The organism is Marinobacter iranensis (genome assembly GCF_029207565.1).
GTDB classification, from domain to species: Bacteria; Pseudomonadota; Gammaproteobacteria; order Pseudomonadales; family Oleiphilaceae; genus Marinobacter; species Marinobacter iranensis.
Window position 1 is genome coordinate 172762 of the sequence record NZ_JANCMW010000005.1, and the last position, 57671, is coordinate 230432.

At 57.0% G+C, this 57671-nt stretch carries 48 protein-coding genes and 3 tRNA genes (2 of these 51 only partly in view); 12 read left to right on the forward strand and 39 right to left on the reverse strand.

What is annotated here, in order from left to right; genetic code table 11:
- From sucD to sdhC, 9 genes are all read right to left on the reverse strand, one after another.
- Positions 1–169: the beginning of a succinate--CoA ligase subunit alpha gene (gene sucD, locus NLU14_RS10260; RefSeq protein WP_275706142.1), read on the reverse strand. It extends 704 nt beyond the left edge of the window; only the first 169 of its 873 coding nucleotides appear in the window; it begins with the start codon at positions 167–169; the stop codon falls past the left edge of the window.
- Positions 169–1335 carry an ADP-forming succinate--CoA ligase subunit beta gene (gene sucC, locus NLU14_RS10265; protein WP_275706143.1) on the reverse strand — a complete coding sequence of 389 codons (1167 nt, stop codon included), beginning with the start codon at positions 1333–1335 and terminating at the stop codon, positions 169–171. Before sucC ends, sucD begins: the two co-directional genes overlap by 1 nt.
- A 175-nt stretch (positions 1336–1510) precedes the next feature.
- Positions 1511–2950, reverse strand: a complete 1440-nt coding sequence (gene lpdA / locus NLU14_RS10270; RefSeq protein WP_275706144.1) for a dihydrolipoyl dehydrogenase — start codon at positions 2948–2950, stop codon at positions 1511–1513.
- A gap of 35 nt (positions 2951–2985) precedes the next feature.
- Positions 2986–4236: a 2-oxoglutarate dehydrogenase complex dihydrolipoyllysine-residue succinyltransferase gene (gene odhB / locus NLU14_RS10275; protein ID WP_275706145.1), complete on the reverse strand. Its 1251-nt coding sequence runs from the start codon at positions 4234–4236 to the stop codon at positions 2986–2988.
- Between the two features lie 25 nt (positions 4237–4261).
- Positions 4262–7099 carry a 2-oxoglutarate dehydrogenase E1 component gene (locus tag NLU14_RS10280; protein ID WP_275706146.1) on the reverse strand — a complete coding sequence of 946 codons (2838 nt, stop codon included), beginning with the start codon at positions 7097–7099 and terminating at the stop codon, positions 4262–4264.
- A 309-nt stretch (positions 7100–7408) separates the two neighbouring features.
- The gene (locus tag NLU14_RS10285; RefSeq protein WP_275706147.1) at positions 7409–8113 is read right to left on the reverse strand and encodes a succinate dehydrogenase iron-sulfur subunit; all 705 of its coding nucleotides are present in this window, start codon (positions 8111–8113) and stop codon (positions 7409–7411) included.
- A gap of 13 nt (positions 8114–8126) precedes the next feature.
- Positions 8127–9899 carry a succinate dehydrogenase flavoprotein subunit gene (gene sdhA / locus NLU14_RS10290; protein WP_275706149.1) on the reverse strand — a complete coding sequence of 591 codons (1773 nt, stop codon included), beginning with the start codon at positions 9897–9899 and terminating at the stop codon, positions 8127–8129.
- Between the two features lie 3 nt (positions 9900–9902).
- Entirely contained in the window at positions 9903–10247 is a 345-nt protein-coding gene (sdhD, locus tag NLU14_RS10295; protein ID WP_275706150.1) for a succinate dehydrogenase, hydrophobic membrane anchor protein, read from the reverse strand.
- Positions 10241–10615, reverse strand: coding sequence for a succinate dehydrogenase, cytochrome b556 subunit (gene sdhC / locus NLU14_RS10300; RefSeq protein ID WP_275706151.1), 375 nt, complete (start codon positions 10613–10615; stop codon positions 10241–10243). Before sdhC ends, sdhD begins: the two co-directional genes overlap by 7 nt.
- Positions 10616–11072: 457 nt before the next feature.
- On the opposite strand from sdhC, the gene gltA reads away from it, so the two are divergent.
- Together gltA and NLU14_RS10310 are read left to right on the forward strand one after the other, a co-directional pair.
- Positions 11073–12347: a citrate synthase gene (gene gltA / locus NLU14_RS10305; protein ID WP_275706152.1), complete on the forward strand. Its 1275-nt coding sequence runs from the start codon at positions 11073–11075 to the stop codon at positions 12345–12347.
- A gap of 115 nt (positions 12348–12462) precedes the next feature.
- Positions 12463–13338, forward strand: coding sequence for an NAD(P)-dependent oxidoreductase (locus NLU14_RS10310; protein ID WP_275706153.1), 876 nt, complete (start codon positions 12463–12465; stop codon positions 13336–13338).
- A 140-nt stretch (positions 13339–13478) separates the two neighbouring features.
- Here NLU14_RS10310 and topA read toward each other — a convergent pair whose 3' ends face one another.
- The 3 genes from topA to fadB all read right to left on the reverse strand — a co-directional run bounded on the left by topA (position 13479) and on the right by fadB (position 19720).
- A complete protein-coding gene (gene topA, locus NLU14_RS10315) occupies positions 13479–16115 on the reverse strand; it encodes a type I DNA topoisomerase (RefSeq protein WP_275706154.1) in 2637 nt (878 codons plus the stop codon).
- A gap of 248 nt (positions 16116–16363) precedes the next feature.
- Positions 16364–17539, reverse strand: a complete 1176-nt coding sequence (fadA, locus tag NLU14_RS10320; RefSeq protein WP_275706155.1) for an acetyl-CoA C-acyltransferase FadA — start codon at positions 17537–17539, stop codon at positions 16364–16366.
- A gap of 33 nt (positions 17540–17572) precedes the next feature.
- Positions 17573–19720, reverse strand: a complete 2148-nt coding sequence (gene fadB, locus NLU14_RS10325; protein WP_275706156.1) for a fatty acid oxidation complex subunit alpha FadB — start codon at positions 19718–19720, stop codon at positions 17573–17575.
- A 461-nt stretch (positions 19721–20181) separates the two neighbouring features.
- On the opposite strand from fadB, the gene NLU14_RS10330 reads away from it, so the two are divergent.
- Together NLU14_RS10330 and NLU14_RS10335 are read left to right on the forward strand one after the other, a co-directional pair.
- Positions 20182–20997 carry a hypothetical protein gene (locus tag NLU14_RS10330; protein WP_275706157.1) on the forward strand — a complete coding sequence of 272 codons (816 nt, stop codon included), beginning with the start codon at positions 20182–20184 and terminating at the stop codon, positions 20995–20997.
- A 156-nt stretch (positions 20998–21153) separates the two neighbouring features.
- Positions 21154–21585, forward strand: a complete 432-nt coding sequence (locus NLU14_RS10335; RefSeq protein WP_275706158.1) for a universal stress protein — start codon at positions 21154–21156, stop codon at positions 21583–21585.
- 22 nt (positions 21586–21607) lie between these two features.
- On the opposite strand, the gene NLU14_RS10340 is transcribed toward NLU14_RS10335, so the two are convergent.
- Genes NLU14_RS10340 through NLU14_RS10350 form a run of 3 tightly spaced genes read right to left on the reverse strand, consistent with a single transcriptional unit; the run spans position 21608 to position 25006 of the window.
- A complete protein-coding gene (locus NLU14_RS10340) occupies positions 21608–22279 on the reverse strand; it encodes a DUF6901 family protein (protein ID WP_275706159.1) in 672 nt (223 codons plus the stop codon).
- Positions 22276–24204, reverse strand: coding sequence for an ATP-binding cassette domain-containing protein (locus tag NLU14_RS10345; protein ID WP_275706160.1), 1929 nt, complete (start codon positions 24202–24204; stop codon positions 22276–22278). The genes NLU14_RS10340 and NLU14_RS10345 overlap by 4 nt, the downstream gene beginning before the upstream one ends.
- Before the next feature lies 1 nt (position 24205).
- Positions 24206–25006 (reverse strand): MOSC domain-containing protein, encoded by an 801-nt coding sequence (locus NLU14_RS10350; RefSeq protein WP_275706161.1) that lies wholly within the window; start codon positions 25004–25006, stop codon positions 24206–24208.
- 100 nt (positions 25007–25106) lie between these two features.
- Between NLU14_RS10350 and NLU14_RS10355 the strand changes: the two genes are divergently transcribed.
- Positions 25107–25766, forward strand: coding sequence for a protein-L-isoaspartate(D-aspartate) O-methyltransferase (locus NLU14_RS10355; protein WP_275706163.1), 660 nt, complete (start codon positions 25107–25109; stop codon positions 25764–25766).
- A gap of 59 nt (positions 25767–25825) precedes the next feature.
- Here the strand turns inward: NLU14_RS10355 and NLU14_RS10360 are convergent.
- The 3 genes from NLU14_RS10360 to NLU14_RS10370 all read right to left on the reverse strand — a co-directional run bounded on the left by NLU14_RS10360 (position 25826) and on the right by NLU14_RS10370 (position 27498).
- Positions 25826–25901 (reverse strand) — tRNA-Gly (locus NLU14_RS10360).
- 75 nt (positions 25902–25976) lie between these two features.
- A complete protein-coding gene (locus NLU14_RS10365; RefSeq protein WP_275706164.1) occupies positions 25977–26720 on the reverse strand; it encodes a TetR/AcrR family transcriptional regulator in 744 nt (247 codons plus the stop codon).
- 175 nt (positions 26721–26895) lie between these two features.
- On the reverse strand, positions 26896–27498 hold the full coding sequence (locus tag NLU14_RS10370; protein ID WP_275706165.1) for a DUF924 family protein: 603 nt from the start codon (positions 27496–27498) through the stop codon (positions 26896–26898).
- A 97-nt stretch (positions 27499–27595) separates the two neighbouring features.
- Between NLU14_RS10370 and NLU14_RS10375 the strand changes: the two genes are divergently transcribed.
- The 6 genes from NLU14_RS10375 (at position 27596) to pta (ending at position 35229) form a co-directional block, all read left to right on the forward strand.
- Complete coding sequence (locus NLU14_RS10375) at positions 27596–27979, forward strand: sirohydrochlorin chelatase (RefSeq protein WP_275706166.1); 384 nt, start codon at positions 27596–27598, stop codon at positions 27977–27979.
- Positions 27980–28047: 68 nt separating this feature from the next.
- Positions 28048–28953, forward strand: coding sequence for a TIGR01777 family oxidoreductase (locus NLU14_RS10380; RefSeq protein WP_275706167.1), 906 nt, complete (start codon positions 28048–28050; stop codon positions 28951–28953).
- A 131-nt stretch (positions 28954–29084) separates the two neighbouring features.
- Positions 29085–29160: transfer RNA gene (locus NLU14_RS10385), tRNA-Glu, on the forward strand.
- Between the two features lie 250 nt (positions 29161–29410).
- Positions 29411–31825 (forward strand): bifunctional diguanylate cyclase/phosphodiesterase, encoded by a 2415-nt coding sequence (locus NLU14_RS10390; protein ID WP_275706168.1) that lies wholly within the window; start codon positions 29411–29413, stop codon positions 31823–31825.
- Between the two features lie 27 nt (positions 31826–31852).
- Complete coding sequence (locus NLU14_RS10395) at positions 31853–33049, forward strand: acetate/propionate family kinase (RefSeq protein WP_275706170.1); 1197 nt, start codon at positions 31853–31855, stop codon at positions 33047–33049.
- A gap of 26 nt (positions 33050–33075) precedes the next feature.
- Positions 33076–35229 (forward strand): phosphate acetyltransferase, encoded by a 2154-nt coding sequence (gene pta, locus NLU14_RS10400; RefSeq protein ID WP_275706172.1) that lies wholly within the window; start codon positions 33076–33078, stop codon positions 35227–35229.
- Between the two features lie 24 nt (positions 35230–35253).
- Here the strand turns inward: pta and der are convergent, their stop codons facing one another.
- From der to trmJ, 13 genes are all read right to left on the reverse strand, one after another.
- The gene (der, locus tag NLU14_RS10405; RefSeq protein ID WP_275706173.1) at positions 35254–36678 is read right to left on the reverse strand and encodes a ribosome biogenesis GTPase Der; all 1425 of its coding nucleotides are present in this window, start codon (positions 36676–36678) and stop codon (positions 35254–35256) included.
- 62 nt (positions 36679–36740) lie between these two features.
- Positions 36741–37913, reverse strand: a complete 1173-nt coding sequence (bamB, locus tag NLU14_RS10410) for an outer membrane protein assembly factor BamB (protein WP_275706174.1) — start codon at positions 37911–37913, stop codon at positions 36741–36743.
- Positions 37913–38569, reverse strand: a complete 657-nt coding sequence (locus NLU14_RS10415) for a YfgM family protein (protein WP_275706175.1) — start codon at positions 38567–38569, stop codon at positions 37913–37915. The genes bamB and NLU14_RS10415 overlap by 1 nt, the downstream gene beginning before the upstream one ends.
- A 50-nt stretch (positions 38570–38619) precedes the next feature.
- Positions 38620–39900, reverse strand: coding sequence for a histidine--tRNA ligase (hisS, locus tag NLU14_RS10420; RefSeq protein WP_275706176.1), 1281 nt, complete (start codon positions 39898–39900; stop codon positions 38620–38622).
- A 40-nt stretch (positions 39901–39940) separates the two neighbouring features.
- Entirely contained in the window at positions 39941–41059 is a 1119-nt protein-coding gene (ispG, locus tag NLU14_RS10425) for a flavodoxin-dependent (E)-4-hydroxy-3-methylbut-2-enyl-diphosphate synthase (RefSeq protein ID WP_275706177.1), read from the reverse strand.
- A gap of 33 nt (positions 41060–41092) precedes the next feature.
- The gene (locus tag NLU14_RS10430; RefSeq protein ID WP_275706179.1) at positions 41093–42088 is read right to left on the reverse strand and encodes a RodZ domain-containing protein; all 996 of its coding nucleotides are present in this window, start codon (positions 42086–42088) and stop codon (positions 41093–41095) included.
- Complete coding sequence (pilW, locus tag NLU14_RS10435) at positions 42078–42851, reverse strand: type IV pilus biogenesis/stability protein PilW (RefSeq protein ID WP_275706250.1); 774 nt, start codon at positions 42849–42851, stop codon at positions 42078–42080. Before pilW ends, NLU14_RS10430 begins: the two co-directional genes overlap by 11 nt.
- A gap of 99 nt (positions 42852–42950) precedes the next feature.
- A complete protein-coding gene (rlmN, locus tag NLU14_RS10440; RefSeq protein WP_275706180.1) occupies positions 42951–44063 on the reverse strand; it encodes a dual-specificity RNA methyltransferase RlmN in 1113 nt (370 codons plus the stop codon).
- Between the two features lie 62 nt (positions 44064–44125).
- Complete coding sequence (gene ndk, locus NLU14_RS10445; RefSeq protein WP_275706182.1) at positions 44126–44554, reverse strand: nucleoside-diphosphate kinase; 429 nt, start codon at positions 44552–44554, stop codon at positions 44126–44128.
- Between the two features lie 67 nt (positions 44555–44621).
- Positions 44622–45770, reverse strand: coding sequence for an IscS subfamily cysteine desulfurase (locus tag NLU14_RS10450; protein ID WP_275706183.1), 1149 nt, complete (start codon positions 45768–45770; stop codon positions 44622–44624).
- Between the two features lie 20 nt (positions 45771–45790).
- On the reverse strand, positions 45791–46288 hold the full coding sequence (iscR, locus tag NLU14_RS10455) for a Fe-S cluster assembly transcriptional regulator IscR (RefSeq protein ID WP_275706184.1): 498 nt from the start codon (positions 46286–46288) through the stop codon (positions 45791–45793).
- Positions 46289–46365: 77 nt separating this feature from the next.
- Complete coding sequence (gene cysE, locus NLU14_RS10460; protein WP_275706185.1) at positions 46366–47157, reverse strand: serine O-acetyltransferase; 792 nt, start codon at positions 47155–47157, stop codon at positions 46366–46368.
- Positions 47144–47998: a tRNA (cytosine(32)/uridine(32)-2'-O)-methyltransferase TrmJ gene (trmJ, locus tag NLU14_RS10465; protein ID WP_275706186.1), complete on the reverse strand. Its 855-nt coding sequence runs from the start codon at positions 47996–47998 to the stop codon at positions 47144–47146. The genes cysE and trmJ overlap by 14 nt, the downstream gene beginning before the upstream one ends.
- A 184-nt stretch (positions 47999–48182) precedes the next feature.
- Here trmJ and NLU14_RS10470 point away from each other — a divergent pair, with 184 nt between their 5' ends.
- The gene (locus NLU14_RS10470) at positions 48183–48980 is read left to right on the forward strand and encodes an inositol monophosphatase family protein (RefSeq protein ID WP_275706187.1); all 798 of its coding nucleotides are present in this window, start codon (positions 48183–48185) and stop codon (positions 48978–48980) included.
- A 69-nt stretch (positions 48981–49049) separates the two neighbouring features.
- On the opposite strand, the gene secF is transcribed toward NLU14_RS10470, so the two are convergent.
- The 8 genes from secF to flgK form a co-directional block, all read right to left on the reverse strand.
- Positions 49050–50006 carry a protein translocase subunit SecF gene (secF, locus tag NLU14_RS10475; RefSeq protein ID WP_275706188.1) on the reverse strand — a complete coding sequence of 319 codons (957 nt, stop codon included), beginning with the start codon at positions 50004–50006 and terminating at the stop codon, positions 49050–49052.
- Positions 49999–51873 (reverse strand): protein translocase subunit SecD, encoded by a 1875-nt coding sequence (secD, locus tag NLU14_RS10480; RefSeq protein ID WP_275706189.1) that lies wholly within the window; start codon positions 51871–51873, stop codon positions 49999–50001. Before secD ends, secF begins: the two co-directional genes overlap by 8 nt.
- An 80-nt stretch (positions 51874–51953) precedes the next feature.
- A complete protein-coding gene (gene yajC, locus NLU14_RS10485) occupies positions 51954–52316 on the reverse strand; it encodes a preprotein translocase subunit YajC (protein WP_275706190.1) in 363 nt (120 codons plus the stop codon).
- A gap of 60 nt (positions 52317–52376) precedes the next feature.
- A complete protein-coding gene (gene tgt / locus NLU14_RS10490; protein WP_275706252.1) occupies positions 52377–53495 on the reverse strand; it encodes a tRNA guanosine(34) transglycosylase Tgt in 1119 nt (372 codons plus the stop codon).
- Between the two features lie 14 nt (positions 53496–53509).
- Positions 53510–54601, reverse strand: a complete 1092-nt coding sequence (gene queA / locus NLU14_RS10495) for a tRNA preQ1(34) S-adenosylmethionine ribosyltransferase-isomerase QueA (protein ID WP_275706191.1) — start codon at positions 54599–54601, stop codon at positions 53510–53512.
- Between the two features lie 41 nt (positions 54602–54642).
- Positions 54643–54729: transfer RNA gene (locus NLU14_RS10500), tRNA-Leu, on the reverse strand.
- Positions 54730–54811: 82 nt separating this feature from the next.
- Positions 54812–56023 (reverse strand): flagellar hook-associated protein FlgL, encoded by a 1212-nt coding sequence (gene flgL, locus NLU14_RS10505; RefSeq protein WP_275706192.1) that lies wholly within the window; start codon positions 56021–56023, stop codon positions 54812–54814.
- Between the two features lie 19 nt (positions 56024–56042).
- On the reverse strand, positions 56043–57671 hold the 3' portion of the coding sequence (gene flgK, locus NLU14_RS10510; RefSeq protein WP_275706193.1) for a flagellar hook-associated protein FlgK. Its footprint extends 420 nt past the window's final position; the window shows 1629 of its 2049 coding nt (coding positions 421–2049); its start codon lies off the right edge, out of view; its stop codon occupies positions 56043–56045.

The window sequence follows — 57671 nt, forward strand, 5'->3', positions numbered from 1 at the left end:
CGGTGTTGAACACCGGCAAGCCCAGGTGCTCTGTGCCGCCCTTGCCGGGGCTGACGCCACCAACCATCTTGGTGCCATACTCAATGGCCTGCTCAGAGTGGAACGTACCCTGTGCGCCGGTAAAGCCCTGGCAGATAACCTTGGTGTCTTTGTTGATCAGGATGCTCATTATTTACCCCCCGCGGCTTTAACGACTTGCTCTGCCGCATTGGACAGACTGGTGGCAGCGATGATGTTCAGGCCACTGTCGGCGAGTACTTGTGTGCCTTTCTCGGCATTGTTGCCTTCCAGACGCACGACCACAGGAACCTTGACGCCAACGTCTTTTACGGCGCCGATAATGCCCTCGGCAATCATGTCACAGCGAACAATGCCGCCAAAGATGTTAACCAGAACCGCCTTGACGTTGGTGTCAGACAGAATGATCTTGAAAGCCTCGGAAACACGTTCCTTGGTGGCACCGCCGCCAACGTCCAGGAAGTTGGCAGGCTGGCCGCCGGACAGCTTGATGATGTCCATGGTACCCATGGCCAGACCGGCACCGTTAACCATGCAACCGATGTTGCCCTCCAGCGCCACGTAGTTGAGCTCCCACTTGGCCGCTTCCGCTTCCCGGGAATCTTCCTGGGAGGGATCGTGCATCTCGTGGATCTTCTTCTGGCGATAAAGTGCGTTACCGTCAACGCCAATCTTGGCATCCAGGCAGTGCAGATCACCGGCCGGAGTGATGACCAGCGGGTTGATCTCTACCAGTGCGAGATCGCACTCTTCAAACAGCTTTGCCAGGCCCAGGAAGATCTTGGTGAACTGACCAATCTGCTTGCCTTCCAGGCCCAGCTTGAACGCCAGTTCGCGGCCCTGGTATGGCTGTGCGCCAACCAGCGGATCGACTTCGGCTTTGAGGATCTTTTCCGGAGTCTCTTCAGCCACCTTTTCGATCTCAACACCACCCTCGGTGGAGGCCATAAACACGATACGACGAGTGCCACGGTCTACCACCGCACCCAGGTAAAGCTCCTGGTCGATATCGGTAAGGGACTCAACAAGAATCTTGCTGACCGGCTGGCCGTTTTCGTCGGTCTGGTAGGTCACCAGGTTCTTGCCGAGCCAGTTTTCGGCAAAAGCACGGATCTCGTCCTTGCTCTTGACCAGCTTTACACCACCGGCCTTGCCGCGGCCACCAGCGTGAACCTGGGCCTTCACAACCCAGGCGTCGCCGCCGATTTCGTCAGCAGCAGCCACTGCGTCCTTGGGGGTATCGCAGGCAATGCCCTTGGATACTGGCAGGCCATATTCAGCGAACAGCTGCTTGCCCTGATATTCATGCAAATTCATAGTTAATGTCCCGCTTTCTGATGGAGGATAACCACATACGGAAATTGAACCCGCGCTGTGCGAATTCGGTTCGATGCGCCGGGGATCACCTCAGCGCACCCTTAACGCAACCGGAAACCAGCCGTTTTAATAGCAGCGGGGCGCCGTCATTGGCGCCCCTGTTTCCTGATCTGCGTTACTTCTTTTTGCGGCGGTTGGCGATATGGATCGCACCGCCGGCAACGCCCAGAGCTGCTTCATGCACGGACTCAGACAGAGTCGGGTGTGCAAAACAGGTAAGGGCGAGATCTTCGGCACTGGAGCCAAACTCCATGGCGATGACGCCCTGGGCAACGATTTCAGACGCCTGGGGGCCTACCACATGGAAACCAACGATACGGTCGGTTTTCGCATCGGCGATGATCTTCACCATACCCGATGTGGAATTTGCGGCCATGGCACGACCGTTAGCGGCAAACGGGAAGGTACCCACGTTGTACTCTTCACCGTCAGCCTTCACTTCTTCCTCGGTCTTGCCGACCCAGGCCACTTCCGGCGAGGTGTAGATAACGTTCGGAATGCAGTCGTAATTGACCTGGGGCTTATGCCCGGCAATCCGCTCGGCAACCATAACGCCCTCTTCAGACGCTTTGTGAGCCAGCATCGGGCCGCGGACCACATCGCCAATAGCCCAGACACCCGGGGCTTCGGTTTTGCAGTTGTCATCCACAAAAATGAAACCACGCTCATCCATCTGGACACCGGAGTCTTCAGACAACAGGTTGTCGGTGTATGGGCGACGGCCAACGCAAACGATCAGCTTGTCGAACTTGGCTTCCTGTTTACCCTTGGAATCCTCATAGGTCACGTTAACCAGCTTGCGCTTGACTTCCGCACCCGTCATACGGGCACCCAGCGTTATGTTAAGGCCCTGTTTCTGGAACTGTTTCAGCGCATCCTTGGCAATCTGCTGGTCGATGGCCGGCAGGAACGTGTCCACAGCTTCAAGCATCGTTACCTCTGAACCCAGGCGGGCCCAGACACTGCCGAGCTCAAGACCGATAACACCGGCGCCAATAACACCAAGACGCTTGGGCACTTCGGTGAATTCCAGGGCACCTTCGGAATCAACAATGTGCTGGCCGTCGAAAGGTGCCGGTGGAATCTGGATCGGCTTGGAACCCGTGGCGATAATGACGTTATCTGCCTCGTAGATCTTGGACTTGCCATCCTTATCCGTCACTTCAACGTTACGATTGGCCAGCAATTTACCGTGACCATAAATCGGTGTAACGCCGTTGGACTTGAAAAGCCCACCGATACCACCGGTGAGCTGGTCCACGATGCCTTCCTTGCGCTTCATCATCTTGGCGATGTCGAAGCTGACTTCCTTGGCGATGATGCCCTGCTCGGCAAAATCATGGCTGGCTTCCTCATACTTGTGAGAAATCTCCAGCAACGCCTTCGAAGGAATACAGCCCACATTCAGGCAGGTACCGCCGAGCCGGTTCTTGCCTTGTTTATCGGTCCAGGACTCGATACACGCGGTTTTCAGGCCCAGTTGCGCTGCCTTGATTGCGGCAACATAGCCGCCAGGACCAGCGCCAATGACGATTACGTCGTACTTGTCAGACATGTTTTATCCCGTTATCCAATTCGTTAAGTGTCAGCTCAGACGTCCAGCAGAATACGCGCCGGATCCTCAAGCATTTCCTTGATAGCCACCAGGAACTGCACTGCTTCCTTGCCATCGATCATGCGGTGGTCGTAGGAAAGCGCCAGGTACATCATTGGCTGAATCTCGACCTTGCCGTTCACCGCCATCGGGCGCTCCTGAATCTTGTGCATGCCCAGGATGGCCGTCTGCGGGGGATTGAGGATTGGTGTGGAAATCAGTGAACCAAAGATACCGCCATTGGTGATGGTGAAAGTACCACCGGTCATATCCTCGATACCCAGTTTGCCATCTTTGGCCTTGGTACCATACTCGACAATCTTCTTCTCGATGTCGGCGAGGCCCAGGGCGTCGGTATCACGCACGACAGGCACAACCAGCCCGCGATCACTCGAGACCGCAATGCCGATGTCCTGATAGCCATGGTAAACCATGTCGTTGCCGTCGATGGAGGCGTTAACCGCCGGGAACCGCTTCAGCGCTTCGGTGGCTGCCTTGGTGAAGAACGACATGAAGCCAAGCTTGACTCCGTGACGCTTCTCGAAACTTTCCTTGTACTGCTTGCGCAGCTCCATCACCGGCCCCATGTTCACTTCGTTGAACGTGGTGAGCATGGCAGCAGTCTGCTGGGCATTGACCAGTCGCTTGGCGATGCTCGCGCGCAGACGGGTCATGGGTACGCGCTTCTCCGGGCGCTCTCCAGAGCCCACATCCACCTGGGGCATATCACCAGCCGGTTTCGACGCAGGAGTTGACTCAGCACTTGAAGACTTCCCGGCATCTATATGATTCTGAACGTCTTCTTTGGTTACGCGACCATCCTTTCCAGTGCCTTCAATAGCCTCCGGAGAAATGTTGTTCTCCTCCGCCAGCTTGCGGGCTGCAGGGCTGAGAATGGCTTCGCCGGAGGATTTGGCAGGCGCTTCAGACGACTTCGCAGGCGCCTCCTCCTGTTTGCTCTCCTCTTTTTTGCCTTCATCCTTGGCAGCAGGTTTGGATTCACCGGTGGCGCCTTCCTTGAACTTGCCTACCACCTCACCGCTTTCCACGGTGTCGCCTTCGCCCTTGAGTATTTCCTCAATCACACCATCAGCCGGAGCTACCACTTCGAGCACGACTTTGTCGGTTTCAATATCGACAATCAGCTCGTCACGTGAACAGGCTTCGCCAGGCTGCTTGTGCCAGGTCGCGACTGTTCCTTCTGCGACCGACTCTGGAAATACAGGGGCTTTTATTTCAGTTGACATCTCGGATCCTTAGTTCGGTAGCTCGTCAGATTTCGAACGCGTCGTTAACCAGTTTTTTCTGTTCTTCAATGTGAACCGACATATGTCCACAGGCCGGAGCAGCAGAGGCATCTCGACCGGCATACTGAAGATACAGTTTGGGGTTGTGGCGATGCAGCGCATTTCTCATGTGATGCTGGCTGCAGTACCAGGCACCCTGGTTCATGGGCTCTTCCTGACACCAGACCACGTGCTTGAGCTTGCTGTACTGGCTCAGGAGCTCATCCAGGTCATCCCCCGGGAACGGATACAGCTGTTCGATACGAACAATGGCAACATCATTCCGCTCATCCGCCTTCTTGCGCTCCAGCAGATCAAAATAGACCTTGCCACTGCAAAGAATCAGGCGGTTCACTTTCTTCGGGTCGGAAGGCTCTTTCTCGGGCAGCACCGTCTTGAAGGTGCCAGATGTCAGGTCGTCCAGGTCCGAGGTGGCTTCCTTGTGCCGCAGAAGACTCTTCGGCGTGATTGCGACCAGCGGTTTACGCAGTGGGCGCTTGACCTGACGGCGCAGCATATGGAAAACCTGCGAGGGCGTCGTCGGCACACACACCTGAATGTTGTGCTCGGCGGACAACTGCAGGAAGCGCTCAAGCCGTGCTGAACTGTGCTCGGGGCCCTGGCCTTCGTAGCCATGCGGCAACAGCAGGGTAAGGCCACACAGCCGGCCCCACTTATGCTCGCCACTGGTCAGGAACTGGTCAATCACCACCTGTGCACCGTTGGCGAAGTCACCAAACTGGGCTTCCCAGACCACGAGCCCATTGGGGGCCGTGGTGGAATAACCGTATTCGAACGCCATCACTGCCTCTTCCGAAAGCAGGGAGTCGTAGATTTCGAATCTGGGCTGGTTCTCGGACAGATGCTCCAGGGCAATATGGGTGGCGCCGTCCTTCTGGTTGTGCAACACCGCATGACGGTGTGAGAAGGTGCCACGCCCCACGTCCTGGCCGGTAATACGAATGGGGTGTCCTTCATTGAGAAGCGTGGCATAGGCCATCACCTCACCATAACCCCAGTTGATCGGCAGTGCTCCGGCGGTCATCTTCTCCCGGTCGCTGACGATCTTGGATACCTGGCGCTGTACGCTGAAGCCTTCCGGGATATGGGTCAGCTTCTTGCCAAGCTTCTGGATCGTCTTCAGGGCAACACTGGATTTGCACTTTGCCGTCCACTCGTGCCCCAGGTACGGAGTCCAGTCGACATACAGGTCCTTGTTGGGTTCCTTGACCAGGGACTTGACGACGTGATCGCCCTTATCCAGCTCGTCACGGTAATCCAGCTCGATCTGCTTGGACTCTTCCTCGGTAATAATTCCGTCTGCCACCAGTTTCTCGGCGTAGAGGTTCCGGGTCGTCGTCAGCTTGCGGATCTTGTCGTACATTACCGGCTGGGTAGCCGCCGGCTCATCCGCTTCGTTGTGGCCGCGGCGGCGATAACAAACCAGATCAATCACGACGTCGTTCTTGAACTCGTGGCGATAGTCCATGGCCATCTGGGTCACAAACATGACCGCTTCGGGATCATCCGCGTTCACGTGCAGGATCGGGGCCTGGATCATCTTGGCTACGTCAGTGCAATACTCCGTAGAACGGGCATCTTCCTGCTTGCTGGTGGTAAAGCCAACCTGGTTGTTAATGACGATATGAATGGTACCGCCAATACCGTAGCCCCGGGTCTGGGACATCTGGAAGGTTTCCATGACCACGCCCTGCCCGGCAAAGGCAGCATCGCCGTGCATGATGATGGGCACACACTGGGTGCCATTGGGATCGTTACGGCGGGTCTGACGGGCGCGGACGGAGCCTTCAACCACCGGGGAAACGATTTCCAGGTGGGACGGGTTAAACGCCAGTGCAAGGTGAATTTCGCCACCTTCGGTCATCACGTTGGATGAGAAGCCCTGATGGTATTTCACGTCACCAGAGCCGGAATCCGCGAGCTTCTTGCCCTCGAATTCATCAAACAGTTCTTTCGGGTTCTTGCCGAGTGTATTCACCAGAACATTCAGGCGCCCACGGTGTGCCATACCCAGCACAATTTCCTTGGCACCATAGCTACCAGCCCTCTGGATCAGCTCATCAAGGCACGGGATCAGGCTCTCAGCGCCTTCAAGACCAAAGCGTTTGACACCCGGGTAACGGGACCCCAGATACTTTTCCAGGCCCTCGGCAGCTGTCAGTCGCTCCAATAAATGCTTGCGGGTGGCGGCTTCATAATTCGGGCGGGAACGAACCGGCTCCATACGTTGCTGGAACCAGCGCTTGATGCGGGTGTCCACAACGTGCATGTATTCGGCGCCGATGCTCTCACAATAAGTCTGACGCAGGCCCTCAACGATGTCGCGCAGCTTCATCGTCTCCGAACCAAGGTTCAGTGACCCGGTCTGGAATTCGAGATCGTAATCCGTTTCCGAGAGTTCATGAAATGAAGGGTCGAGGTCTTCAACCTGCGGACGATTCCAGACTCCGAGGGGGTCCAGCTTTGCTTCCTGATGGCCACGAAAACGGAAGGCATTGATCAACTGGAGAACACGAATCTGCTTCTTGTCCGCATCAGCGGTTGCGCTGGCAGGTACACCGCCGGTAGCAAGGAAACGCTGATTGCGGGATATGTGCTCAAACTGCTGGCGAATAGATGAATGATCTATATCGCGGCCTTTATAGCCATCCACACTGGGAAGTTTATCGAAATAGCTACGCCATTCTTCGGGAACGGCGTTGGGATCTGACAGGTAGGTTTCGAAAAGCTGTTCAACATAGGCAAGATTCCCTCCTTGAAGGTGGGAAGTCTGCCACAACTGCTCCATTATGCTTTCGTGCATTTTGAATAGCTCACCTTGGGCTGGTGCGGGGAGCTGGCTATGGTCGGCCAGGGGTAAATCTGAGTCAATACGGGTTTTTACGGGATCGACTGTGGCCACCACACCCAACAAGGATGTTTTCCGTTCCCCGGTGGTTATTATACTCAGCAAACATGCGTGGGAGCCTTTTAAGTTCCCGTCACGGCTTGCGTAGTGTGCACCCCGCTAAGACTTTTGACTATAAGCCTTTGGTTGAAGAGCCCGCGTCGTTGCGGGCTCTTCCGGGTGCGAGCCTTGTCAGCACAGTATAGCGTTTGTTCCGGATTCTGCTTACGTCGCCCGCTGAAGCAGGAGATTCCGGATATGACCAATCGCCCGTGTCGGATTCAGGCCTTTCGGACAGACACTGACGCAGTTCATGATGCCGCGGCAACGGAATACACTGAACGGGTCGTCAAGATTGGCAAGCCGTTCGGCCTGGGCTGTGTCGCGACTGTCTGCCAGGAAGCGATAGGCCTGCAGCAGGCCGGCCGGGCCGATGAACTTCTCCGGGTTCCACCAGAATGATGGGCAGGCCGTGGAGCAGCAGGCACAGAGAATACACTCGTACAGGCCGTCCAGTTTCTCCCGGTCTTCCGGAGACTGATAGCGTTCAATGGCAGGTGCCGGATTGTCATTGACAAGGTATGGCATTACCTGTTCGTACTGCTTGTAGAACAGGCTCATATCCACAACCAGGTCACGAATCACCGGCAGGCCCGGCAACGGGCGCACCACCAGCTTGTTTTTCTTCAACACCTCGGACAGCGGCGTGATACAGGCAAGACCATTCTTGCCGTTCATGTTCATGCCGTCCGACCCGCACACGCCTTCACGGCATGAGCGACGATAAGCCATCGAGGGGTCTTGCTCCTTGACCAGGTTCAGAACATCCAGAACCATCAGGTCCTTTCCTTCCGGGATGTCGAGCTCTACGTCCTGCATGTAGGGCGCATTGTCTGTTTCCGGGTTATAACGGTACAGGCTTACTAACATTGCTCAATCCCCCTTAGTAAGTCCGGATCTTCGGCTGGAATGTATCAACCGTTCTCGGAGCGAAGTTCACATCACGCTTGCCAACACGCTTGTCCAGCGGGAAGTACAGCGAATGCTTCAGCCAGTTTTCGTCGTCACGCTCGGTAAAATCATTACGGGCGTGGGCGCCGCGGCTTTCCTTGCGCTCATAGGCCGAAACCGCCGTTGCCAGCGCGACTTCGTAGAGGTTATCCAACTCAAGGGCTTCGATGCGGGCCGTGTTGAACGCGTTGCTGGTGTCGGCAAGCTTGGTATTGCGGACACGCTCACCGATCGTCTCCAGCTTCCTGAGCCCTTCTTCCATGCTGGTGCCATCGCGGAATACACCGAAATAGAGCTGCATGCAGTTCTGCAGGTCTTTGCGTACTTCGGCAACACTTTCACCCTCGGAAGCGCTGTTCAGGCGATCCAGTCGGGCCATGGCGTTCTTGATATCTTCCTCGCTGGCGCCGTCCACTTCGAACCCGCCGCGCAGTTGCTCTTCAATGTGCAGGCCAGCCGCACGACCAAAGACAACCAGGTCCAGCAGGGAGTTACCGCCAAGACGGTTGGCACCGTGTACGGATACACAGGCAGCCTCGCCACAGGCAAACAGGCCCGGAATCGGCTTGTCGTTACCGTTCTCGTCCTGGGTCAGGGCCTGGCCGCCCACGTTGGTCGGGATACCCCCCATCATGTAGTGACAGGTCGGCACAACCGGCACCGGCTCTTTGACCGGGTCCACGTGAGCAAAGGTGCGGGACAGCTCACAAATGCCGGGCAGGCGCAGGTTCAGGGTCTCTTCGCCCAGATGGTCCAGCTTCAGCAGTACGTGGTCCTTGTCCGGGCCACAACCGCGGCCTTCAAGAATCTCGATAACCATGGAGCGTGCAACCACGTCCCGGCCCGCCAGATCTTTTGCGTTCGGAGCGTAACGCTCCATAAAACGCTCACCCTCGGAGTTGATCAGGTAACCGCCCTCACCCCGACAGCCTTCGGTAACCAGTGTTCCCGCACCGTGAATACCGGTGGGGTGGAACTGCCACATTTCCATGTCCTGCATCGGGAATCCGGCACGCAGCGCCATGCCAATACCATCGCCGGTGTTGATCAGGGCGTTGGTGGTGGAGGCATAAATGCGGCCGGCGCCGCCAGTGGCCAGAACCGTTGCCTTTGACTTGATATAGGCCACTTCGCCGGTTTCGATTTCGATGGCGACAACACCCACCACGTCATTCTTGCTGTTCTTCACCAGATCGACGGCGTACCACTCGTTCAAGAAGGTGGTTCCGCCCTTGAGGTTAGCCTGATACAACGTGTGCAGTAGTGCGTGGCCGGTACGGTCGGCAGCAGCACAGGTACGGGCCGCCTGGGCGGGATTGTCCGGCCCCTTGGACTGGCCACCGAACGGGCGCTGGTAAATACGGCCCTGCTCGGTCCGGGAAAATGGCAGGCCCATGTGCTCCAGCTCGAAAACAGCCTGAGGGCCCACGGAACACATATACTCGATAGCATCCTGGTCGCCGATATAGTCGGAGCCCTTGACGGTATCGTACATGTGCCAGCGCCAGTCATCGTTGGGATCGGCACTGGCGATCGCGCAGGTAATGCCACCCTGGGCAGACACCGTATGAGAACGAGTCGGAAACACCTTGGTGATACACGCGGTGTTGACGCCGGATTCAGTTAACTGAAGGGCGGCTCGCATACCGGCACCGCCACCACCGATAACAATCGCGTCATAAGACATGGTCTTGATATTAGCCATTAATTAAAGCCCCCAAAGAATCTGAATGCCCCAGACGAGATACACGAACATGACCAAACCACAAAATGCCTGAACCAGGAATCGCGGCAGGGTTGGCTTGATGTAGTCCGTTGTCACGGTCCAGAGCCCCACCCAGGCGTGCCCGCCAATCGACAGCAGTGCAAGCAGGGTAAAGATACGGAACCAGGTCTGGTCGAAAAGCGCGGACCAGGTTTCATAGTTAACGTCAGACGTCAGGATGAAACCGAAAAGAAAAATTGCATACAAAGCAAGCACGTAGGCGGTAACACGCTGGATCATCCAGTCGAATACGCCACTGCGTCCGAGGTTCGTTACGCTGTCTACCATACCCAGACTCCTGCCAGAAGGATGAGAATAACGGAAATCACGATGGTGGCTTTCGCCGCGAGCCGGCCACTTTCCAGCTCCTCACCGATGCCCATGTCCATCAGCAGGTGTTTGATACCCGCAACCAGGTGGTACAGCAAGGCAGATAGAATGCCCCAGGTAATCAGCTTCGCCAGGAAGCTGTCCAGCAATCCACTCACACGGCTGAAGCCTTCTTCCCCGGACAGGGAAAGCTGAAGCCCGTACAGCATGAAAGCAACACCCACGAAAATGATGATGCCACTGATGCGATGCAGTATGGACGTTATGGCTGGCAGCGGAAAATGGAACTTGCCGAGATCGAGATTTACTGGTCGTTTGCTATTCACAGCGCTCTCACACTCTCTCTTGGTTCCGCGGGGCCGGAAAAACCGGATGCGGATGGTTGGTATGTAAGGATCAGCGTGCTGAACGAGTTCGGCACACGATTGGCTCAGGAGGGAGAAAAACCGGCATGCGCTCTTCTGAGATCTGACGCTGCGGCCTGTTATATCCCCGATTCCGGGCTACGGATTATAAGGAGTACCCCTTTCAATTACAAACGCGCAACGGTTCGGGAGCCCGTAAAATCAGGGCCCGGGACCCGCTATAAAGATCATTGACAAAATCAATTTGGACTCGAAACCGACCATATTCGGGGTTTCCCTGATTTACAAGGATTGTCAAATAATGGGTTTTATTGCCTCTTTCATTGACAAAAAAAGCCAACGCCCTATATTTTGCCGCCAGTTTTGCGATAATACGCGCCTTCTAGCGCATCCAAATGCTGATAAATAGGAGAGCACCATGACCGACAGGAAAGCCACGCTTTCGGTGGGTGACAAGTCCATTGAGCTACCGGTTTACTCGGGCACCGTCGGCCCTGACGTCATTGACGTGAGAAGCCTGGTCCAGGAAGGCGTCTTTACGTACGACCCGGGCTTTGTATCCACCGCAGCCTGCGAATCCCAGATAACCTATATTGATGGTGCCAACGGTGTTCTCCTGCACCGTGGCTATCCGATCGAGGAACTGGCGGAGAACTCAGACTACCTCGAGGTCTGCTACCTCCTGCTGAACGGCGAACTGCCAACGGCCGAAGAGAACAAGCGCTTCCACGAAACGATTAAAAGCCACACCATGCTGCATGACCAGATGCGCAACTTCTTCCAGGGTTTCCGTCGGGATGCGCATCCAATGGCTATTATGTGCGGCGTTGTCGGCGCACTTTCCGCGTTCTACCACGACCAGATGGATGTTACCGACGTGCACCAGCGGGAAATTACCGCTCATCGCCTCGTCGCCAAAATGCCGACCATTGCGGCCTGGTGCTACAAGTACAGCATCGGCCAGCCGTTCATGTACCCGCGCAATGACTTGTCCTACGCCGAAAACTTTCTGCAGATGATGTTTGGCGTTCCCTGTGAGGAGTACAAACCGAATCCGATCCTGGCAAAAGCCATGGACAAGATTTTCATCCTCCACGCGGATCATGAGCAGAACGCCTCCACGTCCACTGTGCGCCTGGCCGGCTCTACCGGTGCCAACCCGTACGCCTGTATCGCCTCTGGCATTGCCGCCCTCTGGGGACCTGCCCATGGCGGCGCCAACGAAGCCGTGCTGGACATGCTTGCGGAGATTGGGGATGAAACCAATATCGAGAAGTTTATTGCCAAGGCAAAAGACAAGGACGACCCCTTCCGTCTGATGGGCTTTGGTCACCGGGTTTACAAGAACTTCGACCCGCGCGCGAAGGTAATGGCGGAAACCGCCCACGAAGTGCTGACCGAGCTTGGTCTGGAGAACGATCCCCTGCTTCGTATTGCCCAGCGCCTCGAGAAGATTGCACTGGAAGACGAATACTTTGTAGAGCGCAAGCTTTATCCGAACGTGGATTTCTATTCCGGCCTGATCCTCAAGGCCATCGGCATACCGACCTCCATGTTCACCGTCATCTTCGCCCTTTCCCGCACAATCGGCTGGTTCTCACACTGGAACGAAATGGTCAGCGGCGATTATCGCATCGGCCGTCCGCGCCAGCTGTACACGGGTGAGAAAGCTCGGAAATACCCGGAAAAATAAACAAAAACGGGTTATCAAATCAGGGCCGCTGCACAGCGGCCTTTTTTGTGCCTGCTCATTCTGCAATGATTAAAGCTGTTTTCCCCAATAACAATCGACTTCCGGAGACTGACTGATGAGCGTAACCGCAGCATTTATCGGCCTCGGCATTATGGGCTACCCCATGGCCGGCCACTTGGCAAAAGCAGGGATCGACGTACGAATCTGGAACCGAACCAGCGGAAAATCAAAAAGTTGGACCGAGCAATATCAGGGCAAAACCTGCGACTCCATCGCCAGCACCGTTACAGAAGCCGACTTCGTGTTCACCTGTGTCGGTGCAGATCATGATCTTGTCGAAGTGTATGAAGGGCCTGATGGCATCATCGCCAACGCCAAACCCGGCGCCATTCTGGTGGACCATACCACCGCCTCTGCTGGCATCGCCGAGCAGTTGGCCCAATTGGCCAGGGCCCGCAACCTTGAGTTTATCGACGCCCCGGTATCCGGCGGACAGCAAGGCGCTGAAAAGGGACAACTTACCATTATGTGCGGTGGTGAACCCGATGCATTTTCGCAAGTGAAGCCATTGATGGAGCACTACTCCAAGGCTCTCAACCTCATGGGGCCCGTTGGCAGTGGGCAGAAGACCAAGATGGTGAACCAGATCGCTATTGCCGGACTGGTTCAGGGGCTATCGGAAGCCCTTCATTTTGCCGAACAGGCCGAGCTGGATGTTCGCAAGGTGGTGGACGTCATCTCCAAGGGTGCAGCCCAGTCCTGGCAGATGGAAAACCGCTCCGGCACCATGATCGACGGGGAGTTTGATCACGGCTTCGCCGTTGACTGGATGCGCAAGGATCTGGCGATCTGTATTGAGGAAGCACGCAAGAACGGCGCACGGATTCCGGTTGCCGCCCTGGTGGACCAGTTCTATGGGGATGTTCAGCAGATGGGCGGGAAACGCTGGGATACGTCTTCGCTGATTCAGAGGCTCAGGAAGAAGGGGTAGCCTCCCCCTCTCCCCCGGCCCCTCTCCCGCGAGGGGAGAGGGGAGCTTATGGGTTCGGGGTAAGCAGGTATCTCTGTTTAGCCCCTCTCCCCTCGCGGGAGAGGGGTTGGGGAGAGGGGGCGCGCGAAGCGCTTGCTCCCCTACTTCTCCTTCGCCTGCCACTTTCCGTTCACATACCACGCAGACCAGCCCGTCGCCTTGCCGTCTTTCTCCGACATAACGTACTGCTCTTTGCTCTTGCGGCTGTAACGGATAACCGTCGGGTTACCCTCGGGATCACGATCTGGCGCATCCATCAGGTAATCGTACTTCGGATCAATTTCCTTGCGATGGGGTTTGATTTCCATCACCAGCGGCGGACGTGTTTCCCGGTTCTTCGGGAACTTGCTCGCAGCCAGGAACAACCCGGAAGCGCCGTCCCGCAGCACATAGGTATCGTCGACCTTCTGACACTGGAGCTCCGGCATCGGTACCGGGTCCATCTTGGGTGGCGCTGGCTCGCCACTTTTCAGTAGCTTGCGGGTGTTCTTGCATTCCGTGTTGGTGCAGCCGAAGTACTTGCCGAAGCGCCCGGTCTTGAGCTGCATTTCGGAACCGCATTTGTCGCACTCCAGGGTCGGGCCCTCATAACCCTTGATACGGAACGTGCCCTTCTCCACCTCATAGCCAGAGCAGTCGGGATTGTTACCGCACACGTGCAACTTGCGGCTTTCGTCCACCAGGTAGCTGTCCATGGCTGTTCCACATTTCGGGCAGCGGCGCTTCTTGCGCAGCAGGCGGCTTTCGCCCTCACCTTCCACGTCTTCATCAGCACTGACCACTTCATCGCCTGAAACCAGGTTAATGGTGGTCTTGCAGCGCTCTTTCGGTGGCAATGAATACCCGGAGCAGCCCAGGAACACGCCGGTACTGGCTACGCGGATCTGCATCGGGCGGCTACAGCTCGGGCACGGGATGTCGGTCTCGGTCGGGATGTTGGCCCGCATGCTGCCATCTTCACCGCCCTCGGCTGTTTCCAGTTGCTGCCGGAACCGACCGTAGAAATCGTTCAGTACCTTTTTCCAGTCCACCTCACCACCGGCGATATCATCCAGCTCATCTTCCATCTTGGCGGTGAAATCAAAATCCATCAGGTTCGGGAAGGATTCGGACAACCGCTCAGTGACGATTTCGCCCATCTTTTCAGCGTAAAAACGGCGGTTCTGCAGGCGAACGTAGCCGCGATCCTGGATGGTGGAGATGATTGAGGCGTAGGTGGACGGCCGTCCGATGCCCTGCTTCTCCAGTTCCTTGACCAGGCTGGCCTCGGTGTAACGGGGTGAAGGCTTGGTGAAATGCTGGCTGGGGTCGAGCTTTTTCAACGCCAGGGTTTCACCCACCTGAATATCCGGAAGCGCAATGTCCTCGTCTTTCTTGGCCGACTGGGGCGCCACCTTGAGGAAACCCTCAAACTTGATAATGCGACCGCGTGTACGCAGCTCATAATCGCCGTTAGCGACAACAATTGACGTGCTAAGGAATTCGGCGTCCGCCATCTGGCAGGCAATGAACTGGCGCCAGATCAGGTCATACAGCTTCTCAGCGTCCTTCTCCAGGCCGCTGATATCAGCTGGCCTGCGACCTACATCCGTTGGGCGAATGGCCTCGTGTGCCTCCTGAGCGCCCTCCTTGCTCCCGTATACCCTGTGCTTCTCTGGCAGGAACTTGTCACCAAACTGTTTCTTGACGAATTCGCGGCAACTGGCCACAGCATCCTGGCTCAGGTTGGTGGAGTCAGTACGCATGTAGGTGATAAAACCGGCTTCGTAGAGGCGCTGGGCCAGCATCATGGTCTTCTTGACGCTGAACCCCATCCGGTTACTGGCAGCTTGTTGCAACGTGGAAGTAATAAAAGGTGCCGATGGCCGGGACCTTGTGGGTTTGTCTTCCCGCTTGGCAACCTTGAAGGCGCCCTCTTTCAGGCGCTCAACATGCTCAGAGCTCTGTTTTTCATTGACCGGGCGGTAAGCTTTGTCGTCGTAACGGGTAACTTCGAACCGTACCGGCTGCTCGGCCTGCCTGGAGGCCAGGTCAGCATGCAGTTGCCAGAATTCTTCGGGAACGAACTTGCGGATTTCCCGCTCGCGCTCAACGATTAGCCGGACAGCCACCGACTGTACCCTGCCAGCCGACAGGCCGCGCGCGATCTTCGCCCACAACAAGGGGGACACCATGTAACCAACGACACGGTCCAGGAACCGGCGGGCCTGTTGGGCGTTTACACGGTTATTGTCGAGGTTGCCAGGGTCCTTGAAGGCCTCCTGGATCGCCCGCTTGGTGATTTCGTTGAACACCACGCGGCGATATTTCTCGGGCTCGCCACCAATGGTTTCCTGAAGGTGCCAGGCAATGGCTTCCCCTTCACGGTCCAAATCCGTTGCCAGATAGATGTGGTCGGCGGATTTCGCCAAACGTTTAAGTTCGCTGACGACCTTTTCCTTGCCGGGCAGGATCTCGTACCGGGCGCTCCAGTCCTGATCGGGGTCAACGCCCATGCGAGCAACCAGTTGCTCCCTGGATTTACGCTTCTTGTGAACCGCCTTTTCTTCCGGGCTCATCTTGCGCGTCAACGCTGCCTGCCTTGCGCGCTCCTTAGGATCTGACGTTGAGCCACTACCACTAACCGGAAGGTCGCGAATATGCCCGACGCTCGACTTCACAATGAAGTCGGAGCCCAGGTATTTGTTGATGGTCTTCGCTTTCGCTGGCGACTCGACAATAACGAGACTTTTACCCATATCGGAGATCTGTGTCCTTGGCGATAATCGGTTAAAAAATCAGCAAACCGTAAACTCGCTGTAAAATCAGTCGGCTAGAAAACACTCAATAGCCGCCACATTGGTATAGGTGCATTGTTTTACAGGGTCAAGAAAAGCAAGACAACCCATTCTTTTATTTCCGTCCGGCTTTTTTATGCGGTCAGACACAGGAAAGCCCGGCGTTTGCCGGGCCTCCTGAGACAGCGTTACTGATCCGTTCTAACGATTCAGAGACGCTCCCATACCGTTGCAATACCCTGGCCCAGGCCGATACACATGGTGGAAACACCAAGCTTACCGCCCTTGGCCTGCATCACGTTCAGCAGGGTTGTGGAGATACGTGCACCGGAGCAGCCCAGCGGATGGCCCAGGGCAATCGCGCCGCCGTTCAGGTTCACTTTCTCTTCCATCACGCCCAGCAGCTTCAGGTCTTTCAGCACCGGAAGTGACTGACCGGCGAAGGCTTCGTTCAGTTCCCAGAAGTCGATGTCCTCGACTTTCAGGCCAGCGCGCTTCAGGGCCTTCTTGGTAGCCGGAACCGGACCGTACCCCATGATCGCGGGATCACAACCGGCGACTGCCATGCTGCGGATCTTGGCGATTGGCTTCAGGCCCAGTGCTTCGGCACGCTCGGCAGACATCAATACCATCGCAGCGGCACCGTCAGTCAGCTGTGAAGAGGTACCGGCGGTTACCGTACCGTTCTTCGGATCGAAAGCGGGCTTGAGCTGGCTCAGGGACTCCACCGTGGTGTCTGGACGAATAGTCTCATCTTCTTCAATCAGCACCTTGAAGCCGTTCTCATCATGACCTTCAATCGGCACGATTTCGTTCTTGAAACGGCCTTCCTGGGTCGCTTCATGCGCCAGGCGGTGTGAACGCGCACCAAACTCGTCCTGCTGCTCACGGGTAATACCGTGCATCTTCGCCAGCATTTCCGCGGTCAGGCCCATCATGTTGGAGGCCTTGGCGGAGTACTTGGACGCAGCCGGGTTGTGGTCAAAGCCTTCGGTCATGGGTACATGGCCCATGTGCTCAACACCACCAATAACAAACACGTCGCCGTTGCCGGTCTGGATCGCCTGGGCCGCGGTGTGGATTGCGCTCATGGCGGAACCACACAGACGGTTGACAGTCTGCGCCGCGGATTCGTGCGGGATGCGGGTCAGCAGGGAAATCTGCCGCGCCACGTTGAAGCCCTGTTCCTTGGTCTGGTTTACACAACCCCAGATCACGTCTTCAACTTCTTTCGGGTCGAGCTTCGGGTTGCGCTCAAACAGTGCTTCAATCAGCGCAGCCGACAGGTTTTCCGCACGTACATTGCGGAAGCAGCCATTTTTGGCACGACCCATTGGACTCCGCACGCAATCGACGACGACAACGTCTCTCGGATTAAGGCTCATAGATCTTTCTCCGTTCGGAAATCTCGTTCAGGGTTAGCCAAAGAACTTTTCGCCAGTCTTGGCCATTTCACGCAGCTTCTCGGTCGGGTGATACAAAGGACCAAGATCTGCAAACTTGTCTGCCAGCTCGACGAACTTGTCGACACCCATGTCGTCGATATAACGCAGGGCACCGCCACGGAACGGCGGGAAGCCAATACCGTAAACCAGGCCCATATCGGCGTCTGCCGGGTCTTCAACAATGCCGTCTTCCAGGCAGCGAACGGTTTCCAGGCACAGGGGCAGCATCATACGGGCGATGATGTCCTCGTCGCTGAAATCGTTCTTACCCTGAACAACCGGTTCAAGCAGCTTGTAGGTTTCTTCGTCGACAACCTTCTTCTGCTTGCCCTTGCGGTCCAGTTCGTACTTGTAAAAGCCCTTGTCGTTCTTCTGTCCGTAACGGTTGTTCTCGAACATCACGTCAATGGCGGTGGTGCCTTCCTGCTTCATCCGGTCCGGGAAGCCTTCGGCCATCACTTCGTTGGCGTGCTTGCCGGTATCCATGCCCACAACGTCCAGCAGATAGGCAGGACCCATCGGCCAGCCAAACTTTTCCATAACCTTGTCGACGTGCTGGAAGTCAGCGCCGTCACGCACCAGATTTACAAAGCCGCCGAAGTACGGGAACAGTACACGGTTCACCAGGAAGCCGGGGCAGTCGTTGACTACAATCGGGGTTTTGCCCATGGCCTTGGCGTACGCCACTGTGGTGGCAATAGCCTTGTCACTGGTCTTCTCTCCACGGATAACCTCAACCAGCGGCATCATGTGCACCGGGTTGAAGAAGTGCATGCCACAGAAGTTTTCCGGGCGCTTCAGGTTGGCCGCCAGCTTGTTGATGGAAATGGTGGAGGTGTTGGACGTGAGGATGGTGTCTTCACGAACAGACTCTTCCGTTTCGCGCAGCACAGCGTCCTTGACCTTCGCGTTCTCAACAACCGCTTCAACCACCAGGTCGACATTCTTGAAGTCGCCATAGTTCAGGGTCGGGGTAATGTTGTTCAGAACGTCCGCCATCTGGTCGGGCTTCATCTTGCCCTTGTCGATGCGCTTGGTCAGAAGCTTCTTGGCTTCCTTCAGGCCCAGGGCGATACCGTCCTGATTGATGTCCTTCATGATGATCGGCGTGCCCTTGAGGGCTGACTGGAATGCAACGCCACCGCCCATGATACCGGCGCCCAGTACGGCGGCCAGTTTCACGTCGTTGGCTTCTTTTTCCCAGGCCTTGGCCTTTTTCTTCAGCTCCTGGTCGTTCAGGAACAGGCCCACCAGGCACGCTGCCACATTGGTCTTGGCCATCTTGGCGAAGCCTTTGGCCTCCACCTCGATTGCCTTGTCGCGGGTCAGCCCGGCATGCTTCTGCATCACCTTGATGGCCTCGACCGGTGCCGGGTAGTTTTTGCCAGCCTGACCGGCGACATAAGCCTTGGAGATCTCGAACGCCATCATGCTTTCCATGGCGTTCAGCTTGATCTTGCCCTTCTTCTCTTCACGACGGGCCTGGTAGTCAAGTTTGCCGTCGTTACACTGGTTGATAATGCCGATGGCCGCTTCTACCAGCTTTTCGCCCTCAAGCACTGCATCAACAGCACCGATTTTCAGAGCCTTGTCAGCACGGTTCTCGGTGCCGCCGCAGATCCACTCAACGGCGTAATCAACACCGACCAGACGGGACAGGCGAACGGTACCGCCGAAGCCCGGGAAGATACCCAGTTTCACTTCCGGAAGGCCTACCTTCGCTTTTATGTCCATTACCCGATAATCGGTGGCCAGGCACATTTCAAAGCCGCCACCCAGAGCCATACCGTTGATAGCAGTAACGGTGGGGAAAGGCAGGTCTTCAATGGCGCTGAATACTTCGTTGGCCTGCAGGTTGTTGGCAACCAGGTCTTCTTCCGGGCCCGCGAACAGGTCGGTAAATTCCGTAATGTCGGCACCAACAATAAAGCTGTCCTTGGAGCTGGTGACCACCAGGCCTTTCAGGCCTTTCTGGGCTTCCAGCTTGTCAGTCGCGGCACGGAGTTCTTCAATCGTGAGACGGTTGAACTTGTTCACTGACTCGCCCTGCAAGTCAAAGTTCAACTGAGCGATCCCGCCTTCGATCTCTTTAACCGTGATGGCTTTACCTTCGTAAATCATCAACTGATCTCCAGTCTGTGTTTGAAACTGCTAAAACAGCCGCACAAGCGCTTCGCCAGGCGACCACTGATGCAGCAATATTTCGGTCACTATTTTCGGTTACTTTTTCCGGTCACTAGCCCGATCAACCGATCCAAAAATTCATACAGTCGTTTGAATCTTGGGGTGACACGATGAAAAAAAACGGCTCGTTTGTCAATTTGTTTCTGGAAGAATCAACCCGACCGGCCCCCGAATGGACAGCCGAACGGCATCAGGAGGCGAATGGAATTGTTATTTATCAAGTAGGTAGTAAAGGTTTTTGATGCAAAACAGGAGGTTTATCATGTAAATTTTAAATTTGTTTACATTTGCTCCCGCCACACCCCTTAAAACCGCTTGATTGGTCGGCGCAGTTACTTTACCTTCAGCCTAAGACTTTAGTCCACAATAATAAAACAGCCTTAACGGAGACCCATCCGATGAAAGACGCTCGCTTGCGGGTACGCTCCCTGGTAACAGCGCTTGCCCTGTTACTGATTGCCTCCTTTACCGTCCGCGCCCAGGAAGGCGATGGTTTTCTGTCGGACCTTCACAACTTCCGCGTCAGCAATTACATGGCGCTGGATGCCTATTACCGTTTCAGTGCAAGCGGCGACACCGAGACCCTCAACGAGATTGTCGCCAGTATCAACGCGGCCAACGAATCCATGAACTCGGTTACGGACAGCACCGAAGGCGTCTTGTCGGAAGAACAGGTTGAAAGCCTGAACGTGGAGTTCGACAAGTTCAAGGACCTGATGCGCAGCAACATCAACGATGTGCGCAACACTGGCTATCCCGATCTTCGCCTGGTATCCGACATGGCAAACCAGGCCCTGATGATGAACCAGGTCGCCACGGAAATGTACGCCGTTGCCGAGGAAAGCAGTGAAACCGCAACCAGCCCGCGGGTTGAAGCCGCGCGTTCGGCTGCTGTCACGATGGCGCAGATGATGGCCAAGTACTCTGCCCGCACCCATTCCTCGGTGGCGCAGACCTTCCAGGGCTCCTCCAACGACATCCCGCTGGATGAGCAGGCACGCCTGTTCGATACCCTGCTATCCCGGGTTACCGATGGCAATGCCCAGGGCCAGTTAGAAGCCGCCCTGGATGACCTGACCTCAAAATGGCAATTTATCCGCAGTTCCTACATCAACTATAACGACAACAACGTCGCGTTTGTGATCGACCGTTACTCCAAAGGCATTCTCAAGAGCCTGGAGACCACTATTGGCCTGCTACGCGAAACCCCGTGACGATCCTTCTGGCCGGAGCATCTCTCGCCCCGGCCATCCCCTGCCATCGCCTTTTTACGCTGTTTTTGATACCTGTCAGTATTGGTTTACACTTTTCAGGTAGAGTGGTTTCTGAGCGAGTCACGATTCTGACCTCATCCGCTAAGGAGCGATGCGATGTCAATCTACAAAAAAGTACTGGTGGCAATAGATCTGACTGAAGAAGCCCCACAGGTTCTCAACAAGGCGGTGGAAGTCGGCAAGGCCCATGGCGCGGAACTGATGCTCGTACACGTTGTCGAGCCAGTTGGCTATGCTTATGGGGGGGATATTCCCATGGACCTCACGGAACTGCAGGACCAACTGGATAAGGCCGCCAAGGAGCAGCTGGCCGGGTATGGCGAAAAGTACGGTGTCGCCAAGGAAAACCAGGTGGTTACCGTCGGACGCCCGGAATCCGAGATCCATCGCTTGTCAGAGGAGCAGGGAGTGGATCTGGTTATTGTGGGAAGCCACGGTCGCAAGGGGTTCCAGCTGCTTCTGGGGTCAACCGCCAACGGTGTGTTGCACGGCACCGTATGCGACGTTCTTGCTGTTCGCATCCAATAACCAGACGATTCACGGTGGCGCCTCAGAGGGCGCCATCGCCCTTCATTTTGGCTTCCAGCTTGCGCAACTGGCTTTCCAGGGAAAAACTCACGCTGGAGGCCATTGAGAAAAAATTCAATAATGCCTTCAGGTTGCTGTCGCCCTTGCATACCGAGTGAATCCGTTGCCACAGGGCCTGGTTAACCAACTGCAGCCGCTGGTTCCTTTCAACAAGCCCTGTCAGATCCCAGTCAGGCTCCTGATGATTGCGTTTCGCCAGGTACTGTTGCAGCAGGTAGTGGGAAACGCTTCTCATAATGAATTCATCATTGCTGGCAAACGGCAGGTGATGAACCGCCATGGGTTTCAACTCGGAAAGTACCGGGCATCCACTGGTTGCCATTTTCAGGCCCAGAAGTGATCTCAGGGCTTCCTCCAGTGTGGTGGATTTGGAATAGCTACGGCGATCATCCGTTACCTCCACATCCACCTTCTGGTAGGCATCCTCAGCCTGGAAGGCATTCACCACCGGCAGTATTTCTACAGCGGCGGGGCATCGCGGAGACTCAGCTACCTTGAGCGGGCAGTTGGAGCACTGGCAGTGCTCCAATTTCGTCCATGCCGGAAGATTGCCCTTTGCCTCGGCCGGCCGGTCCGTTACTTTGAAGACCTCGGAGCGATGGTCTTCAAACCTGAAGTGATACGTTACGTTCATTGATTCGCCTGTTCTTCCAGCTCCATCCAACGCTCGATGACCTTCTCAAGACGGGCCTCCTTTTCCCCCAGCTCCGCCAGGGTAGCGGAAACCTCTTCGGCCGGTCCGGAGTAGAAGTCCGGATCGGAAATCTGCTTTTGCAGATTCTCCAGTTCGGCCTCCAGCTCTTCAATCTGGCCCGGAAGTTGTTCCAGTTCAAGCTTGACTTTGTAGCTGAGTTTTACGGGTTTTGTTTTTGTGGATTCAGCGGCGGCAGGCGCCTCATGCTCTTTCGCCGGGGCAGGTTTTTCGTTCTTCGGGGGCTTCGTAACTTTCCTGTTCATCCCCTCTGAAGGGAATCGGCCACCCTGCCTGCGCCAGTCGGTGTATCCACCCACGAATTCTGCAACCCTGCCCGATCCGTCGAGAAATACCGTGTCGGTGGCTACGTTGTCCAGGAATTCCCGGTCGTGACTGATCACAATCACAGTACCGGCAAACTCCACCAGACGGGATTCCAGCAACTCAAGGGTTTCTACGTCCAGATCGTTGGTTGGCTCATCCAGAACCAGGATATTGGCCGGTTTGCTGAAGAGCTTGGCAAGAAGCAAACGCGCACGCTCACCGCCAGAGAATACACGCACGGGCGAGCGCGCACGTTCCGGACTGAACAGAAATTCCTGCAAATAGCCCAGCACATGCTTGCTCTGACCGTTGATCTCGATGAATTCCCTGCCCTCTGACAGGTTATCCAACGCATTGCGTTCAAGGTCGAGTTCCCCACGGAGTTGGTCAAAGTAGGCAACCTGCAGGTTGGTGCCAAGCCGAATCCGCCCATCGGTGGGCTTGAGATCCCCCAGCATAAGCCTGACAAGAGTAGTCTTTCCCGTGCCGTTTTCGCCCACCAGGCCGATCTTGTCCCCTCTCAGAACCGTCATGTTCATGTCACGGATAACCGGGGTGCCGTCGGGGTATGCGAAGCCGGCATCAGTGGCCTCCACAACCAGCTTTCCGGAACGCGCCGCATCCTCCACCGAGAAGCTCGCGGTTCCGCCACGCTCACGCCGCTGACGACGCTCTTCACGCATGGCCTTGAGCGCCCTCACCCGGCCCATATTCCGCGTTCTTCTCGCCTTGATACCCTGGCGTATCCACGCTTCTTCCTGCTTCAGCCGCTTATCGAACAGCGCGTTCTGGCGCTCTTCCTCTTCCAGCGCCTTTTCCTTCAGGTCCAGGTAGCGGTCGTAGGTGGCGGCAAAGCTGACCAGGTGCCCACGATCCAGCTCCACAATCCGTGTCGCCATCCGGCGGATAAACGCCCGGTCGTGACTGACGAACAGGATTGCACCACGAAACTGGCCAAGGGCTTCTTCCAACCAGGCGATAGCGGGTACATCCAGGTGGTTGGTGGGCTCGTCGAGCAGCAATATGTCCGGCTCGGTGACCAGGGCGCGGGCCAGCAGGACACGTCGCTGCCACCCCCCGGAAAGCGTGTTCAGGCACTGGTCCGGGTCGATACCGTACTGGGCAAGGATGGCACCGACCTTCTGGTCCAGCCGCCAGCCATCCAGGGCTTCCAGGCGCTCCTGTACTTTCATCAGTCTGTCGAGGCTGTCTTCGTCCGCCGTTTGTGATAATTGATGGAACTCCGCCAGCAAGTCACCGGTTTCCGGGAATGCTCCGGACACAGCCTCGTAGGCGGTACGGGTATCATTCACCGGCAGGTTCTGGGGCAGTACGGACAGGATGGCACCATCGTCCATGCGAACGATGCCGCCATCAGGTGTTACCTCACCACTGACGATTTTCAGCAGGGTGGACTTGCCCTCCCCGTTTCTGCCAAGGAGGCACACACGTTCACCGGCCTCAATGGTCATGGATGCCTGGTCCAGCAATGGCTGCATGCCAAATGCAAGGGATACGGCATCCAGCGTTAACAATGGCACGTTACTGATTCTCCGTTGTTGCAAAATTGACCGGGCTTCCCACTCGGATTTCCCCGGCCGCTTCATGAATGGCATTCATTCCGAAAATCACACCATCCGGCGTTCTCCGGTAGGTCCCGAGCTCCCTTAAAGGCTGCAAATCGCCTGACTTGGCACCTCGGTCTGGATCCACGGTTGTCACGACACAGCGGGAACAGGGCTTCACCACGCTGAAACCCGTGTCGCCGATGACCAGCGAGGCCCAGGCATCCTCCTCCCAGGGGGCGGCGCCGTCGACGACAATGTTCGGGCGAAAACGTCGCATGTCCACCGCATTGTCCAGGCGTGAATTCAGCTCTTCCAGGGACGCAAGATTGGTAATCAGGAATGGAAAGCCATCGGCAAAACTGACACGACGATACTCGGTAACCCGGCTCGCATCAACGCGGCGAAAGGTTTCGTCGGGCATGTAGACGAAACGGAAGGCCTGGCCGCAATAACGGGACAACGCATCGGACGCGCCCGGGGCTCCATAAACCGCCTTCGCCCAGTCACGCCAGACCCTGACCCGACATTCATCTGTGCCCGGCTCCAGCAAAAACTCACCCTCCCCGGGAATATCAACAAAGACCTGTCCCGCTTCCATGCGGGTTCGAACCGTTGCGAGTTCCGGGTTGCTGCGTTGGGTCACGAACTCCCGCTCGGAATCAACGATCATCCAGCGCCGGTCACCAACCGGGCCGAAATCGTCCATCTGGAACGAGGAAACCTGGATTCCGGCCAGGGATTTGACCGGATAGACATACAATGAATGCACTTGCATGGGGGCTCCCGGAGCGTGGTTAAATACGATTAAGGGATCAGGGAGTATACCCGAGAATTGTGGGCTAAGGCTGTAGGGTTAACGCTGTAGAGGAGGCAACATGACCAGAGATCACCATCTACGCGAAGACAAACAGGCATTCCTCGTCACTCTGAAACAAAGGGGGATCAGGGACCATCGGGTTCTGGACGCCATGATGACCGTACCTCGGGAGGCGTTTGTTGGCAGTGATCAGGCGGAATTTGCCTACGATGACCGTCCTTTGCAGATAGAAGAAGGACAGACCATCTCCCAACCTTACGTCGTAGCCCTGATGACCGAGGCGATGCAGCTTGAGCCGGACGATACCGTGCTGGAGATTGGAACCGGCTCCGGCTACGCGGCAGCCGTTCTCTCAAGGATTGTGGAAAAGGTTTATACGGTTGAACGACACCGGGTGTTGGCAAACCTGTCGCAGGAACGCCTTGCGAATCAAGGCTATGACAACGTCTCCGTTCTCTGTGGCGATGGGACCCTGGGCTGGCCGGAACACGCCCCCTTTGACGCCATTGTCGTGACAGCTGGTGCACCCGATATGCCACAATCTCTCGTCAGACAACTGGTCATCGGTGGCCGCCTGGTCGTTCCTGTCGATGCTGGCCTGCATCAGCAACTGTTGCGTGTTACCCGCACCGGCGAAGAAGAAACAGAGACCGAAAAACTCGGCGGTGTCAGGTTTGTCCCTCTGATTGGCGAAGAGGGGTGGCGAGACAGAGAATGAACAGTACTGCAGAAGAGGGATAAATAAAGAGGAAGGATAAATCTTCGCTGACGATATATTGGAGCGGGAAACGAGATTCGAACTCGCGACCCCAACCTTGGCAAGGTTGTGCTCTACCAACTGAGCTATTCCCGCTTGATCAACGGACGCGTATTCTACGGATTCGTCCCTGTTCGTCAACTATTTTTCTGTGCTTTCTCACCAGGATTTTCATGAAGGTTCGGGTTCCGGTTCGCCCAGCGCCAGACCAATCACCCGTCCAACGGTTTCGGAGAGTGCATTATAATCCACTCGCTGATCGTTCAACAGGGTGTCATATCCCATGCCCAGCGTTACATTCACCAACAGCGCCGCATCCCTGACCGGTGACGGCGAATCCAGCCGCTCCAGGATCTGCCGCAGCCCTGCGGTCCAGGCTTCGCGATAACTCCTCGCCAGGCCCGCAAGGCGGTCATCCCGCAAGGCCTCCATCAGAAACACCTGCTCTGCCAGCACCTGTTGCCGCCGCTTTGTGAACTGCTCATACAGGTAGGCCGTGGATATCACCGAAAGCCGCGCGGCCAGTTCCCGCCGCTGTGGGCCACCCCGCCGTAAGGTTTCCGTGGGAATGGTGTCCAACACCAGGTTAATGGTGTCATAGAACCCGTCCAGGTTATCCCGGGCTTTCTCGGCGAAAAGCATGAAGGAATCGCTGATCAGCTCGTGGATATCGCGGAAATAATAGGTCGTGGCCGCCAGTGGCACATCCGCCTCCCGGGCGACTGCCCGATGCTTGATGCCGCGAAGGCCGTCCCGGGCGGCAATCCGGAGCGTAGCCTCAAGGATTTCGAGGCGCCTTATTTCGCTCTTGGCCCTGAGTGTCTTGCGCCCCCTGTAACGAATGGACTGACGAAGCAGACGGTTCTCCGGTAGCTCGCCCTGCTCCCGGGTCTCCGGTATATGTACCTGCGCCATGGCTGGCTTCCCTTGTTTCGACGGCCTCCTTAAGTTGTTCGGATAGCGAATCAGCGGAGGTCTGACTTATTGTTAGTATTTGTAAATTCTGCCGTATCAGGCGCCATGAAACCTTGATGGGCTTGGCACTTCCGACTGCTGACGATGGATTCAGTTAACCGATGTTGGCCCGGCGTTATTGGCCAAACCGTTTGCCATTGGTCAGATACGTCTTTTCTTCCGGGCTAGAGGAACGCCGCAGCGCGGTGTTCCGGTGCGGGAAACGGCCGAACTGTTGAATGATATCCCGGTGATCCCTCGCGGATTGCAGAAAGCTCTCCATGAAGTCTCCGGCAATGCCGCCCGTAGCGGATGCCAGCTGTTCGTAACACTCCACTCCCAGTTCCTGATTCTCCAGCTTTTCGGAATGCTGCAGCGGCATATAGAGGAAGGCACGCTGTACCGCCGGCAACTGCATATCCTGCCCGTTGTGCATGGCTGCCTTGCACAACTTTACCGCCAGCTTGTCATTGGAGAAGGCCAGTGCGCCGCCCCGGTGGATATTGCGGGTAAACTGATCCAGCAGGATGATTTCCGCGAGTACCCCGCCCGGCATCTTACGCCAGTGCCGTAACCCGTCTTCCGAGGCAAACAACACCATCGAGAGGAAGCGGCGCCGGATTTCCTGGTCAAAGGCACGGGTGGACTGAAACCAGCGATTGCGGTGGAAACTGTCTGGCAGGCCATGTTCATCGAGTTCACCAAACCAGAAATCCAGAATCTCTTGCCAATCGAACATATAGGTACCCTGAATGTAATTAGACAGCACGGTGCCAGGCCCGGTGCTGCTACACTTTACGTCAATAACCCGGCATTTGTTCACACCAGGAGACACTATGAGCGGCGAACCCAGAATCATCCTTCTTGCCCACGGAAGCAGCGACCAGCGCTGGTGCCAGACGTTCGAGAAGCTGGCGACCCCCACGCTGGAATCGGTCGAGGGCTCCCGCATCGCCTACATGGAACTGGCCGAGCCGTCCCTTGAAACCGTCATTGGAGAAGGGACCAGGGAAGGCATCAGGCATTTTACCGTGGTCCCCCTCTTTCTCGCCGCTGGCCGTCACCTCCGAAAAGACGTTCCGGCGATGATTGAAGAGCTCCAGGCGGAGCATAATGTCACCATTACCCTTGCATCACCCATTGGGGAAAACCCCGAGTTGGGCAGCGCCATTCGCGACGTTGTCATCCACGAGCTTGAAGGCCACAAGCAACCAGCATGATAATCCCTGCAGGGATTGAAATGTTGGCAAGACACGGATGGCAACAAACCATCCAGGAGTGAACGGCAATGGATAAACGAATTCTGATCACCGGAGGCACCGGCTTTATAGGGCAGCCGCTTTGCCAGCAACTGATCGGCAAAGGTTATTCGCTGACTGTTCTCAGCCGGCAACCCACCGTTACCGTCCAGGCCCTCTGCGGCCGCGTCGAAGCCGTGGGTGACCTCGAACGTCTGCGAAACCATCCCGGCTTCGATATTGTGATCAACCTTGCCGGCGAAGGGATCGCGGATAAACGCTGGTCCGATACCCGCAAACAGGCACTCAGGGACAGCCGTATTCAGTTGACCAATACACTGACAAGTGTGATCAGAAGTTGGGAATCAAAGCCGGAAGCGCTCGTTTCCGGGTCCGCGGTGGGGTTTTATGGCGACCAGGGCAGCCAGCGTGTTACCGAACAGACGCCCCCCCATGATGAATTCACCCACCATATGTGCAGTGACTGGGAGCAAGAGGCCCTGGCCCTGGAAGCCGACGGTGTTCGCGTGTGCCTGTCGCGCACCGGCCTTGTCGTCGGACCGGGTGGCGGCTTCCTCCAGCGCATGCTGCTACCCTTTCGTTTCGGACTGGGCGGCCGGCTTGGCAGCGGCGAACAGTACATGCCCTGGGTTCACCGCCAGGATGTGGTTGAGGCCCTGATCTGGATGGCGGAATCCGAAACAGCCAAGGGCCCCTACAATGTGGTGAGCCCCAACCCGGTCACCAACCGCCAGTTCACCAAGTGCCTTGCCGGCGTTCTCGGGCGGCCAGCAATTTTTCCGGCTCCGGCACCTGTACTGAAAATGGCAATGGGGGAGATGTCACGGTTGCTGCTTACCGGGCAAATGGCCATACCAGAACGGTTGGAGGCGGAGGGATTCCGCTTCCAGTACCCGGACCTCAGCCCGGCCCTGGCCGATGCTGTAAGGTACTGAGGACAATCCATGAGGGGGGGGGCTCCGGCGCCCTCCAGAGTTTGGATTTTTTTCAAAAAACCGTTTGACAGCCCGTACCGCCTTACTTAATATACGCGCCACCTCGACGAGGCAAGGTTTTGAAGCGATGCGTCCCCTTCGTCTAGTGGCCTAGGACTCCGCCCTTTCACGGCGGCAACAGGGGTTCGAACCCCCTAGGGGACGCCAACTTCCAAACTTCATTTCCCGTACTTTCTCCCAATATGAACAGGTTCTTCTGACTTTTCGGTCACCGTACACGTTGATCCAGGTCAATCCTCTGTCCATACCCGACCCCTTTTAAAATCCTGAACCGCGGCACATTTTTCTCGATTTTTCCTGCATTTGCGAGGCGTTTCCAATAAACTGCTGCTATAGTCCTCAGAACACCGTTTGACCATTCTCACTGAAACCTCCCAGGGTGGCCGAAGTATAGGACATGCAAAAACTGTTGACTCGCCTGCAACGATTTCGAACCGGGTCTCCCCTGTCCTTCAGGCTGCTCGCGTATATCCTGCTGTTCAGTTCCCTGTTCACACTGATCTCCTCGGCCATCCAGATCTACTCGGATTACCGCAAGGACCTGTCCCAGATTGACAGACGCATGCTGGTGGTTGAAACCGGCTATACCTCCAGTCTTGCCCGCAGCCTATGGGCGCTGGACCAGAAGCTGCTCCAGACCCAGCTTGAAGGCATACTCAGCCTGCCGGATATTGTCCACCTTCGGCTGAAGATCGAACCGGACTCCGAACTGGTTATGGGTGAAATCCCCCGGGACGCAAAAACAACCAGTCATACCTTCGATCTGACCCATCAGGGCGACGAAATGTTCCGCCTTGGCCAGCTAACCATCACAGCCGATTTGAGGCGAGTCTATTCAGACATGCGCCAGAAGGTTGTCGTGGTGCTGACGACCCAGTTCCTGAAAACATTCTTCGTCTCAATCCTGATCATATGGATCTTCCAGCATTTCGTGGCGCGACACCTGACCACCATGGCCAACTATGCCCGTAACTTTTCCCTCAACAACCTGGCGAAACCACTGGAACTGGACCGGCCCGACAGCCAGTTGAACCGCAATGATGAGCTGGCTCAGGTAACCGTTGCCATCAACCAGATGCGGGAACGACTCAATGACGACCTGGAGCGCCAGGAACGCGATGCCCAGGAGATCCGCAAGTTCTCCAAGGCCATTGAACAGAGCCCGTCCTCGGTCTTGATCTGCGACCGTCAGTGGCGCATCGAATTCGCCAACCAGAAGTTCAGCCAGCTCACCGGCTATGACGCCTCGTCCATCGTCGGCAAACACCCGGGCGTATTGTCCGAAGACGCACATGCCCACCGGGAGAATCGCCAGTTGTGGCAGTCGATCCGGCTGCAGGTGCAGCGAGTCGGGGTCTGGCAGGGTGAGATCAACAGCGTGCGCAAGAACGGCGAGCGGTTCTGGGAGCAATTGATCGTCACGCCCATCAAGAGCTCCAATGGCGAAGCCACGGGTTACCTGATCCTTGGTGAAGACATCAGTATCCGCAAACGCTACGAGCAACAGCTACTGAGACAGGCAAATTACGATATCCTTACCGGCCTGCCCAACCGTATGCTAGCCCTGGATCGGCTCAAGCTTGCCCTTGCCCAGGCCCGGCGTGAGAGTTCCCTGGTCGGTGTCATGTTTCTCGACCTGGATAACTTCAAGCACATCAATGATACCCTTGGTCACGACGCCGGCGACAATCTGCTGATTGAGGCGGCACGAAGGATCTCGAGCTGTTTGCGGGGAACAAGCACTGTTGCCAGGCTTGGCGGCGATGAGTTCCTGGTGATCCTTCCGGGTCTGACCGGCACCGAGGCAACCTCCCAGGTGGCGGAGCGTATCCTCAAAACCTTTGCGCCACCCTACCTGCTCAACGGTCAGGAGGTGTTCGTTACCACCAGCATCGGCATTTCCATCTTTCCCAATGATTCCGACAACAGCGGTAACCTGCTGCAACATGCCGACGCTGCCATGTACCAGGCCAAGCATAAGGGCAAGAGCGCCTACGCCCATTTCGCACCGGAAATGACCGAAGTCTCCCATGAACGGCTGCAAATGGAATCATTGATGCGCCGAGCCCTGGAGCAGAAAGAGTTCGAACTCTACTACCAGCCGATTGTTCGCACGGATTCCGGTCAGTTGTGCTCGGCCGAAGCCCTGCTGCGTTGGAACAACCCTGGATTGGGAATGGTCATGCCCGATCGATTCATACCCTTGGCGGAGGAGACCGGCCTTATCACACCGATTGGCGAGTGGGTTCTGCAGGAAGCCTGCATGGCCGCCATGCGCTGGAAAGAAACCACCGGAACCGGTATCGGAATCTCTGTTAACGTTTCTCCCCGCCAGTTCCGCGATCCTGGCTTTATCGACACCGTCATGAACGCGCTGGAATCCAGCGGGTTGCCTCCCCAGCAACTGGAATTGGAGATCACCGAGCGCCTGATACTGGACAACACCATCGAAACTGCCGACATTCTCCGGCAACTGGACCAGTCCGGCATTCGGCTCTCGGTCGATGATTTCGGCACCGGTTACTCTGCTCTCAGCTACCTCAAGAGCTATCCCTTTGATACCCTGAAAATTGACAAATCCTTTGTTCAGGACGTGATGAAGGAGCAGGACGACGCTTCCCTGGTCAAAGCCATCATCAACATGGCCCATAGCCTCGGCCTCCGGGTCATTGCTGAAGGTGTCGAGGAAGATGCCCAGACTCACTTCCTCCAACGTGAAGGCTGTGACTACTCGCAGGGATACTTCTACAGCAGACCCCTGCCGGAGAAAGATTTCCAGGAGTGGCTGAAGACCAACCATCGCGCCCGTTGAGACACCACTGGCAGGAACGGATGCATCATGGAAGGAACGATACTGGTCGTAAACTGTGGCAGCTCCTCACTGAAAGTCGCCCTGTTTGACCCACAACTGAAAAAACTGACCAGCGGCCTTGCCGAACGGCTTGGAAAAGGCGACGCCTTCGCCTCGCTGAAAGGTTCTTCCGGCCCCATTGAACTGGCTTCCAAAGCGAACCACGAGGACGCCTTTCGGGCCCTGGTTTCCGCCCTTCAGGACCAGGGCCTGCTGGACGAGGCGCCCGTTGCCATTGGCCACCGCGTGGTTCATGGCGGTGAAACCTTTCGCGAAGCCGCACTGATCAACAACGACGTGTTGTCTGCCATTCGCGACTGTGCTGGCCTGGCCCCGTTACACAACCCCGTCAACCTGCTCGGAATCAACGCCACCAAGGCGCTGTTTCCTGACACTCCACAGGTAGCGGTCTTCGATACGGCATTTCACCAAACCCTTCCGGAAGCGGCCTATCTCTACGCCCTGCCCCTTGAGTTCTATTGGGACTGGGGTGTCCGCCGTTACGGGTTCCATGGCACCAGCCACCAGTTCATGGCTCATGAAGCTGCCCGGCTTCTGGAAAAGACACCGGCAACCACCTCTATCATCTCGGCGCATCTCGGCAACGGCTGTAGCATCACGGCTATCCGGGATGGCCGGAGTGTGGACACCAGCATGGGACTGACACCCCTGGAAGGGCTGGTGATGGGCACCCGCAGCGGCGACGTGGATCCCGGCCTCGTTGACTTCCTCGCCACCAAAGGCATGAGCGCGGAGGAAGTCAACCGGGTGCTCAACAACGAAAGCGGGCTGCTCGGGTTATCCGGACAGACCAACGACATGCGGTCACTGACCGAATTGGCGGATCACGGCCACGAACCGTCACAGACGGCTATCGACGTTTTCTGCTTTCGCCTGGCCCGCTATATTGGCGCAATGATGGCATCACTCAAACACCTTGATGCCCTGGTGTTTACCGGCGGCATTGGCGAGAACAGCAGTCGCGTGCGCAAAAAAGTCGTCAAGCATCTAGGCCTGTTCGGCTTTTCAATCGACAACGAGTTGAACAACCATCATGGCGGCATCAGCAAAGCCCATATCGAGGGAGCGGACAGCCGCTTCCGCATCCTTGTTATACCCACAAATGAAGAGCTCGTGATCGCCAGGGAAGCACTGGCCGCGGCCCGGCCGGGTACCGCCGGCTAAACCCGTTTCACCGCAGGGAGCCTGTCATGGCAAAGAATCTCTATGTTGCACCCACCTCCATAAACTCGGGGCTTACATCGGTATGCCTGGGATTGCTTCGTGCCCTGGAGCGTGTGGGTGTCAGCGTGGGCTTTTACAAGCCCTTTCGCCAGGCTGTTCACGAAGGCGAGGCCCATCACAATCGTGGAGAAGATACGTCTGTGGCCTTCGTCCGGGCCCGCAGCCATCTGGAGCCGCCGGAACCCATGAGCCTGAAGGAAGCGCAAAAACTACTGAACACCGGTAAATCCGACCAACTGATGGAAACCCTTGTCGGTGAGTACCGAAAGGTGGCCGATACCGTCGATGTCGTCATTATCGAAGGCCTGGTTCCGGACCGTACTGAAGCCTACATAGCCAGGCTGAACGTTGAGGTGGCGCGCAACCTGGGTTCTGAAGTCATTCTGGTGAGTACGCCGGGTAATGCGGCTCCTGAAACTCTCGACGAGGAACTCGACTTTTACGCCCGGCTGTTTTCCAGCCCCTCTGATCCCGATGTGGTCGGGGTTGTCCTGAACAAGACGGGGGAACCCGAAAAATCGGAATTCGCACCACGAGTAAATGCCGAAGTAAATACGCAGGCCCCGGATTACGGCCAGGCCTGCAAGGTATTCAGCCAGGGCCGCTACCGCTTGCTTGCGGTGATCCCCTGGCAGCCGGAACTACTGGCGCCGCGGGTCTCGGACATCGTCCGGGAAATGGGTTCGGAGGTGCTTCATGAGGGGGAAATGCACTCCCGCCGTGTGCAAAAAGTCACCGTCAGCGCCCGTACCATCCGCAACATGGTAGACACCCTCAAGCCCGGCACACTGATGGTGACCCCGGGTGACCGCGAGGACATTATCGTGACCACCGCAGTGGCCGCCCTGAATGGTGTCCCCCTGGCCGGAATGATGCTGACTGGCGGCCTGATGCCGGACCAGCGGGTGATTGATCTGTGTCGGCGGGCACTGGCAACCGGTTTGCCGGTCATGAAGGCGACCACCAACACCTACGAGACAGCCCATCGGCTGGCCAACCTGTCACCGGCGATCCCGGTGGATGACCCGGATCGCATTGAAAAAGCCATGGAAGCCGTGGCCACCCGAATTGATGCGGAATGGCTGAGGGAGCATCTGCGGGTGGAGCGGCAGAGCCGATTGTCTCCCCCGGCCTTCCGCTACCTGTTGTCGGAACGCGCACGGGCGGCGGCAAAGCGTATTGTTCTGCCTGAAGGTAACGAACCCCGTACCGTACAGGCCGCGATAATCTGTCACCAGCGCAAACTGGCTCACTGCATCATGCTGGGCGACCGGGACGACATTGCCAATGTTGCGCGCTCCCAGGGCATGGAACTGCCGGACGACATGGACGTGATTGCTCCCTCCGATGTCCGCCAGGACTACATCGAGCCGATGGTGAAACTGCGGAAGCATAAGGGGCTGGCGCCGGACATGGCCGAAGCGATGCTTGAGGACAACGTGGTCCTGGGCACCATGATGGTTGCCGAAGGCAAGGCCGATGGCCTTGTATCCGGTGCCGTGCATACCACGGCCAACACGGTTCGCCCTGCCATGCAACTGATCAAGACCCACGATCACGCCAAGGTGGTGTCGTCCGTTTTTTTCATGCTGTTGCCACAACAGGTGGTGGTCTACGGCGATTGCGCCATCAATCCCGACCCGAACGCGGAGGAACTGGCAGACATCGCCATCCAGAGCGCGGGTTCAGCGGAAGCCTTTGGCATTGAACCGGTGGTGGCGATGATCAGTTACAGCACTGGTGAATCAGGCAGTGGCAAAGACGTGGACAAGGTACGGGAAGCAACGCGAATCGCACGGGAAAGGCGCCCTGATCTGCTGATCGACGGCCCGCTGCAATACGATGCCGCCGCCATTGAGAGCGTTGGCAAAAGCAAGGCCCCGGACAGCAAGGTGGCAGGCAAGGCAACGGTCTTTATCTTCCCCGACCTCAATACCGGCAACACCACCTACAAGGCCGTGCAGAGAAGCGCAAACGTGGTGAGTGTCGGCCCCATGCTGCAGGGCCTGAAAAAGCCGGTGAATGACCTGTCCCGGGGAGCCCTGGTGGAAGACATCGTCTTTACCATCGCGCTCACCGCGGTCCAGGCAAAACAGGTGGAGGACGCCGGGCTGATCTGAGCGGTCAGCCCGGCAAGCGCCAGCTCAGCGCTTCTTGCTCTTCATTCGCGCTTTCTTTTTCACCGGGCGGCCCTTCTTCAGGTCGTTGTCCTGCTTGACCTTCTGGCGCGGCGTCAGCCGGCTGACCTTGTTGGCGAACGGGTTTTCGCTGGAGCGGAACTCAAAGCGGATGGGGGAACCGCTCACCTTCAGCACCTTGCGGAAGGTATTTTCCAGGTAACGCTTGTAAGCCCCGGGCAGCGCATCGGTCTGGTTACCATGCACCACGATGACCGGCGGGTTCGAACCGCCCTGGTGGGCGTACCGCAGCTTGATACGACGCCCCTGGACCAGCGGCGGCTGGTGCTGTGCCGTGGCGTCCTGAAGGATGGCAGTCAGGCGATTGGTGGGCCACTTTGCCATTGCCGATTCATAGCAGTCATGGACCGACTCGTACATCACCCCCACACCAGAACCGTGAAGCGCGGAAATATAGTGCTTGTCGGCGTAGTCGAGGAAATCCAGGCGACGCTGAACCTGTTCTTTTACCTTGGCCCTGTCCTCCGGGTCCATACCGTCCCATTTGTTGACGGCGATCACCAGGGAGCGGCCCGCGTCCAGCACGAAGCCAATCAGGTGAAGGTCCTGATCCACCAGCCCTTCCCGCGCATCAATCACCAGAATCACCACGTGGGCGTCATCAATGGCCTGGAGGGTCTTGATGATGGAAAACTTTTCCACTACTTCACTGACGTTCTTGCGTCGGCGTACACCGGCCGTATCAATCAGCGTGTACTGGTTCTCCATACGCTCGAACGGGATGTAGACACTGTCCCGGGTGGTACCAGGCATGTCATACACTATTACCCGGTCCTCACCGAGCATACGGTTGACCAGGGTGGACTTGCCTACGTTCGGGCGCCCAACGATGCCAATCCGGATACCGGGATAGCGGTCAGCACGGTCCTGCTCTTCACGCTCTTCTTCGGACGGCAGCAACTCCTCCAGCATGGAGCGAATCCCCCGGTTATGGGAGGCTGCAATCAGGTAGGTGGACTCGAAGCCCAGACCGTAAAAATCCGAAGCGGCAACGTCAGGGTCCTGGCCGTCGGTCTTGTTGACCACCAGGTGTGCCCGCTTTCCGGTCTTGCGCAGGTGCGCTGCGATCAATTCATCGCCACCGTTCAGGCCAGCCTTACCGTCAACAAGGAACAGCACGATGTCGGCTTCTTCGACCGCCTGCATGGACTGGCGGGCCATTTCCGCATCCAGGCCCTCCTCGCCACCGGTCAGGCCGCCGGTATCAATCACGATAAAGCGCTGCCCCTCGTAATTGCCCTCACCGTATTTACGGTCGCGGGTCAGGCCGGGGAAATCCGCCACAAGCGCATCCCGGGACCGCGTCATCTGGTTAAACAGTGTCGATTTTCCCACATTGGGACGGCCGACAAGAGCAATTACAGGGGTCATAATCTTTCGCTATACATTGAACAGGGCCCGCGCTTCACAGCGATAGGGCCGGAAAGGAGCTATCAGTCAAGCTCCCGGAGTTTCATTACGGACAGTTTACCGCTGTTACCGTATACAAGGAGGTTACCGTTCTGCAGACGCTGAAAGGGAACCCGAAGGCCGTCGTCGTCAAATTCATGCTGGCCCACCAGGCTGCCATCCTCCATGGACAGGATATGAATGTATCCCTCGAAGTCGCCAATCAACAAGTAATCCTCATAAACGATCGGCTGCGTCGGCTGGCGCCAGGACAACCTGTCCTGAACCCAGAGTTCGCGACGGTCAGAACCACGATAGGCAATGATGTCGCCATTGGCCGAGGCAATGAAAATGTTGCCATTGCCAATCATCGGCGACTGCAGGCTGGACGCTTTCCGGCTCCAGATCTCCTGACCACTCTGCAGGTCAACCAACGCAAGATTGCCCTGATAGCCGACAACCATGGCGGCACTCTCGAGGATCAGCGGCTCACCAGCAACGTCGACCAGTCTTTCCAGTTCCGTACGCCCCTGGGGTTGGCCGACTTCATACTGCCAGACCGGTTGCCCGGTCTCTGTTGAAATCGCCATTAACTTGCCATTGGACAGTGAGGCCAGCACAAGATCGGCACCCACAAGCGGTGATGCTGCGGCACGTATGGACAAAACCGGCACATCACTGTCGTATTGCCAGGATCGCTCACCAGTGGCGGTGTCAAAGGCCAGAACCTTGCCGTCAATGGTCTGGACCACCACAAGGCTTCCATTGGATTGCGGTGATGCCAGCGCCTCATTGGGCAGTGGCTGCTCCCAGAGTTCAGAGCCGTCCTGCCGTGAAAGGGCCTTCAGTTGTGCATCACGGGTCACCAGATACAGATTGTCCTGATCTCCACCCACGCCAGCGCTGATTTCCTGGTCAAGCTCCCGGGACCAGAACACCTCGCCGTTTTCAGCACCTACCGCATAGACTTCACCATCCGCTGACGCCACATAGAGCGTCTCCCCGGTGTTCAGCGGCGCCAGGTACAGAAACTTGTCATCGTGCCCGTCGCCAACACTCATGCTCCAGACCGATTCCAGGCCGATACTCGACGAGATCTCCGGTACGGGCGCTGGCTGCTCAAAAGTGTCGCTGGTGCTACATCCTCCCAGGAATGCCAGTGTCAGCATCCCCAGGGATAAAACAAACTGTTTGTGCCCGTTGAACAACCAGGGCATCAGGCTCCCTCCCCTACGCCAAGGTCAGACAACTTGAGCTCAAGGATACCGCTGCGACCCTGCTGATTCTGTTCCCTGGCCGCCAGGTAGGCTTCACGGGCGCCCTCACGGTTACCCTGTGCCAACAGGATATCGCCCCGGAGTTCGGTGAAGATGGCGCTGAAGCTGCCGGCATCATTCACACTATCAATGGTAGCCAGGGCCTCATCGTACTTTTCCGCCGCGAACTGGGCACGGGCCAGGCGATTGCGTACAACCAGGGTTAACGGCCCGGATTCCCCGGTCTTTTCCTGTGCCCAGGTCAGCGATTCGATCGCAGCTTCCGGATCGCCCTGATCCATGACCTGCTGGCGCGCCAGCATCAGCATGCCGTAGATGGCAAAGGCACTGTCGCTGTACTCTTCCTGCAGCTCTTTCGCTATGTAGGCAACCGTATCGGCGCGGTTTTCGTCGGTCTCATCACTGTAGGCGTTAATCAGCTCAGCGAACTGGGAAGCTGCCTCGGTGCGTTGCTGCATCTGATGGTTCTGCCAGGCCTGCCAACCGAATACAATGGCCAGTGCAGCGGCAATGCCAATCAGGAGCGAACTGCCGTTCTTCTTCCACCAGTCCTTGATTGCCTGGACCGTTTCTTCCTCAGTACGCATTTCAGCCATGATGACTCCTAAAATAAATGATAATTGTGCTATAGCCTGTCGGCCCGCCGTCAACGGCCCAGTAATTCTTCAAGTGTCGCCGCAAGGTTCGCCTGTGCTATATCCTGCTGCGGTTCGTCCGACCGAAGCGGCTTGAGACCCACCGTACCGTTAGCGACCTCATTCTCGCCCAGAATGACCGCGTAACGAGCACCGCTGCGATCAGCCTTCTTCATCTGGCTCTTGAAACTGCCGCCGCCACAATGGCTCATGACTCTTGCTCCGGGCAAGGCATCGCGAAGGGATTCACCCAACGCCAGCGCAGGAGCCACGGTGGTATCGCCCATGGCAGCAACATATACGTCCACGTTGCCATTGGCACGGTCCGGAACGAGGTCCAGGGTTTCCAGTAGCAGGATCAGGCGCTCAAGCCCCATGGCAAACCCGACCGCAACGGTGGGTTTGCCGCCCAGTTGTTCCACCAGGCCATCGTACCGGCCACCGGCGCATACGGTGCCCTGCGCCCCAAGACTGTCGGTAATCCACTCGAATACGGTTTTGCCATAGTAATCGAGCCCGCGAACCAACCTCGGATTGACGGTGTACTGGATACCAGCCGCGTCCAGCAATGAACGAAGCTCCCGGAAATGGTCCCGGGATTCCTGGTCGAGATAGTCGTCCAGATTGGGCGCGTCAGCCAGAAGCTGCTGTGTTAAGGGGTTCTTGCTGTCGAGAATACGCAGCGGGTTGGAAGCCAACCGCCGCTGGCTGTCTTCATCCAGTTGATCCCGATAGCCCGAAAGATAGGCCACCAATGCTTCCCGATATTGCCTTCGGGCTTCTGAGGTACCAATGGAGTTGATTTCCAGGCGGGTGTGCTCGCTCAGCCCCAGTTCCCGCCAGAGCCTGGCGGTCAGCACCAGAAGCTCGGCATCGATGTCCGGCCCGGTCATGCCAAAACATTCCACACCAATCTGGTGGAACTGGCGATACCGGCCTTTCTGGGGGCGCTCATGACGAAACATCGGCCCGGTGTACCACAGGCGACGGGTCTGGTTGAAAAGCAGCCCGTGCTCTTCCGCGGCACGGACACAGCCAGCCGTACCTTCGGGACGCAGTGTCAGGCTGTCGCCATTGCGGTCCTCAAAGGTATACATTTCTTTCTCGACAATATCCGTGACTTCGCCAATGGAACGCTTGAACAGGTCGGTCTGCTCAACCACCGGCATACGGATTTCCTGATAGCCGTATTGGGAAAGGACCTTCCTGACCGTGTCTTCCACAAACTGCCAAACCGGCGTCTGCTCTGGCAGGATATCGTTCATCCCGCGGATTGCCTGGATCTTAGCCAAGTTACTACCTTATCTGTTTCAATGATTTGACGATCGGCTCTCAGTCAGTCGAGCGGGTAATGATCGCTTCTTCCTTTTCCTTGCGACGGGCCACTTCCTCACGGATCAGTCGTTCCAGGTCGTCGGTCAGGTTGGCATTATCGAGTTTCTGGTTCGGCTTGCCCGACGCGTAGAACAGGTTCTTCGGGCTGCCACCGGTCAGGCCCAGGTCAGCGACCTTGGCCTCACCCGGTCCATTTACAATACAGCCAATGATGGCCACATCCAGGGACTCGTTGACATCTTCCAGACGGGCCTCCAGATCGTTCATGGTCTGGATGACATCGAAATTCTGGCGTGAGCAACTGGGACAGGCAACAAAGTTGATGCCACGGCTGCGCAGGCGCAAGCTCTTGAGAATGTCAAAGCCAACCTTGATTTCCTGCACGGGATCCGCCGCCAGGGACACCCTGATAGTGTCGCCAATGCCGTCCATCAGCAACATGCCCAGGCCAATGGAGGACTTCACGGTGCCAGAGCGGAAGCCGCCTGCTTCGGTAATACCCAAATGCAGTGGTTGTTCGATCTGGGCCGCAATCTGCCGGTAAGCCGCCACGGTCATGAATACTTCGGATGCTTTGAGGCTGACCTTGAAATCCTGAAAATCGTGCTTGTCCAGAATGTCGATATGGCGCATGGCGGATTCCACCAGTGCCTCCGGCGTGGGTTCACCGTACTTGCGCTGCAGGGCCTTCTCCAGCGAGCCGGCGTTGACACCGATCCGGATAGGGATGTTGCGGTCACGAGCGGCACTGATCACGGCACTGACGCGGTCATCGCGACCGATATTGCCCGGATTGATGCGAAGGCAGTCCACACCCAGCTCCGCCACCCTGAGCGCAATACGGTGATCAAAGTGAATATCCGCCACCAATGGCACGGACACCAGGGAGCGGATTTTTCCAAACGCCTCCGCAGCGTCCATGGTGGGCACGGATACCCGGACAATATCGGCACCCGCTTCCTGCAACGCGCGGATCTGCCCAACGGTTGCCTCGACATCGCAGGTGTTGGTGTTGGTCATGCTCTGGACAGCAATCGGTGCGTCCCCGCCCACGGGAACATCACCCACCATTATCTGGCGTGATTTGCGTCTTTTGATCGGAGATTCGTGATTCATAGCCTGCTAACCGGAAAAGAGGGTTCGTAACGTTCAGATGTCCAGTGTAAATTCTGCACGGTTGTTGACGACCCGGAAGCCAGCCAAGTCGACCGGCTCCCCGTCAAACCGTATGGATTCAATGGCATCAACCGCCCCGACAACCACGTCGATCGGCAGCCTGCCTGATACATCAATCTGGTCGCCTTCCCGTTGCAGGGAGCCAACAAGACGGTTACCCACCGAATCGGTCACCTGGACCCAGCACTTATCAGTGAATGTCATTTCCAGGCGGCCGGTGCCCACGGCTGCCTCTGGTTGGGCGCTCTCCTGAAACGTCGGTTCCGGCGAACTGGTCACCACCGGCACACGACTTTCATCGACTTCTTCCACATCGGGCGCCGGCGCTTCAGCCTGCTCGGGCGCTTCCGGCGGCACCACCTCTGGTGGGGTGGAGGTCAGTTCACCATTTTCCTCAATGATCGGCTCTTCAACAACCGGCTCCGGCTGGCTTTCGGTAACAGTTTCATCTGTACCGTTATCAAGCGGATCCGCCTCGTCACCCTGTTCCGGCGATTCAGCCTCGGTCGCAACATCCGGCTCAGCCGTGTCTTCAACCGTCCCGTCGAGCTCACCCATAAAACGCAAGCCGAGGAACACAATCACGGCAATCGCCAGCAGGAACAGAAGCAGCCTGGCAATCCGGCGTTTCTGCCGCCTGCGGCGCTCGATATCAACCAGCGGATTGGCCTCTTCAGCCTCCACCTTTTGCTGGCGGAGGGGTTCCAGTTCCTGATCGAGCGTGGCAATAATCGCGTCCGGATCCAGGTCAACCTGTCGTGCATAGGTTCTGACATAGCCCTTGAGGAACAGTTCACTGTCGATCTGCTCGTATTCCCCGTCTTCTATAGCCTGTATCACGGCCGGGCGTAGGTGTTGGGCCTCAGCCACAGCCGTAACGCTCAGTCCCTTCTGTTCCCGCGCACGTTTGAGTTGCTGGCCCGCAGGCTCACTCACGGCTGGCTGTTGTAGCGTGTCATCACTGTCCATTTGACATCATCACCCTGTATTGTTGGTATTCGACAGAGTTCGGAAAATTGTTCTTCAACAGAAGCCCCAGGCTGGACTCCTTGTTCCTCTCACCAAAATGCCGGGCTATGCGAATACCTGTATACAGGCTTTCCGGAGAATGGCGGAGATTCTGGTTACGCTGCATCAGGGTCATCAGGCGACTGTAATGACGGGACGCCGCCTGATACTCACCGGATTCAACCAGAGTCCGCGACAGGGCCATCAACGACTTCGGATCACCTCGGGACAAATCGACAGCACGACGATAGGCCGTCACCGCACCCTCAAGGTTACCGATCCGCTCTTCGGTCAGGCCAAGATTGAAAAACACGGATGCCCGGTCGTCGTAGGACGTGTTCCTTGATGCGGCCATGAACTGGTCGCGGGCGTCCTCAAAGCGACGCTCACCATAAAGAAAGGCCCCGTAATAAACGTGTCCACGTGTATAAGTCTCGTTATTGGCCAAGGCCTCCTTGAACGATCGCTCGGCCAGTTCTGATTCGCCCTCGGCATTGTAGACCAGCCCCATGGCAGCCAGGGCACCAGGATTCTCGGGAGCCAACTCAAGGGCCCGTTCCAGGTGGTGGCGTGCTCTCTCCAGATTGTTCTGACCAATATAGGCGGTACCCAACTGGACATAGTTCCTGACCGCCTTGTCGCGGTCCGCCTCACGCGCGAACCGACTATCGGTATTGGTCACGCATCCTGTGACAAACATCGCCAGCAATACCACGGAAAGCATGGCCCGGATCTTGTTTACTGGTGCAAATGTCACAGTCGGGAATTCCTCTAATTGTCAGGGGTGTCTTGGCACCTTTCAAAAATATCCTGGTGCCTGGGCTCAAGGGCTGACCTGATGTACCTGTATGTAGCGCTGACTTCGTTTGGTGCGATCTTCCACCCTACCTACAAGCTGCCCGCAGGCAGCATCGATATCGTCACCCCGCGTCGTCCTCACCGTCGCAATGTACCCGGCCTCGTTCAGAACCGCCTGGAAACGACGCGTTGCATTCATACTCGGACGCCGAAAATCGCTCTCCGGAAAAGGGTTAAACGGAATCAGATTGATCTTGCACGGCAGACCGCGAAGAACAACGGCCAGTTCCCTTGCATGCTCAGGCTGATCGTTCACGCCCTCGATGACCGTGTACTCGATCGTTGCCTTGCGCTTATCCGGCAAACGGGCCAGGTAACGGCGCGTCGCTGCCAGCAGCTCAACAATCGGGTACTTTTTATTCAACGGCACCAATTGGTTACGCAGTTCATCATTGGGGGCATGGAGCGAAATGGCCAGTGAAACATCGGTAACTTCCCCCAAGCGGTCAATTGCCGGAACCACCCCTGATGTACTCACAGTCACCCGTCGCTTGGATATGCCGTAGGCCAGGTCTTCCATCATCAGGTTCATGGCGTCAACGACATTGTCGAAGTTCAGCAGCGGCTCACCCATACCCATCATCACCACGTTGGTAATCGGGCGCTCAGGGCCGGGCTCAAATGGCATGAAGGCCTTGCGTGCCACCCATACCTGCCCGATGATCTCGGCGGCTGTGAGATTGCGGTTAAAGCCCCGCTTGCCGGTTGAACAAAAGGTGCAATCCAGGCTGCAGCCGATCTGGGAGGAAACACACAGGGTTCCGCGCTCGCCATCGGGGATCAGCACGGTTTCAACACTGTTGCCATTATCCATCCGCATGACCCATTTGCGGGTGCCGTCTTTGGAGGACTCGTCGTACACCACTTCCGGGCCACGGATTTCCGCCACTTCCTTGAGCTTTTCCCGCAGGACCTTGCTCATATTGGTCATTTGATCGAAGTCATCGGCCCCGCGCTGGTGAATCCACTGCAGCACCTGTGTTGCACGGAAACGTTTTTCCCCCAGGGACTCAAAAAAGGCCTCCATCTTGGCCTTCGGCATCCCCAGAAGGTTGGTTTTCTCAGCAACAGCTGTCATTTCATAACCTCGATCAAATAACCAATCCGGGCCGGGAAAACTCCCGGCCCGGGACAGTCCGATCAGCCGCGCGGGCAGATCTCACTGTCATTGAAAAAATACGCAATCTCGCGCTCGGCTGACGCGGCGGAATCTGAACCGTGAACAGCGTTGGCATCGATTGATGATGCGAAATCGGCACGGATGGTGCCCGCATCCGCTTCCTTGGGGTTGGTAGCGCCCATCAGGTCACGATTCTTCAGGATAGCACCTTCGCCTTCCAGAACCTGAACCACTGCCGGGCCAGAAGTCATGAACGCAACCAGATCATTGAAAAACGGGCGCTCCTTGTGCTCGGCATAGAAGCCCTCAGCCTGCTCCTGGGTCAGGTGCATCATCTTGGCAGCTACAATGGTCAGGCCCGCTTTTTCAAAGCGGGTGTAAATCTCTCCGATCACATTCTTTGCAACTGCATCGGGCTTGATAATCGAGAGCGTGCGCTCGTTTGCCATGATCTATCTCCATTCAGGTCCAGAAAAATTTCAGGGTTGGGATTATACGCAGTCCGGAGGCAACTGCCTACCGCACCGAGCGCAGACGGGTAACAACGTCAACAATTTGCGCGGCCGCAAAGTCCGCTTCCTCCGCGGTTGAGAACCGCCCGAAGGAGAACCGGAGCGCCCGGTGGGCCTGTTCATCGTCCAGCCCAATTCCCTTCAGTACGAATGAAGGCTCGATCGTGGCCGAGGCACAGGCCGAACCGGACGAAACCGCCAGTTCCCGCAACCCCAGCATCAATGATTCGGCGTCCACGCCGTCAAACGACAGGTTGATAATCCCCGGTACCCGGTGTTCGGTGCTACCGTTGAGTGTTACGCCGTCAAGGCTCTCAAGCCCGGAAAGAAAACGCTCACGCAGGGATTCGAGCATTGCCATTTCCTGCTCAAGGCCCTCGCCGGCCAGTTCAAAGGCCTTCCCCATAGCGGCAATCTGATGGGTTGGCAAAGTGCCCGAACGCATACCGCGCTCGTGGCCGCCCCCATGTATCTGCGAGCCAATACGCACATCCGGGGAACGGCGCACATACAGCGCACCAATCCCCTTGGGCCCGTAGACCTTATGGCCGGACAGCGACAACAGGTCCACCGGCATGGCGGTCACATCCACCTCGGTTTTTCCTGCTGCCTGGGCAGCGTCGACGTGAAACAACACACCACGCTCACGAAGCATCGCGCCGATGGCCGCAATGTCCGTCAGGCAGCCCAGCTCATTGTTGACCATCATCAGGCTGACCAGAACCGTATTGTCACGGAGTGCGTCTTCAACCTGTTGCCTGGAAATCCGTCCATCCGTGCCCGGCTTCAGCCAGGTAACGTCAACACCCTGCCCTTCAAGCCATTTACAGGTATCAAGCACGGCCTTGTGCTCAACAACAGAGGTGACAACATGCGGGTTCTCACGGCCGGCAACGGCGCCCTTGATGGCGAGGTTATCGGACTCGGTGGCGCCCGATGTCCAGACAATTTCCCGGGGATCGGCATGGATCAGGCCGGCGACCTGACGGCGAGCACCCTCAACGGCAGCTTCCGCCTGCCAGCCAAAGGCATGGGAACGGGACGCGGGGTTCCCAAACACGCCGTCAGGCGTCAGGTACTTGAACATTTCTTCAGCAACGGCCGGGTCTACGGGCGTGGTTGCCGCATAATCCAGATAGACGGGCTTTTTCATAGAGGTTTCAGGATTGTCGTTCAGGCCGGCGCCTGATCAGTAAGGCGCTCGGTGTTAATCGTCTGTGAGTCGCCGTCTGAATGGCGTTTGTTCTGCCGGCTGGCAACCACCTGGATTTCCCGTTTCCGCATCAGGTCCCCAAGGCTGATATCACTGAGGAATTGATGGATCTGCTCGCTGAGATCGGACCAAAGGTGGTGGGTCAGGCACTTTTCGCCATTCTGGCAATCACCCTTGTTGCCGCAACGGGTGGTATCGAGGGATTCACTGACCGCGTCCACCACTTCGGCAATAAATACCGCGTCAGGCTCACGGCTCAGGCGGTAACCGCCGCCAGGCCCCCGGATACTGGTCACCAGTTTGTGACGGCGAAGACGGGAAAACAACTGCTCAAGGTAAGAGAGGGAAATCTCCTGCCGGGCAGATATGTCAGCCAGACTCACCGGCCCCTGATCCCCGTGAAGGGCAAGATCCAGCATTGCCGTCACCGCATAGCGGCCTTTGGTGGTCAGTCTCATAACGTCAGCCCCGGTCAGGGATTGATTCGGCTTTAACAACGCCGAGTATGAATTGACCCACCAAATCAGTCAAGTATTCACCGTTGCGACGGCTCGTCGTCCCGCACACAGTCAAAATCCTCCTCCTGCAGCGGTGGCAGCTCGCCATTCTGGTACTCACTGTTCACTTTGCGTAGTGCCTTGCACATATTCTCGATGCGGTCATCCACTACATGCATGTGGTCCAGCAGGCTGCGCATGGCCCGGGCGACCGGGTCCGGCATTTCCTCGGTTACGCCATAGGCATCAAAGCCCATACGCTCTTCCATTTCCTTGCGCCGAACGTCGTCTTCACCCTTACGCTTGACGACGATCCGCCCCGGAATACCAACCACGGTTGCACCGGCCGGCACTTCCTTGGTGACGACGGAATTGGAACCAATCTTGGCGCCTTCACCGACGGTAAAGGGGCCGAGAATCTTGGCTCCGGCACCGACGACAACACCGTCACCCAGCGTCGGGTGACGTTTGCCTTTATTCCAGCTGGTTCCGCCGAGGGTTACCCCCTGGTAAAGGGTAACGTCATCCCCGATGACCGTGGTTTCACCAATCACAACGCCCATACCATGATCGATAAAGAACCGGCGCCCGATCGTCGCGCCAGGGTGGATCTCGATACCCGTCAACCAACGGGCAATGGTGGAAAAGGTTCGCGCTATCCATTTCAGCCCAAGGCCCCACAACCAGTGCGATAACCGGTGGCACAGGAGCGCATGGAGACCCGGGTAGTTGGTCAGTACCTCGAACGTATTGCGAGCTGCGGGATCACGATGAAACACACTGTTCACATCTTCCCTTAATCGATCAAACATAACCCTATTCCTGTTCACCAGCTGTTGAACCAGCCTTTGAAGTGTTTTTTGAGACCTCAGCGCTGCCTGCCGATTTCTGTACAGCAGTCAATATCCCCCGAAGGATATTGATCTCCATCTGATCGAGCCCGGCACGTTGGAACAATCGCCTGAGTCGTGTCATTAGCTGACGCGGGTTGTCCCGACGGTGAAAATCAACATCCACCAGTACCTGCTCCAGATGGCTGAAAAAGCCCTCCACATCACGGACGGGCGCCAGAGGCACATCCCACCCCGTATCTCCCGGCGCTACCATGGGTTTGAGATATGGGCTCCCATCCCCACCTTCAAGGCCCTTGAGATAATGCATACGCAATTCATAGCACATAACCTGAACCGCCATGGCCAGATTCAGCGAACTGTAATCCGGATTCGACGGAATATGTATGTGGAAATGACAACGCTGCAGCTCTTCATTGCTCAGCCCATGGTTCTCACGCCCGAAGACCAGGGCAACCTGCCCTGCTGCAGATTGTGCGGATGCCCTGGCTGCCGCATCGGGCGGCGCAATGACTGGCCACGGCACCTTACGCCCCCTGGCACTGGTGCCCATAACGCAGACACAATCTGAAATGGCCTCATCCAGGGACGCCACAACCGTGGCCTTGTCGAGTATATCGGAGGCGCCCGCCGCACGGGCATAGGAGGCCTCGTCAGGAAAGGACGCCGGGTTGACAAGCCACAGGTTTCCCAGCCCCATATTCTTCATGGCCCTGGCGACCGCACCGATGTTACCGGAGTGGGACGTTTCGACCAGAACAATCCGGATCTGGTCGTTGTAGGTGTCAGGGCCCTCCAGGGGCATCGCTGGCTTGTGCATGGCGGTAGAATCTCTGTAAAAACTGGAAAGGTGCGCATGATAGCAGATCTGCCCCCTTCCCCGCCTCTCCGGACAAGCCCTGATACAGCGCCATCCGTGACATTGCGGAGTGGAAAAACGTACAAGCCGGGCCAGTTTTTGATATGCTATGCGGCCTTCACACACCCGGATAATGAACACTCAGATGCAACCAGCAATCAAAATGGCCCTGCGCGTCGCGCGTCAGGGGTCCGACTATCTGAAAGCACACTTCGAGCGCCAGGAACCCAACGGCGACAGCGAAGACCGCCGCAAGCAACTGGAGCGGGTAGAACAGTCTGTTTACGACAATTTTTCCGAACAGCTCGAAAAAGCCTACAAAGACCACGTAATCGCTCCGCTGAATGAGGCGGACGCCGACGGCAACGACAAGAGCTGGCATATTTTCCCGGTTCTCGGGCGTGAGAATTTCTTGCGCGGCATTCCCGATTTTGCACTGGCGTTGCTGCAAAAGAAAAACAACCGCACCGAGAACCTGCTGCTGGTTAATCCGGTCACTGGTGAAGAATACTCTGCCAGCCGCGGCCACGGCGCCGCGCTCAATAGCCGGCGCGTGCGTACCAGTGAAGTCAAACACGCCGACAGGGCTGCGGTGGTCAGCAACCTGCTGGACCAGACCCGCTCCGGGGACGATCCACTGATGTGGGGCGAGATGGCGTCCCTGCTGGCCCGGGACAGCAGCATGTTCCGCACCGCCGGCTGCGTTGCGCTGGACATAGCCAGGGTATCTTCAGGGCACCTGGATGCAGCAGTCATTTTCCGCCCGGAGCCGGCCGACCTGGCCATAGGCGTAACGCTGGCCCTGGAATCCGGTGCACTGACCGGTGATTTCTCGGGCAACCCGTCAACGGAAAAAGCAAAACAGCTTATCGTCGCAAACCCCAAGCTGTTCCGGGAAGTATTGAAAACCCTTCACCCTTTCCGGGGCCGTCTGCCTCGCTGATTACAGCTGGCTGAGCACAAAAAAGCCGCAACGCCTTACGGGGTTGCGGCTTTTTTGTGGCTGACCGGTTTACATCCGGTTCAGCCACTCAGGCGGTTGCTCTTCTTCCTCTTCCTGCCCGGCCAACCCTTCCTTCGGCGGCACAATCAGGTCCTCACGGGCAACACCCAGGGCAACCAGCAGGTTGGCAGACACATAGATGGAGGAGTAGGTACCGACGACCACACCAATGATGAGCGCGAGCGCAAAGTTGTTGATCGCCTCACCACCCAGGAAGTACAGGGCGAGCAACACCACCAGGGTGGTACCGGAGGTGTTGATGGTCCGGCTGATCGTCTGGTGGATGGACTCGTTGATGATGTGCTCGGAATCACCTTCCCGCATCTTGCGGAAGTTTTCACGGATCCGGTCGGCTACAACAATGGTGTCGTTCAGGGAGTAACCGATAACCGCAAGCAAGGCAGCCAGCACAGTCAGGTCAAAGGTCCACCCGAACAGTGAAAACACACCGAGCACGATGATGACGTCGTGGGCCAGTGGCAGCACCGCGGCAATACCGAACTTGAACTGGAAGCGCATCCCGACGTAGATCAGCACGACAGCCAATGCAATCAGCAAACCCAGACCACTGTCTTCCTTTAACTGCTCACCAACCTGGGAACCGATAAACGAGGAACTGACCAAATCCAGCTCGGCACCACCGGCCTTCAGGGCTTCCACCACCTCAACTGCCAGTTGGTCATTCTCAGCCTCTGCCATTCTCACCAGTACCGTGGTGTCCGAGCCAAAATTCTGTACCACGAACTGCTCGTACCCCGCCGCCTCCAGTGTCTGCCGGATATTACTCAGCGCAGGAGCCTGCTGATACTCAAGCTCAACGGATGTGCCTCCGGTAAAATCAAGCCCATAGTTCAGGCCGCGTGTCGCCAGTAGCGCGACAGAGATAACAATCAGGGCGATAGAGACCACGGAAGCAATCTTCCGGAAGCCCATAAAGTCGATAGGTTTTTTCTCAACTTCAGACATTGGCCAACTTCCCTCCGATCGACAGCTTTTCGACCTTTCGACCGCCGTATACAAGATTTACGATGCTACGGCTGACCATTAGCCCGGAGAACATCGACGTAAGGATACCGATCGACAGTGTCACCGCGAATCCTTTCACCGGGCCCGACCCCATTGCAAACAGGATCACCGCTACCAGCAGGGTGGTGATATTGGCATCGAAAATCGATACAAAGGCCCTGGAGTAACCAGCGTTAATCGCTGACTGTGGCGGTACGCCCATTTTCAGCTCTTCCTTTATCCGCTCGAAGATCAGCACGTTGGCATCCACCGCCATACCGACCGTCAGCACAATACCTGCAATACCCGGCAGCGTGAGGGTAGCGGACAGGATTGACATACACGCAATCAGCAACATCAGGTTGAGCGTCAGGGCGATGTTGGCAATAACGCCAAAGCCGCGGTAATACACCACCATGTAACAGAGCACCAATACGAAGCCGAGCAAAACGGACATCATGCCAGCATCAATGTTCTTTTGGCCCAGGCTTGGGCCTATGGTGCGCTCCTGAACAAAGTACATCGGGGCAGCCAGGGAACCGGCCCGTAACAACAGGGCCAGTTCCGAGGCTTCCGGAATGGAGTCGAGGCCGGTAATACGGAAACTGCTTCCCAACGCGGACTGGATCGTCGCAAGGCTGATAATGCCCTTTTCGACCACGCGGTTGTCGACGGTACGGGTTTCGCCATCCACGACCACTTCTTCTGTTTCCGTGCGGTACTCAATGAACAGCACCGCCATGCGACGACCGATGGCGTTGCGGGTTGCCCGGTTCATAAGGTCACCGCCCACCGAATCCATGGTGATATTAACCTGTGGCTGACCGTTCTCATCGAACGCCTGCTGGGCATTGGAGACATTGTCACCGGTTACAATGACGTCGCGCTCCAGACGGGCCTCGCGATTGGGATTGTCGCGGAACGGAAACGTCTCGGTACTGGCTGCCGGTGCGTCCTGACGCGCCTCAAGGCGAAACTCGAGGTTGGCTGTGGCACCAAGCACACGCTTGGCCGCCGCAGTGTCCTGGACTCCCGGCAACTCAACGATGATTCTGTCCGAACCCTGGCGCTGAACCAGAGGCTCGGCAACCCCCAGTTCGTTCACCCGGTTGCGGATGGTTGTCAGGTTCTGCTCCAGCGCGTAATCCTGGATCGACTTGATCTCCGCTTCGGACATGGTGAGCACCAGACGGTACTCACCATCTTCGCTCTGTTCGTCCAGCAGGAACTGGTTGTACTGATCGCGGATCAGCTGGAAGGCTTCACTGCGGGAGGCTTCATCACGGAAGGTCAGAACAATGGAACGGTCCCCCTCCACATCGCCACCACGATAGCGCACACGCTCTTCCCGTAATTCCCGCTTGATCTGGCCGGACATGGCTTCAAGGCGTTGATCCACTGCCGTTTCCATATCCACTTCCAGCAGGAAGTGGACACCACCACGAAGGTCGAGCCCCAGCTTCATCGGGCCCGCACCCAAACTCTTCAGCCATTCCGGCGTTGAAGGGGCCATGTTCAGGGCAACGAGGTAATCCCTGCCAACTGCCTCCTGAACAACCGGCCGTGCCCGCAACTGGGCTTCGGCGCTGTTCAGCCGGATCAGGGCGTCCCGCTCCTGCATCTCAGTGCTCTTGACGGCAATGCCCTCTGCCTCGAGTGCGTCGACTGCCCTATCCAGAATTCTCTGATCGACGTCGGTACTGCTCCGGGCACCGGTAATCTGCACAGCAAAGTCGTCAGGGAATACGTTGGGCAAGGCATAGACAAACCCGATCACCAGCGCGATCAGGATAACCAGGTTTTTCCAGAGCGGATACTTGTTCAGCATGGGGTCCCTTTAAGCCAGCCAACGGGCCGGCTGTGATGTTTCAGCTTGGCAAATTCAGACCTGAGTCGAAAACCGGGCGATCAGACGTCCTTCAGAGTTCCTTTCGGAAGTGCCGCTGCAACAGCAACTTTCTGAACCTTGACTTCAACGTTGTCGGCGATTTCAACCACGATAAAATCGTCGGTAACCTTGGTGATCTTGCCGGCCATGCCGCCGGAAGTAACCACTTCATCGCCCTTGTTCAGGCCAGCCATCAGTGCCTTGTGCTCTTTCGCACGCTTGGACTGGGGACGCCAGATCAGGAAGTAGAAAATCAGGATAAAGCCGGCAAAGAAAATCACCTGCCCCATCACTCCCATACCCCCGGCACCCGGGTCCTGCGCCATGGCCAGTGCCGGCATCGCAGCAAAGAATGCAGCAACAAGTAACTTGATTGATTTCATTGACTATCTCCGTTTTTAAGAAAAGTTCAGGTAGCGGTTCAGAATCGGCTTAAGCCGCAGTCATTGTGCCATTGGCGGCACGGTTTCACCCCGGCGGGCATAGAAGTCGCTGATAAAGTCCGACAATGTACCTGCTTCAATTGCGCCACGCAATCCGGCCATCACGTTCTGATAGTAACGCAGATTGTGGATGGTATTGAGTTGTGAGCCGAGCATTTCTCCACATTTATCCAGATGATGCAGATAACTTCTCGAAAAGTTCTGGCAGGTGTAACAGTCACACTGGTCGTCAAGCGGCGCGGTATCATGGCGATGCCTGGCATTGCGGATCTTGACGATGCCTGTGGAGGTAAACAGGTAACCGTTGCGGGCATTGCGGGTGGGCATCACACAGTCGAACATATCCACGCCACGACGAACCGCTTCCACAATGTCTTCCGGCCGGCCAACGCCCATCAGATAGCGAGGGCGATCTTCCGGCATTATCGGTGACAGGTGGTCCAGAATCCGAATCATGTCCTCCTTGGGCTCCCCCACCGACAATCCCCCAATGGCATAACCATCGAAACCAATATCCGTCAGGCCCTGTAGCGAACGCTCCCGCAGGGATTCGTACATGCCGCCCTGGACAATGCCGAACAAGGCAGCCGGATTGCCTTCGTGGGCCCGTTTGCTCCGACCGGCCCAGCGAAGGGAAAGTTCCATGGACTCACTGGCCTGCTTCTCGGTGGCAGGGTATGGCGTGCACTCATCGAAAATCATCACGATGTCGGAGCCCAGGTCACGCTGCACCTGCATGGCGATTTCCGGAGACAACTCAACCGGGGAACCGTCTATGGGAGACCGGAAGGTAACGCCCGCCTCGGTGATCTTGCGCATTTCCCCCAGGCTGAATACCTGAAAGCCGCCCGAGTCGGTGAGGATCGGGCCGTGCCATTGGGTAAAATCATGCAGGTCGCCGTGGGCCTTCACCACTTCCGTGCCCGGTCGAAGCATCAGGTGAAAAGTATTGCCAAGGATGATCTCCGCACCAATATCCTTGATGTCCCTTGGCAGCATACCCTTGACGGTGCCGTAGGTGCCCACCGGCATGAAAGCCGGGGTTTCCACGGTACCCCGGGGGAAAGTCAGGCGCCCACGCCGTGCACGACCATCCTCACCTAGCTTTTCAAAGGACATATAACATTGGTCATTCATGATTGCTCTCCGGATTCTGCATGCCCTTCCCCGGCACAGGATGTCAGGGCACCCAGGCTGGGCTCCTGCCCTGTGATAAACATGGCGTCACCGTAACTGAAAAAGCGGTAACGCTCTGCAACGGCTTCCCGATAGGCCGACATCACATTCTGAAAGCCCGCAAATGCGCTGACCAGCATGATCAGCGTGGATTCAGGCAAATGAAAATTGGTAACCATGGCGTCCACGGTCTGGAAACGATAGCCCGGGTAAATAAAAATATCGGTCTCCCCCCTGAAGGGTCTGAGCATCCCGCCACGGCTGGCCGATTCGAGAGAGCGTACCGATGTGGTCCCCACTGCGACAACACGGCCACCCCGGGCCCGGGCCGCATTAACCGCATCAACGGTCTGTTGCGGAACATGGGCCACTTCGCTGTGCATCACATGGTTTTCGATGTGCTCCACACGAACGGGCTGAAAAGTGCCAGCACCCACGTGCAGGGTCACAAAGGCGCTTTCAATACCGCGGGATTCAAGCTCGGTCAGAATCCGGTCGTCGAAATGCAAACCGGCCGTCGGTGCCGCCACCGCGCCCGATTCCCGGGCATACACCGTCTGGTAACGCTCGCGGTCAGAAGACTCATCGGGACGGTCCACATAAGGAGGCAGCGGCATATGACCTATCCGGTCAAGCACATCAAGGATGGCCTCATCGCTCTCACAAAATAGGTGAAACAGTGCGTCATCCCGACCGGTCATCCGTAACGGCGTGCCGTCCTCAAGCAGGACTTTCTGGCCCTCTTTCAACGCCTTGGAGGCCCTTACGTGGGCAAGGATTTCGCGCTCCCCGAGCACGCGCTCAACCAGTACTTCCACCTGTCCGCCGGTTTCCTTGCGGCAAAACAGGCGCGCGGGAATCACTCGGGTATCGTTGAAGACCAGCAAATCCCCTGGCTGGAGCAAGTCTGGCAGGTCGGTGAAACGAAGGTGACTGGTACTACCGGACAACCCATCAAGGCTGAGCAACCGGGACGCACTGCGCTCTTTGAGTGGATACCGGGCAATAAGCTCATCCGGTAGATCAAAGTGAAAATCGGAGACGTTCATTGGATGGACTGTTCACGACACCGCGTTGAGCGGCTTGTAAGTGGTAGCGGCGGGCGGACTCGAACCGCCACGGGTTTTACCCCAACGGATTTTGAATCCGTCGTGTCTACCAATTTCACCACGCCGCCATCGGAGAGTGCTGGGGATTATACTGAGGTTGAATCTGAAAGCAATAACAAGTGCCGGACTTCCTTGTTCCGGCAGGCTTTTTTACAGGCGGTCAAACAATGACAACTGGGAGACCTGGGCAAATGACTGCTGCGCGGCCTGTAGCACGAAACTCTGGAAGCTCAGGGTGCTGATGGCCTCGGCGTAATCCACGTCCCGCAACTGGGAGCGGATATCCTCGCTGTAGACCGATGAGTCTTCCAGGAACGATTTGGTGGAGTCCACGGCATTCAGGCGCCCGCCAAGCTCAGTCTGTTTCTGCACGATGGTTTCCTGAGCGTTGTCCAGGTTCTGCAATGAGGCGGCAATCAGGTCATCGTAGGCAGCCTGGCCGCCCGGTGAGCTCTTGTCGATGTTATCCAGACCATCAATGAGATTTTCGATGGTGGCAAACACCGACTGCTTCTCCCCGGCACGAAGGGTGAACTCATCGCCATCGCCGGCATCGGTGATAGTGGCCTCAACGCCGGCAACCTCAAACGGTTCCCCGCTGGTGTAGGTTGCAGGCGTCACGGTTAGCGGATCACCCGTGCGGCTGTTCACCGCGCTAATCGTTCCCGCCGTGGTGTCGACGGTGATGGTAATGTCATCCGGCGAGACCGCCGAAAAAGCGCCATTTTCAACCACCTGAATTCCATCAATCCGCGCAGCCGCCGCATTGCCGGGATCTCCCTCAGCGAACACTGCCGCGGGAATCGACGAATAAATGCCCTTGCCATGGTCGCTGATGGGAACTGTAACACCATCATCAATCTCCAGTACGCGCTGGCCTTCATCTCCCTGGTAGACCCAGCTCCCGGAGGCATCCTTACCGAATGCGGCGGTGGAACCCTGGAACCCGCTGAAGATATACTCACCGGAGGCATCCCGGGTATTGGCAACGTTGGCCAGTTGCCCGATTCGCTCTTTCATTTCAGAGGAAATGGACTTGCGATCGTTCGCCGACAAGGAGCCATTACCCGCCTGAACCGTCAATTCCCGAATTCGCTGGATCACATCGACGGAACCTGCCAATGCACTCTCCTCCTGCTGCAACCGGTTCTCGGCAAGCCCGGCGTTGCGCTGGTAGGTTTCTATGCGCGAGAGCTCCTGGTCCAGCTTGAGAATTCTTGCCGCCGCAACAGGATCATCCGACGGCCTGTTTACCCGCTTGCCCGTAGAGATCTGCTCCTGGGTCTGGTTCAGGCTGCTGTTGAGTTCCTGCAACCGGTTAATTCCACCGGTAAATATCTGCTGTGATGAAATTCTGATCATGTCACATCACCTCACGCTGTTACCGGAAACTCTGTAACAGGGTATTGAACAAATCCTGGGCCACGCTCATTACCTGAGCAGAGGCGTTATAGGCAGCCTGGTACTGGATCAGCTTACCGGCTTCCTCATCAAGGTTTACGCCGGAAACCGATTCGCGCTGGTTGCTGGACTGCTCCAGCAGGGTTTGGCCAGCATCCTTGTCCAATTGGCTTTGCCGGGTCTTCACACCGACAGCCTCAACCAGCCCGGCATAGCCTTCGGCAAAGCTCTGGCTGCCGCTATTGAGGGTGTTTTCCGTTCCAAGCGCGGCCAGGAACTCGGCGTTGCGGTTATCGGACACACCGTTGGTGTTGTAGTTGATGCTGAAGGAATCCCCTGCCCTGGGATTGCCCGAAATTTCAAACTGGAAGCCGACATAGTCCGGAGAACGTGGGTCCTCGGTAAACAGTTTGTTGGACTGGCCCGGCTGGAACACATTCACCGGCGGCACCGCACCGGCATCGCCTGCCTGCAGTACGGTGCCCGAGTCCGCATCAACAATGTCGTAAACCAATTGGCCACCGTCATCACGGAACTGAACATCCAGGGGTGGGTCCAGTTGCCCGTCCTGCCGGAAATTGCTCAGCAGCGAGTTGGTGAACGGGTCCCTGACATCAAGCATTTTGCCCTGGTTTATGGTGGCATCACCGGTATTACCCGCAGCACCCTCCGCCCTGACCGGGCTTGCAAACGCCAGGTCCTCTTCACGGCTGACCTGCAGGTCAATATTCGCGGCCGCGTTACGTGTGGGCTCGATCAGGAACTTGTCACCGGCATTGAAGGTGCCGCCTTCCACGCGAATATTGAACCCGGGCATGGAAATCTCGGACTGTACCGGGTCTGGCAGGCGGCCCTGGTTAACCACCTCTCCCGTTACCCGGTCCACCAGTTCAAAGTTCCGGCCGTCGCCACCAAACTGGAGCGACCAGCTGCCGGCGGGAAGTTGGGAGCTGTCGATAATCTCCACAGCCAGTTGTGCGTCCCTGGGGGCGCCATTGTTGGCATTGGCAATCACTCGGCCGCGCTGGGCAGCTTCGGAATTGATGTCACTGAAGAACAGGCCACCGAGATCGCCCTCCAGGTCCATGCCGATTTCATGCTGGTGATTGAGGGTGTCCGACAACGCAATGGCAACCCGCCCGAGCTCATTGAACGCGGGCTGCAGGGCTTCTGACTCAAAGCGCCGAAGGCCGCCAAGCGTGCCACCGTTGATCTGGCTATCCACGTTCAGGGTCCGGCCGCCAGTGGTCAGGGTGAATTCCAGGGTGGTCGGGTCCTCTGCGTTATCACGGGTACCCAGTTGCGCCGCCTTGTCACCCACTACCAGGGACTGGCCGTTGCGCAGCGACACATTGACCTGGCTGCCTTCCGCCTGCACCACATTGATGCTCACCAGTTCAGACAATTGACGGAGTTTTTCGTCGCGCTTGTCCAGCAACTCATTGGGCTCGCGCCCCTGGGCCAAACCAGGAGACTCCGAGATGGCAAGATTCAGTTCGGCAATACTCTTTAGCAGCGTATTGGCATCATTCACGCCCTGCTCCATCTGGGTCTTGACGGATTCCCGCTGCTGAATGAATTCCTGGTTGAGGGCTTCGAAGCGGTTCAC

Excerpts from the sequence above, each read along its gene's own strand:
- NLU14_RS10355 (WP_275706163.1), top strand. The coding sequence starts at position 25,107 with ATGACCAGAGATCACCATCTACGCGAAGACAAACAGGCATTCCTCGTC.
- NLU14_RS10350 (WP_275706161.1), bottom strand. The coding sequence starts at position 25,006 with ATGCAAGTGCATTCATTGTATGTCTATCCGGTCAAATCCCTGGCCGGA.
- fadB (WP_275706156.1), bottom strand. The coding sequence starts at position 19,720 with ATGATTTACGAAGGTAAAGCCATCACGGTTAAAGAGATCGAAGGCGGG.
- NLU14_RS10340 (WP_275706159.1), bottom strand. The coding sequence starts at position 22,279 with ATGAACGTAACGTATCACTTCAGGTTTGAAGACCATCGCTCCGAGGTC.
- NLU14_RS10285 (WP_275706147.1), bottom strand. The coding sequence starts at position 8,113 with ATGTTAGTAAGCCTGTACCGTTATAACCCGGAAACAGACAATGCGCCC.
- odhB (WP_275706145.1), bottom strand. The coding sequence starts at position 4,236 with ATGTCAACTGAAATAAAAGCCCCTGTATTTCCAGAGTCGGTCGCAGAA.
- queA (WP_275706191.1), bottom strand. The coding sequence starts at position 54,601 with ATGAACGTCTCCGATTTTCACTTTGATCTACCGGATGAGCTTATTGCC.
- NLU14_RS10335 (WP_275706158.1), top strand. The coding sequence starts at position 21,154 with ATGTCAATCTACAAAAAAGTACTGGTGGCAATAGATCTGACTGAAGAA.
- trmJ (WP_275706186.1), bottom strand. The coding sequence starts at position 47,998 with ATGCACAAGCCAGCGATGCCCCTGGAGGGCCCTGACACCTACAACGAC.
- pta (WP_275706172.1), top strand. The coding sequence starts at position 33,076 with ATGGCAAAGAATCTCTATGTTGCACCCACCTCCATAAACTCGGGGCTT.
- NLU14_RS10470 (WP_275706187.1), top strand. The coding sequence starts at position 48,183 with ATGCAACCAGCAATCAAAATGGCCCTGCGCGTCGCGCGTCAGGGGTCC.
- NLU14_RS10280 (WP_275706146.1), bottom strand. The coding sequence starts at position 7,099 with ATGCACGAAAGCATAATGGAGCAGTTGTGGCAGACTTCCCACCTTCAA.
- NLU14_RS10380 (WP_275706167.1), top strand. The coding sequence starts at position 28,048 with ATGGATAAACGAATTCTGATCACCGGAGGCACCGGCTTTATAGGGCAG.
- ndk (WP_275706182.1), bottom strand. The coding sequence starts at position 44,554 with ATGGCAAACGAGCGCACGCTCTCGATTATCAAGCCCGATGCAGTTGCA.
- bamB (WP_275706174.1), bottom strand. The coding sequence starts at position 37,913 with ATGCCCTGGTTGTTCAACGGGCACAAACAGTTTGTTTTATCCCTGGGG.
- topA (WP_275706154.1), bottom strand. The coding sequence starts at position 16,115 with ATGGGTAAAAGTCTCGTTATTGTCGAGTCGCCAGCGAAAGCGAAGACC.
- flgL (WP_275706192.1), bottom strand. The coding sequence starts at position 56,023 with ATGATCAGAATTTCATCACAGCAGATATTTACCGGTGGAATTAACCGG.
- NLU14_RS10390 (WP_275706168.1), top strand. The coding sequence starts at position 29,411 with ATGCAAAAACTGTTGACTCGCCTGCAACGATTTCGAACCGGGTCTCCC.
- sdhA (WP_275706149.1), bottom strand. The coding sequence starts at position 9,899 with ATGGCTAATATCAAGACCATGTCTTATGACGCGATTGTTATCGGTGGT.
- iscR (WP_275706184.1), bottom strand. The coding sequence starts at position 46,288 with ATGAGACTGACCACCAAAGGCCGCTATGCGGTGACGGCAATGCTGGAT.
- sdhD (WP_275706150.1), bottom strand. The coding sequence starts at position 10,247 with ATGGTAGACAGCGTAACGAACCTCGGACGCAGTGGCGTATTCGACTGG.
- NLU14_RS10415 (WP_275706175.1), bottom strand. The coding sequence starts at position 38,569 with ATGGCTGAAATGCGTACTGAGGAAGAAACGGTCCAGGCAATCAAGGAC.
- NLU14_RS10310 (WP_275706153.1), top strand. The coding sequence starts at position 12,463 with ATGAGCGTAACCGCAGCATTTATCGGCCTCGGCATTATGGGCTACCCC.
- NLU14_RS10365 (WP_275706164.1), bottom strand. The coding sequence starts at position 26,720 with ATGGCGCAGGTACATATACCGGAGACCCGGGAGCAGGGCGAGCTACCG.
- NLU14_RS10395 (WP_275706170.1), top strand. The coding sequence starts at position 31,853 with ATGGAAGGAACGATACTGGTCGTAAACTGTGGCAGCTCCTCACTGAAA.
- lpdA (WP_275706144.1), bottom strand. The coding sequence starts at position 2,950 with ATGTCTGACAAGTACGACGTAATCGTCATTGGCGCTGGTCCTGGCGGC.
- NLU14_RS10370 (WP_275706165.1), bottom strand. The coding sequence starts at position 27,498 with ATGTTCGATTGGCAAGAGATTCTGGATTTCTGGTTTGGTGAACTCGAT.
- fadA (WP_275706155.1), bottom strand. The coding sequence starts at position 17,539 with ATGAGCCTTAATCCGAGAGACGTTGTCGTCGTCGATTGCGTGCGGAGT.
- pilW (WP_275706250.1), bottom strand. The coding sequence starts at position 42,851 with ATGCTTTCCGTGGTATTGCTGGCGATGTTTGTCACAGGATGCGTGACC.
- NLU14_RS10375 (WP_275706166.1), top strand. The coding sequence starts at position 27,596 with ATGAGCGGCGAACCCAGAATCATCCTTCTTGCCCACGGAAGCAGCGAC.
- NLU14_RS10430 (WP_275706179.1), bottom strand. The coding sequence starts at position 42,088 with ATGGACAGTGATGACACGCTACAACAGCCAGCCGTGAGTGAGCCTGCG.
- der (WP_275706173.1), bottom strand. The coding sequence starts at position 36,678 with ATGACCCCTGTAATTGCTCTTGTCGGCCGTCCCAATGTGGGAAAATCG.
- sucC (WP_275706143.1), bottom strand. The coding sequence starts at position 1,335 with ATGAATTTGCATGAATATCAGGGCAAGCAGCTGTTCGCTGAATATGGC.
- gltA (WP_275706152.1), top strand. The coding sequence starts at position 11,073 with ATGACCGACAGGAAAGCCACGCTTTCGGTGGGTGACAAGTCCATTGAG.
- NLU14_RS10450 (WP_275706183.1), bottom strand. The coding sequence starts at position 45,770 with ATGAAAAAGCCCGTCTATCTGGATTATGCGGCAACCACGCCCGTAGAC.
- NLU14_RS10330 (WP_275706157.1), top strand. The coding sequence starts at position 20,182 with ATGAAAGACGCTCGCTTGCGGGTACGCTCCCTGGTAACAGCGCTTGCC.
- tgt (WP_275706252.1), bottom strand. The coding sequence starts at position 53,495 with ATGTCCTTTGAAAAGCTAGGTGAGGATGGTCGTGCACGGCGTGGGCGC.
- rlmN (WP_275706180.1), bottom strand. The coding sequence starts at position 44,063 with ATGACAGCTGTTGCTGAGAAAACCAACCTTCTGGGGATGCCGAAGGCC.
- secF (WP_275706188.1), bottom strand. The coding sequence starts at position 50,006 with ATGTCTGAAGTTGAGAAAAAACCTATCGACTTTATGGGCTTCCGGAAG.
- yajC (WP_275706190.1), bottom strand. The coding sequence starts at position 52,316 with ATGAAATCAATCAAGTTACTTGTTGCTGCATTCTTTGCTGCGATGCCG.
- ispG (WP_275706177.1), bottom strand. The coding sequence starts at position 41,059 with ATGAATCACGAATCTCCGATCAAAAGACGCAAATCACGCCAGATAATG.
- secD (WP_275706189.1), bottom strand. The coding sequence starts at position 51,873 with ATGCTGAACAAGTATCCGCTCTGGAAAAACCTGGTTATCCTGATCGCG.